General features: G+C 74.8%; 46 protein-coding genes. 33 read left to right on the forward strand and 13 right to left on the reverse strand.

Going from position 1 to position 50,061, the window contains the following annotated elements; genetic code table 11:
* Window positions 1-169: 169 nt before the first annotated feature.
* The 4 genes from ACFWDO_RS11425 to ACFWDO_RS11440 form a co-directional block, all read right to left on the reverse strand.
* Window positions 170-2,755 carry a PQQ-dependent sugar dehydrogenase gene (locus tag ACFWDO_RS11425; RefSeq protein ID WP_380323204.1) on the reverse strand — a complete coding sequence of 862 codons (2,586 nt, stop codon included), beginning with the start codon at window positions 2,753-2,755 and terminating at the stop codon, window positions 170-172.
* A gap of 361 nt (window positions 2,756-3,116) precedes the next feature.
* Entirely contained in the window at window positions 3,117-3,980 is an 864-nt protein-coding gene (locus ACFWDO_RS11430; RefSeq protein ID WP_380323201.1) for an ATP-binding cassette domain-containing protein, read from the reverse strand.
* Window positions 3,977-5,062, reverse strand: a complete 1,086-nt coding sequence (locus tag ACFWDO_RS11435; protein WP_380323198.1) for a putative F420-0 ABC transporter permease subunit — start codon at window positions 5,060-5,062, stop codon at window positions 3,977-3,979. Before ACFWDO_RS11435 ends, ACFWDO_RS11430 begins: the two co-directional genes overlap by 4 nt.
* Window positions 5,059-6,096: a putative F420-0 ABC transporter substrate-binding protein gene (locus ACFWDO_RS11440; protein WP_380323195.1), complete on the reverse strand. Its 1,038-nt coding sequence runs from the start codon at window positions 6,094-6,096 to the stop codon at window positions 5,059-5,061. Before ACFWDO_RS11440 ends, ACFWDO_RS11435 begins: the two co-directional genes overlap by 4 nt.
* Window positions 6,097-6,393: 297 nt before the next feature.
* On the opposite strand from ACFWDO_RS11440, the gene ACFWDO_RS11445 reads away from it, so the two are divergent.
* Window positions 6,394-6,933, forward strand: a complete 540-nt coding sequence (locus ACFWDO_RS11445) for a hypothetical protein (protein ID WP_380323192.1) — start codon at window positions 6,394-6,396, stop codon at window positions 6,931-6,933.
* Window positions 6,934-7,005: 72 nt separating this feature from the next.
* Window positions 7,006-8,658: a molybdopterin-dependent oxidoreductase gene (locus ACFWDO_RS11450; protein WP_380323189.1), complete on the forward strand. Its 1,653-nt coding sequence runs from the start codon at window positions 7,006-7,008 to the stop codon at window positions 8,656-8,658.
* Window positions 8,659-8,678: 20 nt separating this feature from the next.
* Here ACFWDO_RS11450 and ACFWDO_RS11455 read toward each other — a convergent pair whose 3' ends face one another.
* From ACFWDO_RS11455 to ACFWDO_RS11480, 6 genes are all read right to left on the reverse strand, one after another.
* On the reverse strand, window positions 8,679-9,374 hold the full coding sequence (locus ACFWDO_RS11455; protein WP_380323186.1) for a helix-turn-helix transcriptional regulator: 696 nt from the start codon (window positions 9,372-9,374) through the stop codon (window positions 8,679-8,681).
* Window positions 9,375-9,402: 28 nt separating this feature from the next.
* Entirely contained in the window at window positions 9,403-9,804 is a 402-nt protein-coding gene (locus ACFWDO_RS11460) for a hypothetical protein (protein WP_380323183.1), read from the reverse strand.
* 66 nt (window positions 9,805-9,870) lie between these two features.
* A complete protein-coding gene (locus tag ACFWDO_RS11465) occupies window positions 9,871-10,494 on the reverse strand; it encodes a YdcF family protein (protein ID WP_380323180.1) in 624 nt (207 codons plus the stop codon).
* A 63-nt stretch (window positions 10,495-10,557) separates the two neighbouring features.
* Window positions 10,558-11,958 (reverse strand): chromate efflux transporter, encoded by a 1,401-nt coding sequence (gene chrA, locus ACFWDO_RS11470; RefSeq protein ID WP_380323177.1) that lies wholly within the window; start codon window positions 11,956-11,958, stop codon window positions 10,558-10,560.
* A 21-nt stretch (window positions 11,959-11,979) separates the two neighbouring features.
* Window positions 11,980-12,411: a chromate resistance protein ChrB domain-containing protein gene (locus ACFWDO_RS11475; RefSeq protein ID WP_380323174.1), complete on the reverse strand. Its 432-nt coding sequence runs from the start codon at window positions 12,409-12,411 to the stop codon at window positions 11,980-11,982.
* A complete protein-coding gene (locus ACFWDO_RS11480; RefSeq protein WP_380323172.1) occupies window positions 12,408-12,899 on the reverse strand; it encodes a Chromate resistance protein ChrB in 492 nt (163 codons plus the stop codon). The genes ACFWDO_RS11475 and ACFWDO_RS11480 overlap by 4 nt, the downstream gene beginning before the upstream one ends.
* Window positions 12,900-13,229: 330 nt before the next feature.
* Between ACFWDO_RS11480 and ileS the strand changes: the two genes are divergently transcribed.
* A complete protein-coding gene (gene ileS / locus ACFWDO_RS11485; RefSeq protein WP_380323170.1) occupies window positions 13,230-16,565 on the forward strand; it encodes an isoleucine--tRNA ligase in 3,336 nt (1,111 codons plus the stop codon).
* A 16-nt stretch (window positions 16,566-16,581) separates the two neighbouring features.
* Here ileS and ACFWDO_RS11490 read toward each other — a convergent pair whose 3' ends face one another.
* Entirely contained in the window at window positions 16,582-17,280 is a 699-nt protein-coding gene (locus ACFWDO_RS11490) for an alpha/beta fold hydrolase (protein ID WP_380346947.1), read from the reverse strand.
* Between the two features lie 121 nt (window positions 17,281-17,401).
* On the opposite strand from ACFWDO_RS11490, the gene ACFWDO_RS11495 reads away from it, so the two are divergent.
* From ACFWDO_RS11495 to ACFWDO_RS11635, 29 genes are all read left to right on the forward strand, one after another.
* On the forward strand, window positions 17,402-17,881 hold the full coding sequence (locus ACFWDO_RS11495; RefSeq protein WP_380323381.1) for a nitroreductase/quinone reductase family protein: 480 nt from the start codon (window positions 17,402-17,404) through the stop codon (window positions 17,879-17,881).
* 53 nt (window positions 17,882-17,934) lie between these two features.
* Window positions 17,935-19,371, forward strand: coding sequence for a bifunctional folylpolyglutamate synthase/dihydrofolate synthase (locus tag ACFWDO_RS11500; protein WP_380323384.1), 1,437 nt, complete (start codon window positions 17,935-17,937; stop codon window positions 19,369-19,371).
* Between the two features lie 136 nt (window positions 19,372-19,507).
* Window positions 19,508-20,503, forward strand: coding sequence for a dihydroxyacetone kinase subunit DhaK (dhaK, locus tag ACFWDO_RS11505; protein WP_380323387.1), 996 nt, complete (start codon window positions 19,508-19,510; stop codon window positions 20,501-20,503).
* Window positions 20,504-20,544: 41 nt separating this feature from the next.
* Window positions 20,545-21,246, forward strand: a complete 702-nt coding sequence (gene dhaL, locus ACFWDO_RS11510) for a dihydroxyacetone kinase subunit DhaL (RefSeq protein ID WP_380323389.1) — start codon at window positions 20,545-20,547, stop codon at window positions 21,244-21,246.
* Window positions 21,243-21,941: a dihydroxyacetone kinase phosphoryl donor subunit DhaM gene (dhaM, locus tag ACFWDO_RS11515; protein ID WP_380323392.1), complete on the forward strand. Its 699-nt coding sequence runs from the start codon at window positions 21,243-21,245 to the stop codon at window positions 21,939-21,941. The genes dhaL and dhaM overlap by 4 nt, the downstream gene beginning before the upstream one ends.
* 57 nt (window positions 21,942-21,998) lie before the next feature.
* On the forward strand, window positions 21,999-22,613 hold the full coding sequence (locus tag ACFWDO_RS11520; protein WP_380323395.1) for a TetR/AcrR family transcriptional regulator: 615 nt from the start codon (window positions 21,999-22,001) through the stop codon (window positions 22,611-22,613).
* A gap of 101 nt (window positions 22,614-22,714) precedes the next feature.
* Window positions 22,715-24,418: an MDR family MFS transporter gene (locus tag ACFWDO_RS11525; protein WP_380323398.1), complete on the forward strand. Its 1,704-nt coding sequence runs from the start codon at window positions 22,715-22,717 to the stop codon at window positions 24,416-24,418.
* Window positions 24,415-24,861, forward strand: coding sequence for a DUF4233 domain-containing protein (locus ACFWDO_RS11530; protein WP_380323401.1), 447 nt, complete (start codon window positions 24,415-24,417; stop codon window positions 24,859-24,861). Before ACFWDO_RS11525 ends, ACFWDO_RS11530 begins: the two co-directional genes overlap by 4 nt.
* A 99-nt stretch (window positions 24,862-24,960) precedes the next feature.
* Window positions 24,961-25,428 carry a nucleoside-diphosphate kinase gene (gene ndk / locus ACFWDO_RS11535; RefSeq protein ID WP_380323404.1) on the forward strand — a complete coding sequence of 156 codons (468 nt, stop codon included), beginning with the start codon at window positions 24,961-24,963 and terminating at the stop codon, window positions 25,426-25,428.
* A 188-nt stretch (window positions 25,429-25,616) separates the two neighbouring features.
* Window positions 25,617-29,195, forward strand: a complete 3,579-nt coding sequence (gene smc, locus ACFWDO_RS11540; protein WP_380323407.1) for a chromosome segregation protein SMC — start codon at window positions 25,617-25,619, stop codon at window positions 29,193-29,195.
* A 4-nt stretch (window positions 29,196-29,199) separates the two neighbouring features.
* Window positions 29,200-29,526 (forward strand): hypothetical protein, encoded by a 327-nt coding sequence (locus ACFWDO_RS11545; protein ID WP_380323410.1) that lies wholly within the window; start codon window positions 29,200-29,202, stop codon window positions 29,524-29,526.
* A 41-nt stretch (window positions 29,527-29,567) separates the two neighbouring features.
* Complete coding sequence (gene ftsY, locus ACFWDO_RS11550; protein ID WP_380323413.1) at window positions 29,568-30,734, forward strand: signal recognition particle-docking protein FtsY; 1,167 nt, start codon at window positions 29,568-29,570, stop codon at window positions 30,732-30,734.
* Between the two features lie 157 nt (window positions 30,735-30,891).
* Window positions 30,892-32,181, forward strand: a complete 1,290-nt coding sequence (locus ACFWDO_RS11555; RefSeq protein ID WP_380323416.1) for an ammonium transporter — start codon at window positions 30,892-30,894, stop codon at window positions 32,179-32,181.
* Window positions 32,178-32,516, forward strand: a complete 339-nt coding sequence (locus tag ACFWDO_RS11560) for a P-II family nitrogen regulator (protein ID WP_380323419.1) — start codon at window positions 32,178-32,180, stop codon at window positions 32,514-32,516. The genes ACFWDO_RS11555 and ACFWDO_RS11560 overlap by 4 nt, the downstream gene beginning before the upstream one ends.
* Before the next feature lie 78 nt (window positions 32,517-32,594).
* Window positions 32,595-34,331 (forward strand): HD domain-containing protein, encoded by a 1,737-nt coding sequence (locus ACFWDO_RS11565; protein ID WP_380346949.1) that lies wholly within the window; start codon window positions 32,595-32,597, stop codon window positions 34,329-34,331.
* 58 nt (window positions 34,332-34,389) lie between these two features.
* Window positions 34,390-36,009, forward strand: coding sequence for a signal recognition particle protein (gene ffh / locus ACFWDO_RS11570; RefSeq protein ID WP_380326798.1), 1,620 nt, complete (start codon window positions 34,390-34,392; stop codon window positions 36,007-36,009).
* Between the two features lie 52 nt (window positions 36,010-36,061).
* A complete protein-coding gene (locus ACFWDO_RS11575; protein ID WP_380346951.1) occupies window positions 36,062-37,174 on the forward strand; it encodes an amidohydrolase family protein in 1,113 nt (370 codons plus the stop codon).
* Window positions 37,175-37,357: 183 nt separating this feature from the next.
* Window positions 37,358-37,780, forward strand: a complete 423-nt coding sequence (gene rpsP, locus ACFWDO_RS11580) for a 30S ribosomal protein S16 (RefSeq protein WP_380324070.1) — start codon at window positions 37,358-37,360, stop codon at window positions 37,778-37,780.
* A complete protein-coding gene (locus ACFWDO_RS11585) occupies window positions 37,780-38,019 on the forward strand; it encodes an RNA-binding protein (RefSeq protein WP_380324067.1) in 240 nt (79 codons plus the stop codon). The genes rpsP and ACFWDO_RS11585 overlap by 1 nt, the downstream gene beginning before the upstream one ends.
* Window positions 38,020-38,180: 161 nt before the next feature.
* Window positions 38,181-38,741 (forward strand): ribosome maturation factor RimM, encoded by a 561-nt coding sequence (gene rimM, locus ACFWDO_RS11590; RefSeq protein WP_380324064.1) that lies wholly within the window; start codon window positions 38,181-38,183, stop codon window positions 38,739-38,741.
* A gap of 1 nt (window position 38,742) precedes the next feature.
* Window positions 38,743-39,552, forward strand: a complete 810-nt coding sequence (gene trmD, locus ACFWDO_RS11595) for a tRNA (guanosine(37)-N1)-methyltransferase TrmD (protein ID WP_380324061.1) — start codon at window positions 38,743-38,745, stop codon at window positions 39,550-39,552.
* A gap of 163 nt (window positions 39,553-39,715) precedes the next feature.
* Window positions 39,716-40,075 (forward strand): 50S ribosomal protein L19, encoded by a 360-nt coding sequence (rplS, locus tag ACFWDO_RS11600; protein ID WP_380324059.1) that lies wholly within the window; start codon window positions 39,716-39,718, stop codon window positions 40,073-40,075.
* 178 nt (window positions 40,076-40,253) lie between these two features.
* Complete coding sequence (gene lepB / locus ACFWDO_RS11605) at window positions 40,254-41,087, forward strand: signal peptidase I (RefSeq protein ID WP_380324056.1); 834 nt, start codon at window positions 40,254-40,256, stop codon at window positions 41,085-41,087.
* Window positions 41,084-41,971 (forward strand): ribonuclease HII, encoded by an 888-nt coding sequence (locus ACFWDO_RS11610; RefSeq protein ID WP_380324053.1) that lies wholly within the window; start codon window positions 41,084-41,086, stop codon window positions 41,969-41,971. The genes lepB and ACFWDO_RS11610 overlap by 4 nt, the downstream gene beginning before the upstream one ends.
* Window positions 41,968-42,267: a DUF2469 domain-containing protein gene (locus ACFWDO_RS11615; RefSeq protein WP_380324050.1), complete on the forward strand. Its 300-nt coding sequence runs from the start codon at window positions 41,968-41,970 to the stop codon at window positions 42,265-42,267. The genes ACFWDO_RS11610 and ACFWDO_RS11615 overlap by 4 nt, the downstream gene beginning before the upstream one ends.
* A 177-nt stretch (window positions 42,268-42,444) precedes the next feature.
* Complete coding sequence (locus ACFWDO_RS11620) at window positions 42,445-42,804, forward strand: YraN family protein (RefSeq protein ID WP_380324047.1); 360 nt, start codon at window positions 42,445-42,447, stop codon at window positions 42,802-42,804.
* A complete protein-coding gene (locus tag ACFWDO_RS11625; RefSeq protein ID WP_380324044.1) occupies window positions 42,804-44,339 on the forward strand; it encodes a YifB family Mg chelatase-like AAA ATPase in 1,536 nt (511 codons plus the stop codon). Before ACFWDO_RS11620 ends, ACFWDO_RS11625 begins: the two co-directional genes overlap by 1 nt.
* Window positions 44,332-45,684, forward strand: coding sequence for a DNA-processing protein DprA (gene dprA / locus ACFWDO_RS11630; RefSeq protein WP_380324039.1), 1,353 nt, complete (start codon window positions 44,332-44,334; stop codon window positions 45,682-45,684). The genes ACFWDO_RS11625 and dprA overlap by 8 nt, the downstream gene beginning before the upstream one ends.
* Window positions 45,685-45,930: 246 nt before the next feature.
* The gene (locus ACFWDO_RS11635; protein WP_380324036.1) at window positions 45,931-46,878 is read left to right on the forward strand and encodes a tyrosine recombinase XerC; all 948 of its coding nucleotides are present in this window, start codon (window positions 45,931-45,933) and stop codon (window positions 46,876-46,878) included.
* A 37-nt stretch (window positions 46,879-46,915) separates the two neighbouring features.
* Here the strand turns inward: ACFWDO_RS11635 and ACFWDO_RS11640 are convergent, their stop codons facing one another.
* Together ACFWDO_RS11640 and ACFWDO_RS11645 are read right to left on the reverse strand one after the other, a co-directional pair.
* Window positions 46,916-47,491, reverse strand: a complete 576-nt coding sequence (locus ACFWDO_RS11640; RefSeq protein WP_380324033.1) for a dihydrofolate reductase family protein — start codon at window positions 47,489-47,491, stop codon at window positions 46,916-46,918.
* A 72-nt stretch (window positions 47,492-47,563) separates the two neighbouring features.
* Window positions 47,564-48,385, reverse strand: coding sequence for a murein hydrolase activator EnvC family protein (locus tag ACFWDO_RS11645; RefSeq protein WP_380324030.1), 822 nt, complete (start codon window positions 48,383-48,385; stop codon window positions 47,564-47,566).
* Window positions 48,386-49,099: 714 nt separating this feature from the next.
* Here ACFWDO_RS11645 and rpsB point away from each other — a divergent pair.
* Window positions 49,100-50,061 (forward strand): 30S ribosomal protein S2 (gene rpsB, locus ACFWDO_RS11650; RefSeq protein WP_380346954.1); only part of this gene is annotated, 962 nt, incomplete at its 3' end.

The raw sequence follows: 50,061 nt of genomic DNA on the forward strand, positions 1-50,061 counted from the left end.
GCGGCCGGGGGGGCCGGCGGCGGGCGTTTTATCGGGGGGGGGGGCGGCGGGGTGGTTTTGGGTGTTTTCCTTCGCTGGGGGGGGGGGGGCGGGGGGGGGGGCGGCCCCCCCCCCGCCGCGGTGGTACGGGCCGGTGCCGAGGGCCACGCCCACGGCACCGGCCCCGCCGTCACTTCGCGGTGCCGACTCCCGGGCCACGGAAGGTCAGCGTGTCGACGACGGCCCCCGTGTTCGTCGTCACGTAGAGCGTCCCGCTGCCCTTCGGCGCCGAGGCGAGCGGCACGACGATGTCCGTCAGCGTCCCCGTCGACGGCAGGGAGACCTTGGCGAACGACGGGCCCGTCGCGGAGCCCCAGCGGAGCCAGAGCTGGCCCTTGCCGGACGCGCGGACGACGACGTCGTCGATGCCGTCGAACGCGACCGGCCCCACCTCCAGGGAGCCCTTCTTGCCGAGGCTGACGGCCTTGCCGCCGTTCGCGGACGCGTCGTCCACGACCTCACCGCCGGTGACCGGGTGGAACTCGGCCTCCTGGACGAACGGGTTCAGCCGCACCGTGGCCTCGCCCGAGGCCGGGGGCTGCCCGTTGGCACCGCCGTCCGTGTAGGTCACGACGACCGCGCCGTAGAGGTTGGCTCCGGCGCCGTGCTCGGGCGAGTTCGCGTCGGTCTGCCACACGCCCTCGCAGCCCGTGCCCGAGAGCTCGGGGTGGGCGTGCTCGTCGTGCCCCAGGCCGTACGTCCACTTCACGCGGTCGCACACGGTCGCGTCGCCGTCCTCGGCGTCCTTCGTGGTGACCTTGAACGGGATGGCGTCGCCCCAGTTGAAGAACGCGCCGTTCGACGGGAACTCGACGGTGACCTCCGGGGCCTGGTTGCCGACCGAGATCACCTTCGAGGTCAGCGACCGCTTGCCGCTGGCGTCCGTGACGCGCAGGCGCGCCGTGTACTGGCCGAGCTCCGTGTAGGTGTACTTCGCCGTCACCCCGCTGAGGTCGAACGTGCCGTCGCCGTCGACGTCCCAGTCGTACGTGAGGGCGTCGCCGTCCGGGTCGGACGAGGCGCTCGCGTCGAACGTCACCTCCAGCGGGGCCGACGACGAGGAGTCGGGCGTCGTGGTGAACCGGGCCTGCGGCGCCTTGTTCCCGGCGGCGTAGTCGATCCGGTACAGCCCGGCGTCCGGGTTGGCGCGGAAGAATCCGTCGCCGTAGTCGAGCACGTACAGCGACCCGTCCGGCCCGAACTCCATGTCCATCGGGTTGTCGTTGATCGGCTGGCCGGCCGGCCCGATGATCGAGTTCGGCATGAAGTCCTCGATGTGCGTGACGCCGAGCGTCTCCGGGTCCACGGTGAACGCGGCCAGGTAGTCCTGGGAGAACTCGCCCATGAAGTGCTTGCCGTCCCAGTACTCGGGCAGCTTGCCGGGGGCGGTGCTGTCCGCGTCGTAGTGGTAGACCGGGCCGCCCATGGGCGCCTGACCGGAACCGCTGCCGAAGCTCACGAGCTCGTCCCACGGCTGGTCGCCGACGTTGTCGCCGTACCAGAGGGTCGCGGGCCGCGCCGGGGGCAGGTCGACCAGCCCGGTGTTCCAGCGGGAGTTGTTCTTCAGGTTCTCCGGGTCGAAGAACTCCCCGGGGGTGGCCGTGGCGAAGTCCCACTCGTTGTAGGCGAAGTTGTCGCCCGTCACGTAGGGCCAGCCGGAGTTGTGCGGGTCGTCGAGGGAGACGACGTTCCACTCCACGAGACCCATGGGCCCACGGTTGTTCGCCTCGGCGACGGCGCGCGAGGCGTCCGGGCCGTAGTCGCCCCACGAGAGCGTGTTCGACGCGGGGTCGACGTCGATGCGGAACGGGTTGCGCACGCCCATGACGAAGATCTCGGGGCGCGTCTTGTCGGTCCCGGGCGGGAACAGGTTGCCCTCGGGGATGGTGTACGAGCCGTCGGCCTCGACGTGGATGCGCAGGATCTTGCCGCGCAGGTCGTTGGTGTTCCCGGCGCCGCGACGCGAGTCGAAGCCCGGGTTCATTCCGGGGGCGTCGTTGTTCGGGGCGAAGCCGTTCGCGCCCGGAGTGCCCGCGGGCGTGTTGTCGCCCGTCGAGAGGTAGAGGTTGCCGTCGCCGTCGAAGTCGATGTCGGCGCCGACGTGGCAGCACTGCCCGCGCTGCGTGCCCACGTCGAGGATCTTCTGCTCGGTGGTGAGGTCGAGCTTGTCGCCCGTCCACTGGAACCGTGCCAGGCGGTTGACACCCTTCCACCGGTCCCAGTAGCTCTCGTCCTCGCCGGCGGGCAGCTTCTCCGGGGCGTTGCCCGTGGGGGTGTCCGACACGCCGTCGCCGTCCGCGTCCCGCGGGGCGTAGACGAGGTAGACCCAGCCGTTCGTCTCGAAGTCGGGGTCGATGGCGATGCCCTGGAGCCCGTCCTCCGAGTTGGCGTACACGTCGAGGGTGTTGATCACCTTCGTGACGCCGGTCGACGGGTCGGTGAGGCGGACGTCGCCGTTGCGGGCGGTGTGCAGCACCCGGCTGTCGGGGAGCACCGCCATGTCGATCGGCTCGCCGACGTCCTTGGTGAGCGTGATCTTCTCGTAGTTGGACCAGTCGAGCGCGGCGTCGCCGCCCGGCTCGGCCGCGTGGTCGACGCCGTCGTGCGCGACGGCGGGCGCCGTGGCGGCGCCGATGCCGGTGAGCGCCAGCAGGCCCGCGGTCAGCGCGGCGGTCGCGCGCCGGCTCGGGGCCCTGTTCGCGTGGATATGCTTCATCTGATGCCACTCCTGTGAGGTTCAGTCGCCTGCGAGAGGTCATCCGGACCGGGTCACCCCCGTCGCGCCAACGACGGATCAGGGTGGCCCGGTTCTGTGTCGTTCCTGGTCGGGGGCCTGTCCGGCGCCCTGGGTCTGCCCTCCTCGTCTCGTCGTCGAGCGGAGCCGCCGCACGTCGTCATGCGGGGGTGCGCGTCGCGTCGCGCCTGCTCGGCGCGGGCGACGGTGGAACCGTTGCGCAGGATGAGTCGTTGCCGACCACCTGGTCGTCATCCTACGAGACTTCCGTCGATAGTCAATCAAAAGTTGGGCGCTTGTCGACTGCGACGTGTCGCCGGTCGGCGTGAGGGGGTCGCGCCGCTCAGTCGCGGCGCGTGAACGTCAGCACGGGGCGGCCCGTGCGCGGGTGCGTGAGCACCTCGGTGCGCACCCCGTAGACGGGGTCGAGGACGTCGGGCACGAGGACGTCGCGCACGTCGCCGGCGGCGACCACGCGGCCGCCTGAGAGCAGGACCACGTGGTCGCAGTGCTGGGCGGCGAGCTGCAGGTCGTGCAGGGCGGCGAGCACGGTGACGCCGCGGTCGGCGAGGGCGCGCAGCACGCGCAGCGCGTCGAGCTGGGCCGCGATGTCGAGGTGGTTGGTGGGCTCGTCGAGCAGGATCAGCGCGGGCTCCTGCGCGAGCGCGCGGGCCATCTGCACCCGCTGGCGCTCGCCCCCGGACAGGGTCGTGACCTGGCGGTCCGCGAGCCCCGCGGCGCCGACCTCGTCGAGGGCGCGCAGGGCGGCGGCGCGGTCGGACGCGGAGTCGCCGGCCAGCAGGGAGCGGTGCGGGATGCGTCCGAGCAGGACGGCGTCGAGCACGGTCACGGGCAGGTCGGTGGAGGCCTCCTGCTCGACGAACGCGAGCGTGCGGGCACGGCGGCGCCGCGGCAGGGCGAGCAGGTCCGCCCCGGCGAACGTGACGCGGGGCGCGCCGACGGTGCCGTCGAGCCGTGCGTCCGACGGCGGCTGCACGCCCGCGACGACGCGCAGCAGCGTCGACTTGCCGGACCCGTTCGGACCGAGCAGGCCGCTCACCGCGCCCGGCGGCGCGGTGACGTCCACGCCGTCGAGGATCAGCCGCCCGCCCGTCGCCCACGAGACCCGGGAGGCATCGAGGCCCGCGGCAGGGGAGCCGGGCCCGGCGGCGCGGGCCGCCGCGGCGAGGTCGGCGCCGGCGCTCATGCGATCCTCCGCCCGCGCCACAGCAGCAGGGCGAACACCGGGGCGCCGATCGCGGCGGTGACGATGCCGACCGGCACCTCGCGCGGCGCGAAGACGGTGCGGGCCAGGGTGTCCGCCCAGACGAGGAACGACGCCCCGCACAGCGCGGACAGCGGCAGCAGCAGCCGGTGGCGCGCGCCCGTGAGGAGGCGCACGGCGTGCGGCAGGATGAGGCCGACGAAGCCGATCGACCCGGACTGCGAGACCAGAGCGCCCGTCAGCAGGGCGACGCCCACCAGCAGCAGCCAGCGCACCCGCGCCACCGGCACGCCGAGCGCGGCGGCGGCGGTGTCGCCGAAGGTGAACGCGTCGAGGACGGACCCCGTCGAGGCGAGCAGCGTGCCGAGCACCAGCACGGCCACGCCCGTGATCGCCACCGACGTCCACGTGGCCCCGGCCACCGAGCCCATCAGCCAGGACAGGATCTCGCGGTACGAGTCGCCGGTGGCCGACCAGAAGATGACGAAGCTCGTCGCGGCGGCGGCGAGCTGGCTCACCGCGAGCCCGGCCAGGACGGTGCGCGTCGGCGTGATCGTGCCGATCGCCCCGGCGAGCCCGAGGGCGGCGGCCAGCGCCGCGACCGCGCCGCCGAACGCCGCGACCGGAAGCAGCACGGTCAGCCCCGCCACGAGGACGAGGACCGCGCCGAGGGAGGCGCCGGACGACAGCCCCAGCAGGTACGGGTCGGCCAGCGGGTTGCGCGTGAGGGACTGCATGACGACGCCGCACACGGCGAGTCCGGAGCCCACGGCCGCCGCGGTGAGGACACGCGGCAGGCGCAGCTCCCAGACCATGCCGTCGGGCAGCGCGCCCAGCGGCTCCAGGCCGAGGGCGCCACCGAGGCCGAGGTGCGTGGCGATCGCGCGCCACACGTCCGCGACGGACAGGTCGGCCGGCCCGATCGTCACCGTCACGAGAACGGTCCCCACCAGCACGACGGCGGCCGCGGGCAGCCACCACACGGCGCCGCGGCGCGCGCCCGGGTGCCCGTTCTCGGGGGCCGGTGGCGCGGGGCGCGCGTCGGGCCGGGCCTGGACGGTCACAGGTCGAGGCCCGCCAGCTGGTCGGCGAGGTCCACGACGGCGTCCACGTTGCGCACCCCGGCCTCCGACTCCGGGAACGGCACCGTGAGGTAGCGGCCCTCGCGCACGGCCGTCAGCCGCGCCGTGGCGGGGTTGGACTCCAGCCGCTCGATCTTCTGCTCGGCGCTGTTCCAGGTCGCGTCGACGAGCACGATGACGTCCGGGTCGGCCTCGATGGCCTGCTCCCACGAGAACGACGTCCACGTGTCGTGCACGTCGCCCGCGACGTTCTCGAGGCCGACGGCGTCCATGATCATCTGCGGGGCTCCGATCCCGGCGCCGACGTAGGGGATGTCGTCGCCGGAGGAGTACCAGAGGGCGTCCAGGCCGCGGTCGTCGGGCGTCACGGACGCGAGGGTGTCCCGCTGGGCGGCGACGAGGTCGGCGGCGGCGTCCGGGACGTCGAAGATCTCGCCCACTTCGTCGATCTCCGCGAAGACGTCGTCGAACGTCAGCGGGTCGGGCATGGCCTCCGGGGACTTGCAGGCGGCGGGGGAGACGTAGGTCGCGACGCCCAGCTTCGCGAGGGTGTCGCGGTCGCCTGCGCCGTCGGCGGTGAGGTTGGACTCCCAGCCGGCGTACACGAGGTCGGGCTCCAGGCCGAGCACGGCCTCGGTGCCGGGCACCTGGTCGGACATCGGCGCAGCGACGGCGGGCGCGTCGGCGGCGGCGCCTGCGAGGGAGTCGGGCACCGGGCCGTCGAGGAACGCCGAACCGACGATGCGGTCGCCCAGGCCGAGCGCCAGCAGCATCTCGGTGGTGCTCGACTTGATCGTCACGACCCGCTGCGGCACGGCGTCGACGGTGGTCTGCGTGTCGCAGTTGTCGAGGGTGAGCGGGTAGGCGGTCCCCCCGGTGGACGCGCCGCTCGGGGCGGCCGAGGACGCGGCGTCGGCGGGATCCTGGGCGCAGCCCGCGAGGGCGACGAGGGACAGGGCGGTGAGCAGCACGGTGGGGACGACGGCGGGCACGGCGGGAAGGGGGCGGCGAGGCACGCGGGGGGCTCCAGGATCACGGGTCGGGGATGTCGTGGGGCGGTCAAGGTCCAGGACGGCGCGTCATCTCGCGCCGGTGGAACCGCGGCCCACGGCCCGGGTCGCGCCGACGGGCCAGAGTCGGGCCCGTGATCCGGCGTCGAGCCTAGTACGCCCGCGGCCGGTCGTGCTCTCGCCCACCGGACGTCGACGTAGTAGCCGATGTCGCATCTCGCGCCAGAAGCGACATCGGGGACTACGTCGACGTGCGGCCGGGGTCACGTCCGGCCTGCGTGCGGGGCGTTACGCTCCGGCGTCATGACCAGTCGCGTGCAGGACGCCATCTCGTGGCGGCGGCCGCGACGCCGGCGTCGCGGCGCACGGGAGAGCGCGGGCGCGGCGACAGGCCTCGTCCGCAGCGCCGTCGACCTCGCGCTGTCGATCGCGAACGGCTCCGCCCCGGCCGGCGAGGTCTCCGGGTTCGGGACGGACGAGCCGCGCGTGCCCCGCGACCCCGCGCAGCCTGTCGCAGAGCTCCCGTGCGTCGTCGTCGGCGGCACCGCGCCGTGGGCCGCCGCACCGGGGGAGGACCGACCGCGCCTGTGGGCGACGGCCCCGCGGTTCTGGGTCGAGCTGCCCGGGGCCGGCGGCGAGGTCGAGGTCGACCGCGCGACGCTCGCGCTGCGCTCGTTCGCCGTCGCGCCGGGGCAGGAGGGGCCCGTCACGCTCGACACCCGCTGCCAGGCGACCGTGGCGGGACCGGGGCTCGAGCTCGTGCTGGAGGGATCGTGGCTCGCCGTCGCGTGGCTCGGGCACCTCGCCCGCTGGCCGGACCCCGGCCCGCCGGCCGGACGGTGAAGTCCCGACGGTGAGTTCTGACGAACCTGCAATCTTTGCGCGGGCCCGGACGACGGGTGGGACGCTGAGGACATGAGCAGGACGTCGCGGCGGCAGCCCGCCGCCAGGCCCGCGGACCCCGGCGACCCGGCGGGCTGGGCGCTCGAGACCTGGGTCCCGCCCGAGCCGCGGCGGCGCGACGGGTGGTGGGCGGCGCTCGCGGGGGTGGTCGCGACGGCGGCCGGCCTGGCGGTGGCGGAGCTGGTCGCGGCGGTCGTCGACCCGTCGTCCAGCCCGGTCCTCGCCGTCGGCGGCGCGGTGGTCGACGGCGTGCCCGGCTGGCTCAAGGACCTCGCCGTCTCCTGGTTCGGCACCGCGGACAAAGCCGTGCTGCTCGCGACGATGGGCGTCGTGGCGCTCGCGGGCGCCGCGTTCGCCGGGTTCCTGCAGCGCCGGCGCCCGCCGTGGGGCGCCGTCCTGGTGGGCGCGGTGGGCGCGGCCGCCGCCGTCGTGGCCGCGGGCCGCCCGGGCGCGAGCGTCGTGTGGGCGCTGCCGAGCCTGGTCGGCGTCGTGGTGGCGGTCGTGGTGCTGAACGCGTTGCTCAGCCGCGTCGAGATCTGGTTCGCCGAGGACGAGCGGCCCGGCGCGGACTGGCGCGAGGCGATCGACCGGCGGCGGTTCCTGCAGTGGACCGGCGTGGCGGCCGCGGGGGCCGTCCTCGCGCTCGGGGCGTCGCGCGTCGTGTCCGCGGGGAGCCGCGTCGTGACGGCGGCGCGCGAGGCGGTCCGGCTGCCCCGCGCCGCGACGACCGCGCCTCCGCTCCCGGCCGGCGTGGACTTCGGCGGCCCCGGGGCCGTCCCGGGCCTGTCCCCGTACGTGACGCCGAACGCGGAGTTCTACCGGATCGACACCGCGCTGATCGTGCCGCAGGTGGACCCGGGGGACTGGTCCCTGACCGTGACGGGCCTGGTCGACGAGCCGTTCACGATCACCTGGGACGACCTGCTGGCCCTGCCGCTGGAGGAGCACGACGTCACGCTGACGTGCGTCTCCAACGAGGTGGGGGCCGGCCTCGTGGGGAACGCGCGCTGGCTCGGCTACCCGGTGCGCGAGCTGCTGGCGCGGGCGAAGCCGCAGGCGGGCGCGGACATGGTGCTCTCGCGCAGCACGGACGGCTTCACCGCCGGCACGCCGCTGGAGGTGCTGCAGGACGCCGGCCGGGCGAGCCTGCTCGCCGTCGGGATGAACGGCGAGCCCCTGCCGACCGAGCACGGCTTCCCCGCGCGGCTCGTGGTGCCCGGCCTGTACGGGTACGTGTCGGCCACCAAGTGGGTCACCGAGCTCAAGGTCACCACCTTCGCCGCCGACCAGGGCTACTGGACCCCGCGCGGCTGGTCCGCGCTGGGGCCGATCAAGCTGTCCTCGCGCATCGACGTCCCCCGACCGGGCGACGACCTGCCCGCCGGCGCGGTGACGGTCGCGGGGGTGGCGTGGGCGCAGCACACCGGCATCGCGCGCGTCGAGGTGCGGGTCGACGACGGCGCGTGGCAGGAGGCCGAGCTCGCGCCCGTCGTCGGCCCGGACACCTGGCGGCAGTGGCGCCTCGACTGGGCCGCGACGAAGGGCGACCACTCCGTGACGGTCCGCGCGACCGACGCCGACGGGAACGTGCAGGTCGAGGCGGAGGCGCCCCCCGCGCCCGACGGCGCGACGGGCTGGCAGACCATCCCGCTGACGATCACCTGACCCCGGGGTTCCCCGGAGGCTCAGGGGGTGAGCGCCGTGCGGTCCCAGCGGGCCAGGTCGGCGTCCACCTCGGCGCGGTGGAGGTCGCGGAACGTCTCTCCCGTGAGCTCGACGGACTCGATCCGGTCGTCGCGGAACCCGCGCACCCCGCCCCCCGGCCGTGCCCAGCCGACGAGGTACCAGCGGCCGTCGCCGTGCAGCAGCCGCAGGGGCTCCACCTCGCGGTCCTTGCCCCGGTACCGCAGGCGGAGCACCTGGCGACCCGCGACGGCGGCCGGCAGCCGGCCGAGCCGGCCGCGGTCCTCGGGCGCGCCCACGGCACCTTCTGCGCCCACCGTGTCGACGGGGACGATCCCGGCCGACACGGCCGCCCGCACGGGCTCGGGAGCCCCGGCCAGCACGCGGTCCCGCGCCCGGCGGGCCGCGCGGTCGAACGGTGAACCGGCGAGCAGCCCGAGCGCCACGGCGACGGCGAGCGCCTCGTCGGCGCGGAGGTGGAGCGGCGGCAGCGAGTAGTCCGCGAGGACGGAGTACCCGCCGGCACGTCCCTCGACCCCGTACACGGGCACGCCGGCGGCCCGCAGCGCGGCCAGGTCCCGCTCGATCGTCCGCGTCGAGACGCCCAGCTCCGCGGCCAGCCGCGCCGCCGTCACCGGCCGTGGCGCCCGCGCCCGCAGATGGTCGAGGACGGCGTGCAGCCGCTCGGTCCGTGTCACGGGTCCAGGCTGCCCGGGGCCGGTGACATCAGTCGGTCAGGTCGTGGTCAGCGGCGACGGGCCGCCGCGCGGTCACGGACCAGACCCGGCGCGCGCGCCCGTCGGCGGCGAGGTCCAGCAGGTCGATCCCGCCGACGTGCAGGCCGGCGGCGTCATCGTCGGCCGCCCACACGGCCGTGGCGTGCCCGGGACCCGACCGGGCGAGCACCGTGGCGTAGCAGAGCCCGCCCCGCCCGGCGCGGAAGGCGCCGACGAACGCCGCCAGGGCGTCGGGCCCGCGCCCGTCGTCGGCCGGTGCGAGAGCAGGGTCTCCGAAGCGGATCGTGAAGTCGTCGGTGGCGAGGGTCGGCGCGAGGCCGAGGTCGCCGTTCCAGAGGCGCGCCCAGCCGTCGAGCAGGTCGGTGACGGTCAGCGATGTCGTGGTGGTCATGACGCCACGGTCGCGGGGTACGGCGACAGCGGTGTGTCGGTGTTCCTCGGACCCGGGCGCCCGCCGTCACCGTCCTCGGCGGGTGGGCCGGGGGAGGTCGGCGCGCACTCCCCGGAGCGTCCACAGCCCGTAGGCGGCGAGCGCCGGCTTCAGCGCGAGCCACTCGCCCCAGCGGTGGTCGTCGGCGCGGGTCAGCCGACCGGCCAGGTCGGGCCGCTGCCGCCGCACGTAGACGCGCGCCTTGAGGGCGTGGGCGGGCTGGGACACGATCGTGATGCGGTCGGCGCCCTCGACCAGCGGGAGCACGCGGGCGACGTTCTCCCACGTCGTGCGGCTCTCCTCCTCGAGCACGAGGGGCCCGTCGTAGCCCAGGACGGCGACGGCGTGCGCGGCCAGCACGCTCGCCTCCGACCGGCCGCCGGTGGTGGCGCCGCCGCTGAGCACGAGGATCGACCGTGCGGCCGGGTCGATCGACCGGAGCCCGGCGCGGACCCGCCATCGGTTCACGGCGTTGGCCGCGGGGCCGGGGTTGCGGAAGCCCAGCACGACGACGGCCTGCGTCCCCTCGGACGGGCTCGCCTCGGCGACGAGCGCGCGCGACCAGCGCCGGTTGAGCCACTCGCCCGCCACGAGCGCGGCGACGCACGAGGCGACGGTCCCGGAGACGGCGAGGAACGGTCCGCGGCGCATGCAGGCGAGGCTATCCCGCGGCTCCCGCCCCCGGGACCAGGTCCGGGCCGCTGCACCAGGCGGTCAGAGCGGCGCGCCGAGCAGGGTCGCGACGAGGCCCAGGGCGGCGCAGACGCCGAGGGTGCGCAGCACGGACCAGCGTGCGACGAAGAGCAGGCCGGTCGCGGCGACGGCGATGGCGACGGCGACCGGTTGGACGGCGGTGAGGTCCGGGACCTCGAGGTGGAGCGGCCCGGCGGTCCAGGTGGTCGAGGTGGCGAAGAGGGTGTGGGTGGCGAAGTAGAGGGCGAGGTTGGCGATGACCCCGACCACGGCGGCGGTGATCGCGGCGAGGGCTGCGCCGAGGGCCTGGTTGCCGCGCAGCTTCTCGACGTAGGGCGCGCCGAGGAAGATGAACAGGAACGAGGGGACGAAGGTGACCCAGGTGGTCAGCAGGGCGCCGATCGTGGCGGCGACCCAGGGGTCGAGGTCGCCGGGGTTGCGGTAGGCGCCGAGGAAGGCGACGAACTGGACGACCATGATGAGGGGCCCCGGTGTGGTCTCGGCGAGGGCGAGGCCCTTGGTCATCTCGGTGGGGGTGACCCAGGCATAGGTCTCGACGGCGCGTTGGGCGACGTAGGCCAGGACGGCGTACGCGCCGCCGAAGGTGACCAGCGCGGTGCCGGAGAAGAACACGCCCTGCTGGGTCAGGCTGCTGCCCACGCCGGTGGCGAGGGCGACCACGACCACGGGGACGGACCAGGCGAGCAGCCCGACGACCAGCACGCGCAGTGCCCGCCGTCCCGAGGGTCGCTCGGCGTGCAGGGCGTCGTCGGGGATGAGCGGCGCGGGACCGTCGTCGGGGGTGGCGGGACGCCGCACCGTGATCAGGTCGGGTGCGTACCGGTGCACGAGCCAGCCCAGGATCCCTGCTCCGAGGATCACGAGCGGGAACGGCACCGCGAAGAGGGTCAGGGCGACGAACGCGGCGACGGCGAGCGCGATCAGTGCGGGGCTGGTCAGGGCCCGTCTCCCGACGCGGGTCACGGCCTGCACGACGATCGCGAGAACGGCGGGGGCCAGTCCGGCGAAGATGCCGGTCACGAGCGGGGTGTCGCCGAACGCGACGTAGATCGCGGACAGCGCGAGCAGGCACAGCATGCCGGGCAGGACGAAGAAGATCCCGGCGACGAAGCCGCCGCGCAGCCCGTTGAGGAGCCACCCGGTGTAGACGGCGAGCTGCTGGGCCTCGGGCCCGGGCAGGAGCATGCAGTAGTTCAGGGCGTGCAGGAAGCGGCCCTGGCCGATCCAGCGCTTGTCGTCGACGAGGGTGCGCTGCATGACGGCGATCTGCCCGGCCGGGCCACCGAACGTCTGCCAGGAGATCGCGAACCAGGTCCGCACCGCGGTACGGAACGGGACGAGATCGCGCTGCGCGGCGACCGACCCCGAGGGGTCGGGCCTGCCCGTGGGGTGCTCGTGCACGGCGATCCTCGGTGGTCGCGCTCAGGCCGGTTCGTGGCCGAGCAGGTAGGAGCGGCGGAAGTACTCGTACAGCGCGTCGAAGAGGGGTCCGGCGACGGCGAGGGTCGCCTCGTCGTCGCCGGTCATCGACAGCCCGCGCAGGATCGCGTCGAGGCCGGGCGCCTCGGGGGCGTCGAAGCGGTCGTCGTCGAGGTCGGCCTCGTGCACGATCTGCCCGATCCGTGCCAGGACCGGGTCGGTCAGCTCGTACCGCTCGAGGAAGGTCTCGAAGCTGCAGCGCGCCCCGTGATGCCCCAGCTCGACGCCGCGCATGTCGAACGCGGTGGCGTCGGCCGGGACGTCGGCGGCGTCGCTGACGAACACGAACTCGGCGTGCTCGTCGATGAAGCGTCGGATCAGCCACGCGCACGCCGCGCGGTCGATGTGCACCCCGGCGCGGGTCGCCCACCTCATCGCGTCCTCCCGGCAGGCGCGTCCTCGTGGCGGGCGACCAGGTTCTCCAGGTCGCGCAGCGCAGCACTGGCGGCGTCGCGCTCGGCCGCGGGGAAGAAGTCGCGGCGCGTCACCTGCCGGCTCGTGCGCCGTAGCCGGGCCAGGGTGCTGCGCTGCTCGCTCGGCGTCGACGCGAGGGCCGTGCGGGCGGACTCGGCGAGCGCCGTCCACTCGGTGGCGCGGTCCGCGGCCATCGCCGCGGCAAGGTCGCGCTCATGTGCGGCGGTCGACGGGCGGGCCAGCCACACGCTCGACGTGCCGCCGCGCTCCGCGACCTCCTCGGCCACCCACTCCAGCTGCTCCCGCGTGCGGGCGTCCGCGGGCAGCGCCACCAGGCCGTCGGAGACCTGGGCCACCCCCAGTCGCTTCAGCCTGCGCCACAGGGCCACCCGCGGCGCCGACGGCTCGCGGGGCAGCCGGTAGCTCAGCAGCACCCATTCCCCACCCACGGCAGGAATGTAACCGTGGTTACACGACCGCCACCACCCTGCGCCCGAACCGGCTTGCGCGCCTGGCTACCATGGACGCACAGGCGTCGACCCGGCCATCACCGGCGAGCCTCCGGAAGAACCGAGCGCACACGCACTCTCAGTAGAACCGGACGGGTAGGCCCGTGACAGCCGTGAACGAGCGGCGGGCGCCGGCACCAGCGGCGCCCGCAAGCGGGGTGGTACCGCGGTGTCCGCGCCTTCGGGCGGGGGCGTCGTCCTCGCACGGCAGCACCAGGTCGTCGACCAGGCGACCCGTACCACCGCCCGCCCGTTCCCAGGAGCCCACCCATGGCCTACCCGCAGCACCGCTCGTCCGAGAAGTCCGACCAGCCAGGCGCGGCGTTCGGCATCGCCGGCGTCCCCGCCTCCCCGGACCTGCCGGCGCTGGAGCGCGAGGTCCTCGACTTCTGGGCCGCCGACGACACGTTCCGCGCGTCCGTGGCGAAGAACCCGGCGGGGGAGAACGGCAGCAACGAGTTCGTCTTCTACGACGGTCCCCCGTTCGCCAACGGCCTGCCGCACTACGGCCACCTGCTCACCGGCTACGCGAAGGACGTCGTCCCGCGCTACCAGACCATGCGCGGCAAGCACGTGGAGCGCCGGTTCGGCTGGGACACGCACGGCCTGCCCGCCGAGCTCGAGGCGATGAGCCAGCTCGGCATCAAGACCAAGGACGAGATCCTCGAGCTGGGCATCGAGAAGTTCAACGCGGCCTGCCGCTCGTCGGTGCTGAAGTACACGACCGAGTGGCGCGACTACGTCACCCGCCAGGCGCGCTGGGTCGACTTCGACCACGACTACAAGACGCTCAACGTCACCTACATGGAGTCGGTGCTGTGGGGCTTCAAGAAGCTCTACGACGCCGGCCTCGTGTACGAGGACTTCCGCGTGCTGCCGTACTGCTGGAACGACCAGACGCCGCTCTCGAACCACGAGCTGCGCATGGACGACGACGTCTACCAGACGCGCCAGGACCCGGCCGTGACCGTCGGCTTCGACGTCGCGACCGTGCCCGCCGGCCAGGACGTCGTGCGCCCGGGCGACAAGCTCCTCATCTGGACGACGACGCCGTGGACGCTCCCGTCCAACCTGCTCGTCATGGTCGGCACCGAGATCGAGTACGTCGTCGTCGAGTCCTCGTTCACGGGGACCCCGCAGCGCTACGTCCTCGCCGAGGCGCGCGTGGACGCGTACGCCCGCGAGCTGACCGACGAGGGCGAGGACGCCCCGCGCGTCGTCGGGCGCCTCACCGGCCGCGAGCTGCTGCAGACCTCCTACGTGCCGCCGTTCTCCTACTACGAGGGGCGCGAGCGCGCGCACCGCGTGGTCGAGGCGGACTTCGTCACGACGACGGACGGCACCGGCCTGGTGCACAGCGCCGGCGCGTTCGGCGAGGACGACAAGGTCGTCTGCGACCGCGAGGGCGTCGCCTCCGTCATGCCCGTGCGGGCGGACGGCACGTTCACTCACCCGGTCGACGAGTACGCCGGGCTGCAGGTCTTCGACGCGAACCTGCCGATCATCGACCACCTCAAGGCGCGCACGCGCGGCGAGGCGGACGCCGGCTCGGTGACCGCCGGCACGGTGCTGCTGCGCCGCGAGTCGTACGCCCACTCCTACCCGCACTGCTGGCGCTGCCGGCAGCCGCTGATGTACATGGGCGTCTCCTCGTGGTTCGTCGAGGTGACGAAGTTCAAGGACCGCATGGTCGAGCTCAACCAGGAGATCTCCTGGACGCCGGAGCACATCAAGGACGGCCAGTTCGGCAAGTGGCTCGCGAACGCCCGCGACTGGTCGCTGAGCCGCAACCGGTTCTGGGGCTCCCCGGTGCCGGTGTGGAAGAGCGACGACCCGGCGCACCCGCGCATCGACGTGTACGGGTCGCTGGAGGAGATCGAGCGCGACTTCGGCCGCCTGCCGCTCGGCCCCGACGGCGAGCCGGACCTGCACCGCCCGTTCGTCGACGAGCTCACCCGCCCCAACCCCGACGACCCGACCGGGAAGTCCACGATGCGCCGCGTCGAGGACGTCATGGACGTGTGGATGGACTCCGGCTCCATGCCGTACGCCCAGGTGCACTACCCGTTCGAGAACGCGGACTGGTTCGAGCACCACTACCCGGGCGACTTCATCGTCGAGTACATCGGTCAGACCCGCGGCTGGTTCTACCTGCTGCACGTCCTCGCCACGGCGCTCTTCGACCGCCCCGCCTTCCGCACCGCCGTCTCCCACGGCATCGTGCTGGGCTCCGACGGCCGCAAGATGAGCAAGTCGCTGCGCAACTACCCGGACGTCTCCGAGGTGTTCGACCGCGACGGCTCCGACGCGATGCGCTGGTTCCTCATGGCCAGCCCGATCCTGCGCGGCGGCAACCTCGTCGTGACGGAGGAGGGCATCCGCGACTCCGTGCGCCAGGTGCTGCTGCCGCTGTGGAGCACCTACTACTTCTTCACCCTGTACGCGAACAGCGCGACCGGATCGGAGGGGGACGGTGCCGGCTACACGGCGAAGCCCGTGACGGCCGACCGCGTCGCGGGGCTGCCGGCCCTCGACCGGTACCTGCTGGCGCGCACGCACGACCTCGTCGCCATGGTCACGGCGCAGCTCGACGCCTACGACATCTCCGGGGCCTGCGAGTCGGTGCGCGAGCACCTCGACGTCCTCACCAACTGGTACGTGCGCACCCAGCGGGACCGGTTCTGGGCCGAGGACGCCGACGCGTTCGACACGCTGTACACCGCCCTCGAGACGCTGACCCGCGTCATGGCGCCGCTGGCGCCGCTGCTCACCGAGGAGGTCTGGCGCGGCCTCACCGGCGGTCGGTCCGTGCACCTCACGGACTGGCCCTCGGCCGACGGCGTCGTGGACGCAGCCCTCGTGCGCGATGACGAGCTCGTCGCCGCGATGGACGAGGTGCGTGCCGTGGTGTCCAGCGCCCTCGCGCTGCGCAAGGCGCACCAGCTGCGCGTGCGCCAGCCGCTGGCGCGCCTCACCGTCGCCGTGCCCGACCCGGCGGCGCTCGCCGACTACGCGGGGCTGCTGGCCACGGAGCTCAACGTCAAGGCGGTGGACCTCGTCGAGGCCGACGGCGCGGCGTCCGAGCGGTTCGGCATCACCGAGCGCCTCGCGGTCAACGCCCGCGCGGCGGGTCCGCGCCTGGGCCGCGGCGTCCAGGCCGTCATCAGGGCCGCGAAGTCCGGCGCGTGGCGGCGGGACGACGACGGCACCGTCGTCGTGACCACGGACGCGGGCGACGAGCCGCTGCTCGAGCCCGAGTACGAGCTGACGACGGTCGTGGCGGAGGGCGCCGGCGGCGAGGTCGCGGCGAGCGTGCTGCCCGGGGGCGGGTTCGTCGTCCTCGACCTTGCGCTCGACGACGCGCTGCGCGCCGAGGGCTACGCCCGCGACGTCATCCGCGACGTCCAGGACGCCCGCAAGGCCGCCGGCCTCGAGGTCGGCGACCGCATCGTGCTGGAGCTCGACGTCCCGGCCGAGCACGTCGCGGCCGTGGAGGCCCATCGGGACCTCATCGCCCGCGAGACGCTTGCCCTCGACCTCGCCGTGGCGGCAGGCGACGGCGAGCGCGCGGTGCGCGTGAGCAAGCAGGAGTCGCCGGCCGGCTGAGTGGCCCGCCCGGCCGTCAGGACCCTTCCTGCGCGAGGTCGAGGAACGCCTCGACCTCGCGCAGGAACGTCTCCGGGTGCCTCGGGTGCACCAGGTGGCCGCCGGGCAGGGTGACGAACCGCGCATCGGGCAGCAGGGCAGCCATCCGTGCCATCGCGTCCTGCGGCAGGTGGCTGTCGGGGCCGCCGCCGATCACCAGGGTCGGCGCGGTGACGGCGGCCAGGGCCGCCACCAGGCCGGGGGCGGGGGCGTTGAGCTCGGCCAGCACCGCCGGGCGGATCCTGCGCTCGTAGAACGACGCGTCGTCCGCGAACCGCTCCGGCACGGGCAGGCCGAGCGGCTCCGGGGGAGGGACCTCCTCCAGCACGAGCGCGGCGACGAGGCCGGGCCGCTCCTGCGCCACCAGCAGCCCGACCAGCCCGCCCAGCGAGTGCCCGATCAGCACCACCCGGTCCAGGGCGAGATCGTCGAGCAGCAGGAGCACGTCGTCGCGCAGCGCGGTCACGGAGCCGGCGCCGACGGCCGGGCTGCGGCCTGCGCCGCGCAGGTCGGGCACCACCACGGTGGCACGTTGCGCGAGCGCGGCGACGAACGGGTCCCACGTGCTGCCGTCGCCGCCCCCGCCGTGCAGCAGCACGAGCGGTGGGGCCGTCGACCCCGGTGGGCCCTGGACGGCGTGGTGGGCGAGGCGGACGGGAGCGTCGTCGGTGGCCATCGAGACGACCGTAGCCCTGGCCGACGACAGCCCCGGGCGACGACGCGGCGCGGCGGCAGGCCCGAGGGCTAGCCTGGGAGCCCCGGCGCGCCGGCGCCGGCACCCGCGAGGAGTCCCCGCCATGGACGCGACACCCGCCCCCGACGACCGCCCCCCGTTCGTGCCGCCGCGCTGGTTCGTGCGCTCGGCGTGGGCGTTCCAGCGCGGGGGCTACCGGCTCACCGGCGGGCGGTGGCCGCTGCGCCGGCCGACCCCCGGCGGCAAGTTCGGCATGCTGCGCCTGCGCGTCGTCGGGCGGCGCAGCGGTCAGGAGCGCGCCGTGATCCTCGGGTACGTGGAGGACGAGGGCCGGTACGTCACGCTCGCGATGAACGGCTGGGGCGACCCGCCGCCCGCATGGTGGCTGAACCTGCGCGCCCACCCTGACGCGGACGTGGACACGGTCGACGGCGCGCGGCCCGTCCGCGCCGCGGAGGCGCAGGGCCCGGAGCGCGACCGGCTGTGGGCCCTCGTCGGGCGCCACCAGGGGTGGGGCGACGTCGACCGGTTCGCCGCGCACCGCGCCGGCGAGACGCCGGTGGTGGTGCTCGCACCGCGCTGACGGGGCGGTCGTCGGCACCCGACGGTCGGGCGCGCAGCGCCTATCCTTCGGTGGTGACCCCCGACGCTGAGAACAAGCCCTCGACCGCCGACCGCAAGGCCAAGGCCGCCGAGCGTCAGGCCGCCCGTGCGGCGGCGGAGGACGCCGTGGCGCAGGAGTCGTTGCGCGAGGTCTACGCGGAGATCATGTCGCGAGCGCCGGAGCACGACATCGACCCGACGCTCGACCGCGTCCGGCGGGTGCTCGAGCTGCTCGGCGACCCGCAGCTCGCGTTCCGCTCGATCCACCTCACCGGCACCAACGGCAAGTCGTCGACGGCGCGCATGACGGAGCGGCTCGTGCGCGAGCACGGGCTGCGCACCGGCCTGTTCACGTCGCCCCACCTGACCAGCGTCACCGAGCGCATCCAGGTGGACGGCGAGCCGTTGAGCGCCGCCCGGTTCGTCGAGGTCTGGGAGGACGTCGCGCCCTACATCGGGGTCGTCGACCGCGAGTCGCAGGCCGAGGGCGGGCCCCGCCTGAGCTTCTTCGAGGTCCTCACGGTGATGGCGGTCGCGGCCTTCGCGGACGCCCCGGTGGACGTCGCGGTGATCGAGGTCGGCATGGGCGGGCGTTGGGACTCCACCAACGTCGTCGACGGCGAGGTCGCCGTGATCACGCCGGTCGGCATCGACCACGAGCGCTGGCTCGGCTCCACGCTCGCCGAGATCGCGACCGAGAAGTCCGGCATCGTCAAGGACGGCGCCACGGTGGTCAGCGCCGCGCAGGAGCCGGTCGTCGAGGACATCCTGCGCGAGCGTGCCGCCGCCGTCTCCGCCCACCTGCTGCGCGAGGACCTGGAGCTCGAGGTCGCCGGCCGCCGCGTCGCCGTCGGCGGGCAGCTCGTGGACCTGCGCACGCCCGCCGGGCTCTACACCGAGGTGCTGGTGCCGCTGCACGGCGAGCACCAGGCCCACAACGCGCTGCTCGCCCTGGCCGCCGTCGAGGCGTTCCTCGGCGGGCGCGCGCTCGACGGGGGCGTGGTGGAGACCGCGTTCGCCGACGTCGTCGTGCCCGGGCGCCTCGAGGTGGTGCGCTCCAGCCCGACCGTCCTGGTCGACGCGGCGCACAACCCGCACGGCGCGCAGGCGCTGGTCGACGCGCTGGACGAGGAGTTCGACCTGCCGCGGCTGGTCGGCGTCGTCGCCGTCATGGCGGACAAAGACGTGGAGGGCCTGCTCGCCACCCTCGAGCCCGCGATCACCGAGCTGGTGCTGACCCGCAACTCCTCTGACCGTTCCGCCGACCCCGAGGACCTGGCCGAGGTGGCGCGCGAGATCTTCGGCGAGGACCGGGTACGCACGGCCGCGCGGCTCGACGAGGCGCTGGCGGTCGCGGCGGACCTCGCCGAGAGCGGCGACCAGGTGGGCGTCGGCACCGGCCGCGGCGTGCTCGTCACGGGGTCGGTCATCACGGTCGCGGACGCGCGGATCCTGCTGGGACGCGGCTGACCGGGACGCCCCCGCGAGCGGGCACGATCACCCGAGCGGCGGCCGGCCAGGGTGCTGCGTGGCGTCGTCGCCGGGTGTTGGATGGGGGCACAGGCCGCCGACGGTGCGTGGCAGCCGTGAGCCGAGGAGGCAGGACATGAAGAAGTTGCTCGACGACCCCGCGGACGCGGTCACCGACTCGCTCGCGGGCTTCGCCCTCGCGCACGCCGACCTGGTCGACGTGCACACGGAGCCCGTCTACGTGTCGCGTGCGGGCGGTCCGGTGGCGGGCAAGGTGGGCCTGGTCAGCGGCGGCGGGTCGGGCCACGAGCCTCTGCACGCCGGGTTCGTGGGCGACGGGATGCTCGACGCGGCGGTCCCGGGCGCGGTGTTCACCTCGCCGACGCCGGACCAGATCGTCCCGGCGATCCTGGGCGCGGACTCCGGCGCCGGCGTCGTCGCCATCGTGAAGAACTACACGGGCGACGTGCTCAACTTCGAGACCGCGGTGGAGCTCGTCGAGGCCGAGGGCTCGCAGATCACGACGATCCTCGTGAACGACGACGTCGCGGTCGAGGACTCCCTGTACACCGCGGGCCGGCGCGGCGTGGCCGGCACCGTGTGCGTGGAGAAGATCGCCGGCGCGGCCGCCGCGCGCGGCGACGACCTCGGCGCGGTCACGGAGGTCGCGGGCCGTGTGGTCGCGAACGTGCGGAGCATGGGCGTGGCCCTGAGCGCCTGCACCGTGCCGCACGTCGGCAAGCCCTCCTTCGACCTGCCCGACGACGAGGTGGAGATCGGCATCGGCATCCACGGCGAGCCGGGCCGCCACCGCATCCCGTTCTCCGGCGCCACCGAGATCACGCGCAGCCTGCTGGACCCCGTCGCCGAGGACCTGCGGCTCGCGGCCGGCGACGACGTGCTGCTGTTCGTCAACGGGATGGGCGGCACGCCGCTGTCCGAGCTGTACGTCGTCTATGGTCGAGCGCGCGGGCTGCTCGAGGAGCGTGGTGTCACCGTCTCCCGGTCGCTCGTGGGCAACTACGTGACGTCCCTGGAGATGCAGGGCGCGTCCATCACGGTGCTGCGGCTGGACGAAGAGCTGCGGGAGCTGTGGGACGCGCCGGTGCGCACGGCGGCGTTGCACTGGTGACGGGCGCCGAGGGGCGCCCCGAGGCGAGGAGGCGTGCGGGCATGGGTCTCGACGTGGCTTGGGCGGAGCGTTGGGTGCGGCGCACCGCCGACGTCGTGGCGGCGGCGAAGGACGAGCTCACCGAGCTCGACCGGCAGATCGGGGACGGCGACCACGGGGAGAACCTGAACCGCGGGTTCCAGGCCGTGGTCGCCAAGCTCGACGAGCCGGGTGCCGCGGAGCGCGCGGAGGTCGGCGACGTGCTCATGCTCGTGGCCACCACGCTCATGTCGAAGGTCGGGGGAGCGTCCGGCCCGCTGTACGGCACGGCGTTCCTGCGCGCGGCGAAGCGCTCCGCACGGCCCAGCGTCGACGAGTCCGGCGTCGTCGTCCTGCTCGACGCCGCGCTCGAGGGCGTGACGTCGCGCGGCAAGGCCCAGGTGGGGGAGAAGACGATGGTCGACGCCCTCGCGCCCGCGGTCGAGGCGGCCACCGCCGCCGCGGACGCGGGGCAGGACCCGGTCGCGGTGCTGCGCGCCGCGGCGGACGCGGCCGACGCCGGAGCGGCCGCGACCGTCCCGCTCGTCGCCACCAAGGGGCGCGCGTCCTACCTCGGCGAGCGCAGCGCCGGGCACGAGGACCCGGGCGCCCGGTCGACGGCGCTGCTGCTGCGCGCCGCGCTCGACGCGGCGCTCGACGGTGCGGCCGACGGCGCCGCCGACGCCGCCGACGCCGCCGACGGCGCGGGCGGCGACCCGGCATGAGCGTCGGGCTGCTGCTCGTCTCCCACTCGGCCCGGCTGGCCGAGGGGGCGGCCGAGCTGGCCCGGGAGATGGCGCCGGACGTGGCCCTCGCCTGCGGGGCGGGGGACGGCGAGGGCGGCCTCGGCACGTCGCTGGAGGTCGTGCAGGAGGCTCTCGGGCGCGTGCTGCCCGGCGTGGACGGCGTCGTGGTGCTGGCCGACCTCGGCTCCGCCGTCCTGACCGTCGAGACCGCGCTGGAGCTCGACGACGACCTCGGCGGCCGGGTGCTCCTGGCCGACGCCCCGTTCGTCGAGGGCGCCGTGGCGGCGGCCGTCGCGGCGCAGCAGGGCGGCGACCTCGCCGCGGTGCTCGCGGCCGCGCGGTCCGCCGGGGCGCCCGCGCCGACGACGCCGGCGGTGTCGGCGGCGCCCGCCGAGCGTGCCGAGGAGGCGCCGGGGGACGTCGTCGCCGCGCGGGTGACGATCCGCAACCCGCTGGGCCTGCACGCGCGCCCGGCCGCGGTGGTGGCGCGCGCCGCGGCGGCGTTCGGCGGCCCGGTGACGCTCCAGGGCGTGGACGCGACGAGCGTGCTGCAGCTCATGGCGCTCGGGACGGCGGCGGGCACCGAGGTGGAGGTGGCGGCCCACGGTCCCGACGCCCGGGACGCGGTCGCGACCGTCGTCGGGCTGATCGAGGGCGGCTTCGGCGAGGTGTGAGCACGCTCACAGGAAATTGCACTTGGTGCAATATTGCAGCGGGTGCATGATTGTCCGGTGACTCCTCCGACCGCCGCCGGCGACCTCGGGCTGCGCGAGCGCAAGAAGCGCGCCCGCTCGGACGCGATCGTCGACGCCGCCCAGCGCCTCGTGCTCGAGCGCGGCCTGGACGCGGTGACGGTGGAGGAGATCGCCGAGGCCGCCCAGATCTCGCCCCGCACGTTCTTCAACTACTTCGAGTCGAAGGACGACGCGGTGCTCGGTCAGGGCGCGTTCGAGCTCAGCGCCGACGTCCGTGAGCCGTTCGCGGCCGGCGGCCCCAGCGGGCGGCTCGTCGCGGACCTCGAGGTGCTCGTGCGCGCGCTGCTCCACGCGTTCTCCGGGCACGGCCAGCACGCCGCGGAGCGGGTGCTGGAGATCCTCCAGCGCGAGCCCCGCCTGCTCAGCCGGCACTTCGCCTGGTTCGAGCGGCACAAGTCCCAGGTCGTCGCGCTGTTCGAGCGACGGCACGAGGCGGCCCCGCTCCCGGCCGACCCCGAGGTGTGCACGTTCGTCGTCTTCGGCGTCGCGCGCGCCGCGATGGACGAGTGGGACCGCACCGGCAGGAAGGGCGACGTGGGCGACCACGTGCCGCTCGTCATCGGCCAGCTCTCCGCGATCCTCACGGCGTGAGCGCCGGGCGCCCCGCGCCCGTCCTGCTCGCCCCGTCCCCGAACCACCCCCCAGCCCCCGTCACTACCCCGGCGCCCCGCGCCACCGATCCGAGGTGTCCCATGAGCCACGCTGCTCCCACCGCGCCGGACAAGCCGCTCGTCGTCCTGACGCAGCGCACCGTCTGGCTGATCTTCGGCGCCCTGATGGCGTCGATGTTCCTGTCCTCCCTCGACCAGACGATCGTCGGCACCGCGATGCCCACCATCGTCGGCGAGCTCAACGGCGTCGAGCACCAGGGGTGGGTCATCACGGCCTACATCCTGGCCGTCGCCATCGGCATGCCGCTGTACGGCAAGTTCGGTGACCTGTACGGGCGGCGCTGGCCGTTCCTCGTCGCGATCGGGCTGTTCACGCTCGCGTCCGCGGGCGCCGGGTTCGCGCAGAACATGCCGGAGCTCGTCGTCTGGCGCGCCGTGCAGGGCCTCGGCGGCGGCGGCCTGATGATCCTGTCGCAGTCGATCATCGCCGACATCGTGCCCGCCTCCGAGCGCGGCAAGTACATGGGCCCCCTCGGCGCCCTCTTCGGCATCTCCGCCGTCCTCGGCCCGCTCCTGGGCGGCTGGCTCACCGAGGGCCCGGGCTGGCGCTGGACCTTCTGGCTGAACATCCCGATCGGCATCATCGCGTTCGCGATCGCGTGGTTCTCGCTCAAGCTGCCCTCGCACCGCTCCTCGCGCCCGGTCGACTGGGCCGGCATCGTGACCATGGCCGTCGCCACCACCGGCATCGTGCTCGTCACCAGCTGGCGGTCGCTGTCGTCCAGCGGCTACGACTGGACGGACTGGCGCCTGTCGGGCCTGGTCGTCGTGACCCTGCTGGCGGTCGCCGCGTTCATCGTGGTGGAGACCCGCGTCGCGGAGCCGCTGATCCCGCTGCGCCTGTTCAAGAACCGCACGTTCACGATCACCACGCTCATCGGCCTGGTGCTCGGCATGGGCATGTTCTCGGCCATGGCGATGATCCCGACGTTCCTGCAGATGTCCACCGGCGCCGGCGTGACCGAGTCCGGCTGGCTGATGCTCCCGATGATGGCCGGCATGATGCTGACCTCGATCGTCTCGGGTATCGCCATCTCGAAGACCGGCCGCTACAAGATGTACCCGGTGGCCGGCCTGATCATCGTCGGCCTGGCGATGGTCTGGCTGACGCGCCTGTCGGGCGACATGTCGATGTGGACCTTCGGGGCCATGATCTTCGTGCTCGGCGCCGGCATGGGCCTCGTGATGCAGACGATCGTGCTGGCGGTGCAGAACGCCGTCGACCCGCGCGAGCTGGGCACGGCGACGAGCGCCAACAACTTCTTCCGCGAGATCGGCGCCGCGGTCGGCACGGCCCTGTTCACGACGATCTTCACCACGCGCCTGACGGACAACCTCAAGGACGTCTTCGCCGGGATGCCCGCCGGCGCGGGCGGCGCGGCGGAGGAGGGTCTCACCCCCGCCGTCGTGCAGGGGATGCCGGAGCCGTTCAAGTCCGGCGTCATCGACGCCTACGCGGACGCGCTGGCCCCGTCGTTCTGGTACCTGCTGCCGCTCATCCTGCTGGGCCTGGTCCTCGCGCTCTTCCTGCCGGTGATCAAGCTCTCCGACGTCGCCGGCATGGTGGCGCGCGGCGAGGCCGTCACCGACCCGGCGAAGGCCCTCGCGGCCGACGGCGCAGCCGGCGACGTGATCGTGGACGAGATCGGCGAGCGCACCGCGGACGTCACGTCCGACGACGACGGTCCCGGCACCCGCGAGCGCGCGGATATCGTGGGGTCGTGAGCAAGAAGGACGACCGCCCCCGCCCGGGGGACCGCATCAAGCCCCGCAAGCCCGCCAAGGTGCAGTTCACGTCGATGATGCTGCAGCTGGAGGCGTTCGTGGTGCTCTTCGCCGGCGTCGCCCTGTACGGGCTGCGCAACTCCGGCGGCTACGAGCTCGGCCCTCTGGTCATCGAGTCGCCCGTGGCCCTCTGGGCCGTGATCGGGGTGCTGTTCGTGGTGCTGCTGGTGATGTCCCGCATGGTGGGGACGCCGTTGGGGTACTACGCGGGGACGGTCGTGCAGGTGCCGGTGCTGGCGATGGGCCTGCTGCTGCCGATGATGTTCGTCGTCGGGGTGCTGTTCGTGGTCATGTGGGTGGTGGCCCTGCGCCTCGGCGGCCGCATCGACCGCGAGCGCGCCGCCTACGACGCGCAGCACCCGGAGACCGCGCCCAACCTCTGACCGAAGCCCCCTCGAGCACGGGATCTGTGTCGTCATTCACGTCATGGCGGTACGGATCCCGTGGTCGATGGGGGCGACGGCGCCGATAGGCTCTCCGTCATGACCGACGTCGCAGACACCACCCTGCCCGCCGAGCCGACCGCCCCCGCCATCGAGCGCACGCTGGTGCTCGTCAAGCCCGACGGCGTCCGCCGCGGCCTGTCCGGCGAGGTGCTGCGGCGCATCGAGGCGAAGGGCTACACGCTCGTCGCCGTCGAGCTGAAGCAGGCGACCACCGAGCTGCTCGCCGCGCACTACGCGGAGCACGAGGGCAAGCCGTTCTACCAGCCCCTGGTCGACTTCATGCTGTCGGGCCCGACGCTCGCCGTCGTCGCCGAGGGCCAGGGCGTCATCCCCGGCTTCCGCTCCCTCGCGGGTGCGACCAACCCGACGGAGGCGGCCCCCGGCACCATCCGCGGCGACCTCGGCCGCGACTGGGGCCTGAAGGTGCAGCAGAACCTGGTGCACGGCTCCGACTCGCCGGAGTCCGCGGCTCGCGAGATCGGACTCTGGTTCCCGCACCTCTGACATCCCGGTCCCGGGCGCCCTCGACCCCTGCCCGACGCACCGAGCGTGCTGACGTGTTCCCCGAACGACGGTCGTGGGGAGCAAGTCAGCACGCTCGATGCGTTCCCGGGCGGTGTCCGGGGCGGGCGGTCCGGGCGGGACCGGCGGAGTTCCGCGGATCAGCGACACCCTGCGGTTAGGCTCGCCGCGTGCACCTCAAGACGCTCACGCTCCGCGGCTTCAAGTCGTTCGCCTCGGCGACGACGCTGAGCCTCGAGCCGGGCATCACGTGCGTGGTCGGGCCGAACGGCTCGGGGAAGTCCAACGTGGTGGACGCCCTGTCGTGGGTGATGGGGGAGCAGGGCGCGAAGTCGCTGCGCGGCGGCAAGATGGAGGACGTCATCTTCGCCGGCACCTCCGGCCGCCCCCCGCTGGGCCGCGCCGAGGTGTCCCTCACGATCGACAACACCGACGGCGCCCTGCCGATCGACTACACCGAGGTCACGATCTCCCGGACGCTGTTCCGCAGCGGAGGGTCGGAGTACGCGATCAACGGCAGCTCGTGCCGGCTGCTCGACATCCAGGAGCTGCTGAGCGATTCCGGCATCGGCCGCGAGATGCACGTCGTGGTGGGGCAGGGGCAGCTCGACGCCGTCCTGCGCGCCACGCCCGACGACCGTCGCGGGTTCATCGAGGAGGCCGCGGGCGTCCTCAAGCACCGCAAGCGCAAGGAGAAGGCGCTGCGCAAGCTCGAGGCGATGCAGGGCAACCTCGCCCGCCTCACGGACCTCACCGCGGAACTGCGCCGCCAGCTCGGGCCGCTCGGCCGGCAGGCGGAGGCGGCGCGCAAGGCCCGCACGGTGCAGGCCGACCTGCGCGACGCGCGCTCGCGCCTCCTGGCCGACGACCTGGCCCAGCTCACCGCGCAGATGGCGCAGGAGCGGGCCGACGAGGCGGCGCTGAAGGAGCGGCAGCAGGCCACCGAGCAGGGGCTGGGGCAGGCCCGCGCGCACCTGGCGCGCCTCGAGGTCGCGGCGTCCGGCGCCGTCGCGGACGCGAGCCGCGCCGCCGACGCGTTCCACGCGCTGAGTGCACTGCGGGAGCGGCTGCGCGGCCTCGCGACGCTGGCCGACGAGCGGGTGCGGCTGCTCGGCGCCGTCGAGCCGGAGCAGCGCGGACAGGACCCGGCCGCCCTCGAGGCGCAGGCGGAGCGCGCCCGGGCGACGGAGGCGGAGCTGACCCGCGAGGTCGAGCTGGCGCGGGAGGCGGTGGAGCGGGTCGTCGCGGACCGCACGGACGCCGAGAAGGCCGCGGACGCGGCGGAGCGCGAGCTCGCGACGCTGCACCGCGGCGCCGCGGACCGGCGCGAGGGCCTGGCCCGGCTCTCGGGGCAGGTCGCGGCCCGGCGCAGCCGCGTGGAGGCAGGCGACGCGGAGCTGGACCGGGTGCGGGAGGTCGTGGCCGAGGCGGAGCGCCGGGCCGCGGAGGCGGCCCGCGAGTTCGGCGCGCTGGAGGTGCAGGTCGTGGGCGCCGAGGAGGGCGAGGAGGACCTCGACGCCCGGCACGAGGACGCGACGACGGCGCTCGCCGAGGCGCAGGCCGCGGTGCGTGACCTCGAGGCCCGCGCTGCGGAGGCGGAGCGCGACCGGGCCACCTGGAGCGCGCGGGTCGAGGCGCTCGAGCTGAGTCTCGATCGCAAGGACGGCGCGGGCGCGCTGCTCGCGGACGCCGCGCCGGGGGTCCTCGGCTCGGTGGCCGCGCTGCTCGGCGTCGAGCAGGGGTACGAGGACGCGGTGACGGCCGCGCTCGGCCCGGTCGCCGACGCGGTCGCCGTGCGCGACGTCGACGCGGCCGTCGACGCGCTGCGGCGCCTGCGGGACGACGACGCGGGTCGCGCCGGGCTGGTGGTCGGCGGCCCCGCGCCGGCGGACACCGCCGAGGCCGTCGCGGTGGACCTGCCCGACGGCGCGCGACGGGCGACCGACGTCGTCACCGTCGCCGGCCCGGCGGCGGCACCGCTGCGCACGCTGCTGCGCGACGTCGTCGTGGTGGACGACCTGGCGCAGGCCCGCGCGCTGGTGCAGCGGGCCCCCGAGGTGGTCGCCGTGACCCGGGCGGGCGATCTGCTCGGGGCGGCGCGCGCCTGGGGCGGCTCGGCGGCCGCGCCGAGCGTGCTGCACCTGACGTCCGCGCTCGACGAGGCGAAGGAGGGCCTGGACGACGCGGCGGCCCGCGGCGAGCGGTGCCGGTTCGAGCTCGTCGGCGCGCGCGAGCGGCTCGAGGCGGCGCAGGCGGCCCAGGACGAGACCCTCGCGCTGCTGCACGAGTCGGACGCGGCCCTCGCCGCCGTCGCCGAGCAGCTCGGCACGCTGGGCGCGGCGCACCGCTCCGCGCTGGCGGAGGCCGAGCGGCACCGCGCCACGCTCGCGCAGGCGCACGAGCGGCGCGCGGCCGACGAGGCGGAGCTGACGGACCTGGTGCGGCGGCTCGAGGTGGCCGAGGCCGAGCCCGCCCAGTCCCAGGAGCAGGTGGAGGCCGCGCAGGAGCAGCGGGACGCGGCCCAGGCGGCCGCCACCGCCGCGCGCGCCGCCGAGACCGAGGCGCGGCTGGAGCTGCGCACCAGCGAGGAGCGGGCGCGCGCGGTCGCGGGCCGTGCGCAGGGCCTCGCCCGGGCCGCCGCCCAGGAGCGCGCGGCGCGGGAGAAGGCGGAGCGCCGCGCGGTGCAGCGGGCGACGGAGGCCCGCACGGCCGCGTCGGTGCGCGACGACGCCGGCACGGCGCTCGGTGTCCTCGCGCGCTCGATCGAGCGGGCGCAGTCCGAGCGGGCCGCGGCCGACGAGGCGCGCGCGGCGCGCCAGCAGGAGCTCGACGCCGTGCGGGCCGACGCCGACCGGCTCGCGGGGGAGCTGCGCGACCTCACCGACGTGGCGCACCGCGACGAGGTCGCGCGGGCCCAGCAGGTGGCGCGGCTGGAACAGCTGCAGGCCCGCGCGGTCGACGAGCTGGGCAGCGACCCCGAGGTGCTCGTCGAGGAGTTCGGCCCGCACCGCGAGGTGCCCGTGGCGCGGCCCGCCGACGCGGCCGACGACGAGCCCGACCCGGACCCGGTGCCCTACGTGCGCGCCGAGCAGGAGAAGCGGCTGGCGACGGCGGAGCGGGCCCTCGCCCGGATCGGCGCCGTCAACCCGCTCGCGCTGGAGGAGTTCGCGGCGCTCGAGGAGCGCCACCAGTTCCTCACGGAGCAGCTCGCCGACCTCAAGAAGTCGCGTCAGGACCTGCTGCACATCGTCGAGGAGATCGACGAGCGCGTGCAGCAGGTGTTCGCCGAGGCGTTCCAGGACACCGCGGAGCAGTTCGTGCGGGTGTTCGGCCGCCTCTTCCCCGGGGGCGAGGGGCGGCTGGTGCTCACGGACCCGTCGGACCTGCTCACGACCGGCATCGAGGTCGAGGCGCGGCCAGCGGGCAAGAAGGTCAAGCGGCTGTCGCTGCTGTCCGGCGGGGAGCGGTCGCTGACGGCCGTGGCGTTCCTCGTGTCGATCTTCAAGGCCCGCCCCAGCCCCTTCTACGTGATGGACGAGGTCGAGGCCGCCCTGGACGACGTCAACCTGGGCCGGCTGCTCGAGATCTTCCGTGAGCTGCAGGAGGACTCGCAGCTCATCGTCATCACCCACCAGAAGCGCACGATGGAGGTCGCGGACGCGCTGTACGGCGTGACCATGCGCGGCGACGGTGTGACGACCGTCATCTCCCAGCGGATGCGCGAGACCGCCGACGCGCGAGGAGAATAGCGCCATGCTCACGTTCGTCTTCTGGGTCCTCGGGTCCCTCGTTCTCGCCGCGGTGGTGTTCCTCGTGGCCAACGTCATGGAGCGTCGTGAGGGGCAGGACGAGGAGGCCCCCGGCCTCCGTCGTTTCCTCCGCGACTTCCGGTCCGGGCTGCGGCGCAAACGCGTCGCGCCCCCCGCCCCGGTCGAGACCGGCATGGACGAGTTCTTCGCCGCGACGATCGAGGACGCCCCGGGGTACGTCGACCCGGAGGAGCTGACCGAGGCCCTGCACCGGGCCCGGCTGCAGGCGCGCAGCACCTGGCACGTGGGGACCGTCCGCAAGCCCGAGTGACCCCCGCCTGACACGGCGCGCGGTTCTGGGAGACTGTGCGCGTGACTGATCTGCTCTGGCTCTGGATCCTCCTCGGTGTCGTCGTCGTGGTCGGCGGCGGCGCCGCCCTGCTCGTCCCGCGGTCGCGCCGGCGTCGCCCGGACCACGACGCCGGGGGTTCGACGACGCTCGCGCCGCCCGCCGCACAGCCGCCGGTCGCGGAGCCGGGGGTCGGGGAGCCCGAGGCGCCCGCGGACGTCGCCCCGGAGGCCCCGGCGCTCGAGACGCCGGAGCCGGTCGCGGGCCGCCTGGTCCGCCTGCGCGACCGGCTCGCCCGGTCGGGCTCGCCCTTCGGCGCGCGCCTGCTGAGCGTGCTCTCGCGCGACCACCTCACGGAGGACGACTGGGACGAGCTCGAGGAGACGCTCCTGCTCGCCGACATCGGCGCGGGGCCGGCCGAGGAGCTGCTCGAGGCCCTGCGCACCCGGGTGCGCGTGCTCGGCGTCAAGGACCCGCAGTCGGTGCGCGACCTGCTGCGCGAGGAGCTGCTCAAGGTCGTCGACCCGTCCCTGGACCGCGAGGTCGCGACGACCGGCCCGGTCACCGAGGACGGCACGCGGCTGCCCGCGGTGGTGCTGGTCGTGGGCGTGAACGGCACGGGCAAGACGACGACGGTCGGCAAGCTCGCCCGCGTGCTCGTCGCCGAGGACCGCACGGTCGTCCTCGGCGCGGCGGACACGTTCCGCGCGGCGGCGGCCGACCAGCTGCAGACCTGGGGCTCGCGCGTGGGCGTGGAGACGGTGCGCGCGGACCGCGACGGCGCCGACCCGGCCGCCGTCGCGTTCGACGCGGTCAAGCAGGGCAAGGCCGACGGCACGGACGTCGTGCTGGTCGACACCGCGGGCCGCCTGCAGAACAAGGCCGGCCTGATGGACGAGCTCGGCAAGATCACCCGCGTCATCACGCGGGAGGCCCCGCTGGCCGAGGTGCTGCTGGTGCTCGACGCCACCACGGGCCAGAACGGGCTCAACCAGGCGCGCGTCTTCGGCGAGGTCGCGGGCGTCACGGGCATCGTGCTGACCAAGCTGGACGGCACCGCCCGCGGCGGCATCGTCGTCGCCGTGCAGCGCGAGCTCGGCGTGCCGGTCAAGCTCGTCGGTCTGGGGGAGGGCCCGGACGACCTGGCGCCGTTCGACCCCGAGCAGTTCGTCGACGGTCTCCTGGGCTGAGCTCCTGGGCCGAGGGCCGCGCGGCGCGCCGTGTAACAGAACGTTGACGTCCGAGGCCGCTTTGTCACGTGCCCGTCACACAACCTGAGCACGGGCGAAACGGCGCGCCGCGAGTGTTGTCCCCGACCAGCCGCCGGGCTGGCGAGGGGAGAACACCATGGAATGGGACACCGGGGCCGCTGCGTGGATGCTGACGTCGGCATCGCTCGTGCTCCTCATGACGCCCGCCCTGGCGCTGTTCTACGGCGGCATGGTGCGCGGCAAGTCGGTGCTGAACATGATGATGATGTCGTTCGGCGCGATCGGCGTCGTCGGCGTGATCTACGTGCTGTGGGGCTGGTCGATGTCCTACGGCTCGGACGTCGGCGGGATCGTCGGCAACCCGTTCGACCAGTTCGGGCTGAGCGGCACGCTCTTCGACGACGCGGGTGACGCGGTGGTGAGCCCGCTGGGCAACTACCCGCAGGTGATCGACGTGGCATTCCAGGTCACGTTCGCGATCATCACCGTCGCCCTGATCTCCGGCGCGATCGCCGACCGCGTGAAGTTCGGTACCTGGATGGTCTTCGCCGGCATCTGGGCCACCGTCGTCTACTTCCCGATGGCGCACATGGTCTGGGGCGGCGGGCTGCTGTCCGCCGACGGGCCGTTCGGCGGGATCGCCGCGCCGATCGACTTCGCGGGCGGCACCGTGGTGCACATCAACGCCGGCGCCGCGGCCCTCGTGCTGGCGCTGGTGGTCGGCAAGCGCAAGGGCTTCGGTACCGAGCCGATGCGCCCGCACAACCTCACGATGGTGATGCTGGGCGCCGCTCTGCTGTGGTTCGGCTGGTTCGGCTTCAACGCCGGCTCCGCGTTCGGCGCCAACGAGTCCGCGGGCCTCGCCTGGGTGAACACGACGTCGGCGACCGCGGCCGCGATGCTCGCGTGGCTCGTCACGGAGAAGCTGCGCGACGGCAGCGCCACCTCGCTCGGCGCGGCGTCCGGCGTCGTCGCGGGGCTCGTCGCGATCACCCCGGCCGCCGGGTCCGTGAGCCCGGTGGGCGCGCTGCTGCTCGGCGCCGTCGCGGGCGTCCTGTCCGCCCTCGCGGTGGGCCTGAAGTACAAGCTCGGCTTCGACGACTCGCTCGACGTCGTCGGCGTGCACCTGGTCGCCGGCCTGTGGGGCACCGTCTCCATCGGCTTCCTCGCCACCGAGACGGGCCTGTTCTACGGCGGCGGGGTCTCCCAGCTCGTCGTGCAGGTGATCATCGCCCTCATCGCGGTCGTCTTCTCCCTGGTGCTCACCACGGTCGTCGCCCTGGCCCTCAAGGCGGTCATGGGCTGGCGGGTGCCCGAGGAGGCCGAGGTCGGCGGCATCGACCTCGCGGTGCACAGCGAGACCGCGTACGAGACGATCCCGCAGGGGTCGGCCGGCGGCCAGATCAAGAAGGAGATCCGCGCATGAAGCTCGTCACGGGGGTCGTCCAGCCCCACCGCCTGGACGACGTGAAGTCCGCCCTCGAGGCCGCCGGCATCCGCGGCATGACGGTCAGCGAGGCCAGCGGCTACGGCCGCCAGAAGGGGCACACCGAGGTCTACCGCGGCGCCGAGTACACCGTGGACCTGGTGCCCAAGGTCCGCGTGGAGGTCCTGGTCGCGGACGAGGACGCGCCCACCGTCGTGGACGTCGTCGTCAAGGCCGCCCAGACCGGGCGCATCGGCGACGGCAAGGTGTGGACCACCTCGCTCGACGACGTGGTGCGCGTGCGCACCGGCGAGCACGGCGACGCGGCCCTGTAGGTGACGTCGCCCGAGGCGCTCGGGGACCCGACCGGGTCCCGCCCCCCGGCCACCGGGGGGCGGGGCCCGGTCGGCCCGTTGCGCGCCGACCTGCTCGCGCTGGCCGAGGGGCTGACCGGCCCCGGTCGCTCCGGGGTCGCGCGGCGCACCGCGCTGCAGCAGCTCGTCACCGACCGGCTCGCGCCCCTGTACGAGGCCGCCACGGCCGACGTCGACCCGGCGGGGATCGCGCTGGCCGCCGTCGGCAGCCTGGGGCGCGGCGAGCCGGGCCCGCTGTCCGACCTCGACCTCGTCCTCGTGCACGACGGGCGCACCCACAAGCCGGACGAGCTCGCCCGCGTGGCCGACGCCCTCTGGTACCCGCTGTGGGACTCCGGGGTCGACGTCGACCACGCCGTGCGCTCCCTGAGCCAGACCCGGCGGCTCGCCTCCACCGACCTCCCGGCGGCCGTCGGCTGGCTCGACGTACGGCCGCTCGCGGGCGACGCCGTGGTCGTGCACCGGGCGGCGTCCGCGATCCTCTCGGACTGGCGCTCCGCCTCCCGGCGCCGCCTGCCGGAGCTGCTGGCGAGCGCCCGGGAGCGCGCCGAACGGGCCGGCGAGCTCGCCTACCTCGTCGAGCCGGACCTCAAGGAGTCGCGCGGCGGCATCCGCGACGCGCTGCTGCTGTCGGCGCTCGCGGCCACCTGGCTCACCGACCGCCCGCACGGGCGGGTCGACCGGGCGTACGCGCACCTGCTGGACGTGCGCGACACGGTGCACGTCGTGACGCGGCGGCGCTCCACCCGGCTGCTGCTCGCCGACCTCGACGAGGTCGCCGCGCGCTGCGGCCACGACGACCCGGACGAGCTGCTGGCCGGCCTGGCCGAGGCGGGCCGCGAGATCTCGTACGCGCTGGACTCGACCGTGCGCCGGGCGCGCCAGGCGCTGCAGCGACCGCCGGTGCGGCGGCCGGTCATGGTGCGCGGGCGGCGGTCGGCCCCACGGCTGCGCTCGGCGGGGGACGGCCTCGTCGAGCACGACGGCGAGCTGGTGCTGGCCGCCGGCGCGCAGCCCGCCGACGACCCGCTGCTCCCGCTGCGCGCGGCGGCCACCGCGGCGCGCACGGGGCTGGTGCTCTCGCCCGTCACCGTGCAGTCCCTGGCCCAGAGCCCCCCGCCGCCGGTGCCGTGGCCGCCTGCCGCCCGCGCGGCCCTGCTCACGCTGCTCGGCGCGGGCCCCGCCCAGGTGCCCGTGTGGGAGGCCCTCGACCTCGCGGGCGTCGTCACGACCTGGATCCCCGAGTGGGCCGGCGTGCGCAACCGCCCGCAGCGTGCCGCGATCCACCGGCACACGGTGGACCGGCACCTCGTCGAGACGGTGGCCCGCGCCTCACGCGTGCGGCGCCAGGTCGCGGCGGACGCCGGCAGCGACCCGGCGCCGAGCGAGCTGCTGCTGCTGTCCGCGCTGCTGCACGACATCGGCAAGCGGCGCGGCGCGGTCAGCACCGACCACGCCGTCGAGGGCGCGGCGATCGCGCCGGCCGTCGTGCGGCGCACCGGGTTCGACGAGGGCCTGGCGCGCGACGTCGGCCTGGTCGTGCGCCACCACCTCACCCTCGCCCGGCTCGCGACCACCGCGGACCTGGCGGACCCGGACACCGTGACGGAGCTCCTGGACGCGCTCGAGCACCGCGCCGACCTGCTCGAGACCGTGCGGGCGCTGACGGAGGCGGACGCGTCGTCGCTGGGGCCCGCGGGGTGGACGGCGTGGCGCGCCGCCCTGGTGGACGACCTCACCGGGCGGGCCCGCCGGGCGCTCGCCGTCGACCGGTAGGGTAGGTAGCCGCATCCATCGCGACTTCCGTACCGAGAATCCCGTAAGGACCTGCCTGGTGTTCAACTCCCTGTCGGACCGGCTCACCGCGACGTTCAAGAACCTGCGCGGGCGGGGCCGGCTCTCCGAGGCGGACATCGACGCGACCGTGCGCGAGATCCGCCGGGCCCTGCTCGACGCCGACGTCGCCGTGCCCGTCGTGCGCGAGTTCACCGCCGCCGTGCGCGAGCGCGCGCTGTCCGCCGAGGTGTCGGGCGCGCTGAACCCGGCGCAGCAGGTCGTGAAGATCGTCAACGACGAGCTCGTGGCGATCCTCGGCGGCCAGACCCGGCCGCTGCAGCTCGCGAAGACGCCGCCCACGGTGATCATGCTCGCGGGCCTCCAGGGCGCCGGTAAGACGACCCTGGCCGGCAAGCTCGCGCTCGCCCTCAAGGGCCAGGGCCACACGCCGCTGCTCGTCGCCGCCGACCTGCAGCGGCCCAACGCCGTCACCCAGCTGTCCGTCGTGGCCGAGCGCGCGGGCGTGCCCGTCTTCGTGCCCCACCCGGGCAACCAGGGTGCGGAGACCGACGTCGTCATCGGCGACCCCGTGGGCGTGGCCCGCCAGGGTGTCGCGGAGGCGAAGGCCAAGCAGCACGACGTCGTCATCGTCGACACCGCCGGCCGCCTCGGCGTCGACCAGGTCCTCATGCGCCAGGCCGCGGACATCCGCGACGCGGTGCAGCCCGACGAGGTCCTGTTCGTCATCGACGCGATGATCGGCCAGGACGCCGTCGCGACCGCGAAGGCGTTCGAGGAGGGCGTGGACTTCACCGGCGTGGTGCTGTCGAAGCTCGACGGCGACGCCCGCGGTGGTGCCGCGCTGTCGGTGGCCACGATCACGGGCCGGCCGATCATGTTCGCCTCCACGGGCGAGAAGCTGACCGACTTCGAGGTCTTCCACCCCGACCGGATGGCCTCGCGCATCCTCGACATGGGTGACGTGCTCACCCTCATCGAGCAGGCCGAGAAGGCGTTCGACGCCGAGGAGGCCGCCAAGATGGCGGCCAAGGTCGAGAAGGGCGAGGACTTCACCCTCGCCGACTTCCTGGTGCAGATGCAGCAGATGAAGAAGCTCGGCTCGATGAAGAAGATGCTCGGGATGATGCCGGGCATGGGGCAGATGCGCGAGCAGCTCGAGAACTTCGACGAGCGCGAGGTCGACCGCGTCCAGGCCCTCATCCAGTCGATGACGCCGGCCGAGCGGGACAACCCCAAGATCATCAACGGCTCCCGCCGGGCCCGCATCGCGCGCGGCTCCGGGCAGACCACGACTGCCGTCAACCAGCTCCTCGAGCGGTTCGGCCAGGCGCAGAAGATGATGCGCCAGATGAGCAAGGGCGGCGGCATGCCGGGCATGCCCGGCGGGATGCCGGGGATGCCGGGGATGCCCGGCGGCGGCAAGAAGGCGCGCGGCAAGCAGGCGCCGCAGCGCAAGGTCAAGGGCAAGTCCGGCAACCCGGCGAAGCGGGCGCAGCAGGAGCGCGACGCCATGCAGCGCGCCCTCGGCGGCCCAGTGGAGAAGCCCGCGGCGCCCGGTTCCGCCTTCGGCGTGGGCGGGGGCGCGGAGCCGACCGAGCAGGACCTCTCCAAGCTCCAGCTCCCCGACGGCCTCGACAAGCTGCTCGGCGGCCGCTGAGCCTCCGGCCCGGCGCACCCGGACGACCCCCGCGACTCGGTAGCCTTCGACCATGCCCGCCCCGCACGTCCCGCTGCACGTCACCGGCCATGTCCTGCTCGGACAGGACCGCGACGTCGGTGAGATGTGGGTGCGTGACGGGCGCGTCAGCCTGACCCGCCCGTCGCCGCAGGGCAGCGCCACCCGCGACCTCGAGGGCTGGGTGCTGCCCGGGCTGGTCGACGTGCACTGCCACGTGGGTCTCGGGCCGGACGGCGCCGTCGACGCCGAGACGGCGGTCGCGCAGGCGCTCGCCGACCGCGACGCGGGCGTCCTGCTCGTGCGCGACGCCGGGTCTCCCGTGGACACCTCCTGGGTGCACGAGCGCCCGGACCTGCCTCGCGTCGTGCGCGCCGGCCGCCACCTCGCCCGGCCGAAGCGCTACCTGCGGAACTTCGGCCTCGAGCTCGACGACGTGGCGGACCTGCCGGACGCGGTGCGCGCCCAGGCGCGCGCCGCGGACGGCTGGGTCAAGCTCGTGGGGGACTGGATCGACCGCGACCTCGGCGCCGAGGGGGACCTGCGGCCGCTGTGGCCGCGCGACGTCCTCGTCGAGGCGGTCGCCGCCGCGCACGCCGAGGCGGCGCGGGTGACGGTGCACGCGTTCTCCGAGGAGGTCGTGGGCGACCTCCTCGCCGCCGGCGTGGACGGCATCGAGCACGGCACGGGCGTGGTCGGCGGATACGTGGACGAGGTCGCCGCCCGCGGCATCCCGGTGACGCCGACGCTCCTGCAGGTGGGGCGGTTCGCCGAGATCGCCGACCAGGCGCAGGAGAAGTACCCCGTGTACGCCGCGCGCATGCGGCACATGCACGCCCGCCGGTACGAGCACGTGCGGACCCTGCACGAGGCCGGCGTCCCGCTGCTGGTCGGCACGGACGCCGGCGGCACGCTGGGCCACGGGCGCGTCGTCGACGAGTGCGCCGAGCTGGTCGCGGCGGGGATCCCCGCTGCCGAGGTGGTCGCGATGGCGACCTGGCGGGCCCGCGAGGTGCTGGGCTTCGGCGCGCTCGTGGAGGGGTCCAGCGCGGACCTCGTCGTGTACCCCGCCGACCCGCGCGAGGACATCGAGGTGCTGCGGCATCCGACGGCCGTCGTGCTGCGCGGCCAGGTCGTGCACGGCTGACCCCCTTGGGGCGTCCATCACACGCGGTTGGAGCGGGCCCCCCGGGTCTGGCACAATGTCCGGGTACTCGGCGTGCCCAGGCCCCTCTCTCCTGCGCAGGTCGCGTCCTGACCTCATGCGCCGCCAGGACCCCACCCGGCGGAGCGCAAGGTCGCCCCACCAGAACCAGGAGACACCACCACAGTGGCCGTCAAGATTCGTCTGAAGCGCCTCGGCAAGATCCGGGCCCCGTACTACCGCGTCGTCGTGGCCGACTCGCGCGCCAAGCGCGACGGCCGCGTCATCGAGGAGATCGGGAAGTACCACCCGACCGAGGAGCCGTCGTTCATCGAGATCAAGTCCGAGCGCGCGCAGTACTGGCTCGGCGTCGGTGCGCAGCCGACCGAGCAGGTCGCCGCGCTCCTCAAGATCACCGGTGACTGGCAGAAGTTCAAGGGCCTGCCGGGCGCCGAGGGCACCCTGCGGACCAAGACCGCGAAGGCCGACAGCGCCGCCGCGATCGAGGCCGTCGCCGCCGAGGCCGAGAAGGCCAAGGCGAAGGCCGCCGAGAAGAAGACCGCGGAGCCGGCGGAGTCCGCCGAGGCCGAGGCCGAGGCCGAGGCCTGATGCTCGCCGAGGCCCTCGAGCACCTGGTGCGCGGCATCGTGGACCACCCGGACGACGTCCGGGTGGGTGCGCGGACGCAGCGCCGGGGCGACCTGCTCGAGGTGCGGGTGCACCCCGACGACCTCGGCCGAGTCATCGGCCGGGGCGGACGGACCGCGAAGGCTCTGCGCACCGTGGTCGGCGCGCTCGCGACGGACGGCCCCGTGCGGGTCGACGTCGTGGACGTCGACCGGCGCTGACCGCAGCACCCGCTGCCGCAGCTTCGACGAGGCCCGGACCCCACCGCACGACGGTGGGGCCGGGCCTCGTCGTCTGTCGGGGGTGGCCCCGGCCCGGGCGGGGCATGCTGGACCGCGGGGCCGTCGACGTCCCGCCGAACGAACACGAGACAGGAGTGGTCATGCAGCTGGTGGTGGCGCGCGTCGGGCGCGCGCACGGGCTCCGAGGCGAGGTCGGGCTCGACCTGCGCACCGACAACCCCGAGGACCGCCTGGCGGTCGGCCTCACCCTTCGCACCGACCCGGCCGAGGCCGGCCCGCTGACCGTGACGGGTGCTCGCGAGCACCAGGGGCGTTGGCTCGTGTCCTTCGCGGAGGTCGCGGACCGGACCGCTGCCGAGGCGCTGCGCGGCGTCGAGCTCGTCGTCGAGGCCGACGCCTCCGACGAGGAGGACGCCTGGTACCCGCACGAGCTGCAGGGCCTGCGTGCCGAGCTCGAGGACGGCACGGTCGTGGGCGAGGTCGTCGGGCTGGAGCACCTGCCCGCGCACGACGCCCTCGTGGTCCGCGAGCCGGGCGGCGAGCGCACGCTCGTCCCGTTCGTGCACGCCATCGTGCCGACGGTCGACGTGGCCGGCGGCCGGGTCGTGCTCACGCCCCCGGGCGGGCTGCTCGCCCGCGATGCCGAGGCGGTCGTCGTCGACCGTCCCGCGCAGGACGAGCCGGACCGGGACGAGGGCTGACGTGCGCGTCGACGTCGTCTCGATCTTCCCGGACTACCTGGCCGCCCTCGACCTGTCGCTCGTGGGCAAGGCGCGCAAGGCCGGCCTGCTGGACCTGCGCGTGCACGACCTGAGGGACTGGGCCACCGACCGGCACCGCACCGTGGACGACACCCCGTTCGGTGGGGGAGCGGGCATGGTCATGCGCCCGGACGTGTGGGGCCGCGCGCTCGACGACGTGCTGCCGGCGGGCGGCGGCGGGCACCTCGTGGTGCCGACGCCGTCGGGCGACGTGTTCACCCAGCGGCACGCCGAGGCGCTGGCGCTCGAGGAGCACGTGGTTATCGCGTGCGGGCGCTACGAGGGCATCGACGCCCGGGTCGCCGAGCGCGCCCGCGAAGCCGGGCACCGTGTGAGCGAGCTGTCCATCGGCGACTACGTGCTGAACGGGGGCGAGGTCGCCGCCCTCGTGATGATCGAGGCGTTCGGGCGGCTGCTGCCCGGCGTCGTGGGCAACCCGCACTCGCTGGTCGAGGAGTCGCACGGCGCCGCCGGGCTGCTCGAGTACCCCGTCTACACCAAGCCGCCCGCCTGGGAGGGGTTCGAGGTGCCGGAGGTGCTGCTGTCCGGGCACCACGCGCGGATCGAGCGCTGGCGGCGCGACCGGGCGCTGGAGCGCACGGCGGCGCGGCGCCCCGACATGGTGGCCGCGCTCGACCCGGCCGCGCTCGACAAGGCGGACCGGTCGCTGCTCGCGGACCTGGGCTGGGACGTGCGTGACGGACGCCTCCGGCCCCCCGCCGAGCCCGCGCCGGGACCTGTGGCAGAATAGGGCGCTGGTGTGCTCGCCGACCAGGCCTCTGCCACAGGGGAGGTCACGACGGCTGCTGGCCGTCCGGGTCGAGAAGCGACGCACCCACGACACGTCAGATTCCGCGCGCCCGTGGGCGCGCCACGATCTTGCTCCTGACCTGTGGCAGGGCGGGGAGAGAACCATGCACACGCTCGACTCCGTCGACGCAGCCTCGCTGCGCTCCGACGTCCCGGACTTCCGCGCCGGCGACACCGTCAAGGTCAACGTCAAGGTCGTCGAGGGCAACCGCTCGCGCGTCCAGGCGTTCCAGGGCATCGTCATCGCGCGCCAGGGCGGCGGCGTCCGCGAGACGTTCACCGTCCGCAAGATCAGCTTCGGTGTCGGCGTGGAGCGCACGTTCCCCCTGCACGCCCCGACCATCGACTCGATCGAGGTCGTGTCGCGCGGTGTCGTCCGCCGCGCCAAGCTGTACTACCTGCGCAACCTGCGCGGCAAGAAGGCGAAGATCCGCGAGAAGCGCGAGACGCCGACCGCGAAGTGAGCCACCGCGGCGTGACGCCCCGCGTCGCGCCGCACCGGTTCGCACCGACGGGCGGTCCTGCTTCGGCAGGGCCGCCCGTTCGTCGTTCTCGGAGGCCCGCCCGCCGGGGCTCGCCGCCCGGTACGCCACGGCTCGTGACGGTTTCGCCCTGGACGGTCGCGAGTGAAAGAGTGAGGGCGTGGCAGACTCCGATCCCGTGACCGACCGGCCCAGCGCGCACGAGCCCCGACCGACCGACCCCGCGGGCGCGGGTTCCGGCGACGGGTCCGGCGGCTTCGACGCCGTGGTCGGACCGGGCCGGCCCGCCCCGGCAGACGGCCCCGCGCCGAGCCGCGGCAGGAGCGGCGGCCTCGGCGTCCTGCGCGAGACGGCGATCATCGTGATCAGCGCGCTCGTCCTGTCGTGGCTCATCAAGACGTTCCTCGTGCAGGCGTTCTTCATCCCCAGCGGGTCCATGGAGGACACGCTCGAGATCGGCGACCGTGTGATGGTCTCCCGGATGGTCCCGGACGTCTTCGACGTGCACCGCGGCGACATCGTGGTGTTCAAGGACCCGGGGGGCTGGCTGCCCCCGTACGAGCCGCCGGAGCGCGGCCCGGTCGGCCAGGCCGTGACGAACGTCCTGACCTTCGTCGGGCTCATGCCGCAGGAGACCGGTGACCACCTGATCAAGCGCGTCATCGGCCTGCCCGGCGACCACGTGAAGTGCTGCGACGACCAGGGGCGCGTGACCGTCAACGGCGAGGCCATCGACGAGGAGTCGTACATCAAGCCCGGCTCGGTGCCGAGCGAGCTCGACTTCGACGTCACCGTGCCCGACGGGATGCTGTTCGTCATGGGCGACAACCGGCAGAACTCGGCGGACTCGCGCTACAACACCGGCAAGCCCGGCGGCGGTTTCGTGCCCATGGGCAACGTGGTCGGCTCGGCGTTCGCCACCGTGTGGCCGCTGGGCGACGCGACCCTGCTGCGCAACCCGGGCGACGTCTTCGCGAAGGTGCCGGAGCCGTGACCTCGCTCGTCGAGCAGCAGGACGGCGCACAGGCCGCCCGCGCGCTCTCCGGCCCCGAGTCGCTGCGTCGTCCGACGCCGCCGCGCCGGCGCACGGCGAACGCCGGCGCCAAGCAGCGCCGAAGCCCCACCCTGCGCCAGGAGCGGTCCCTGCTCACGGGCGGGGCGCGCCTCGTCGCGGGCATGGACGAGGTGGGCCGCGGCGCGCTCGCGGGCCCGGTGAGCGTGGGCGTGGTCGTGGTGGACGCCGCCACGCGGACCGCCCCGCAGGGGCTGACGGACTCCAAGCTCCTCACCCCGGCGGCGCGGGTCGCCATGGTGCCCCAGCTGCAGCGCTGGGGCGTGGCGTGGGCCGTCGGTCACGCCGGTCCCGCGGAGATCGACGCGCACGGCATCGTGGCCGCGCTGCGGCTCGCCGGCCGGCGCGCCCTGGCGCAGGTGCGGCGCACCTGCGGCGACGTGGACGTGGTGCTGCTCGACGGCTCGCACGACTGGCTGAGCCGCGGCGACGTCGACCTGTTCGAGGCGACCGACCTCGACCCGGCCCTGAGCCCCGACGTGCCCGAGCCAGCCGTGCGCACCCTCGTCAAGGCGGACCTGCAGTGCTCGTCGGTCGCGGCGGCGAGCGTGCTCGCCAAGGTGGAGCGCGACGGCCTGCTCGTGCGCCTCGCCCGTCAGTACCCGGCGTTCGCCTGGGACCAGAACAAGGGGTACTCCGCCCCCGCGCACCTCGAGGCGTTGCGCAGCCACGGGCCGACCCCGCAGCACCGGCGGTCGTGGAACCTGCGCGCGCTCGCGGACGACGGCGGGGCCGGGGCCACGGTTCCCGGCGCGCCCGCCGTCACGCTCGACGGGGAGCTGGCCGATGGGATGATGGCACCGTGAGCGCCGAAGACCTCGAGAACTACGAGACCGACATGGAGCTCGCGCTCTACCGCGAGTACCGCGACGTGGTGGGCCTGTTCTCGTACGTCGTGGAGACGGAGCGGCGGTTCTACCTCGCGAACCAGGTGGACCTGCAGGTGCGCTCCGCAGCCGGCGAGGTCTACTTCGAGCTCCGCCTGGCCGACGCCTGGGTGTGGGACGTGTACCGGTCCGCGCGGTTCGTGAAGTCCGTGCGCGTGGTGACGTTCAAGGACGTCAACGTCGAGGAGCTCGCGAAGGCGGAGCTCGCCCTCTGACCGCCCCGCGATGATCTCACCGCGGTCGTGCGGTGGTCGGCGGTGGTCCGCGGTGAGGACGCCGCGAAGCGGGCACAGGCTCCGACGCTGCCCCCAGGCTCGGCGCCGTCCACAGCCGCGCCCGGCCGGCTCCGGGCCGTCCGCCCCGCCGGGAGGCTGTCCCGCGGAGGTGGTTCGATGCGGGCGAAGGACGCCGTCGGGCAGTACGGGGAACGGGTGGCCGCGCGCCACGTCGAGGCGCAGGGCCTGCAGGTGCTGGAGCGCAACTGGCGCGGAGCGGGCGGAGAGCTCGACCTGGTCGCGCGCGACGGCGACGTGCTGGTCGCGATCGAGGTGAAGACGCGCCGGGGCACCGCGTTCGGGCACCCGGCCGAGGCGGTGACGCCGGAGAAGCTCGCGCGCGTGCGGCGGCTCACCGGGCAGTGGCTCGTCGAGCACCGCGACGTACGGTGCCGCGAGGTGCGGGTCGACGTCGTCGCCGTGGTGCTGCCACGGTCGGGCGCCGCCCAGGTCGAGCACCTGGTCGGGGTCCTCTGATGGGGCTCGGGACGACGGCGTCGGTGGCTCTGACAGGGCTGAGCGGGCACCTGGTGGAGGTGCAGGCGCAGCTCGCGGCGTCCGTGCCGGGGTTCACGCTGGTCGGGCTGCCCGACACCGCGCTGCACGAGTCCCGCGAGCGGGTGCGGGCTGCCGTGCTCTCCACGGGCATCAAGTGGCCGCACCGCAAGATCACGGTCAACCTCTCGCCCGCGTCGCTGCGCAAGTCGGGCTCGTCGTTCGACGTCGCGATCGCCGTCGCCGTGCTCGCGGGGGACGGGGCGATCCCCGCGGCCGGCCTGGACCGGGTGGTGCACCTGGCGGAGCTCGGGCTGGACGGGCGTCTGCAGCCGGTCCGGGGCGTGCTGCCGGCCGTCGCGGCCGCGGTCGAGGCAGGCTGCCCGGACGTCGTGGTGGCGGCGGGCGACGCGGACGAGGCACGCCTCGTGCCCGGCGCGCGCGTGCACGCGGCCGCGACCCTCGCCGAGGTGGTGCTGCTGCACGGCGGGGACCTCGCCGAGGTGCCGGTCCTCGACGCCGTGCGCCCGTCCCGGCAGCCGTCGGTGCGCCGGTCGTCGGGCGACCTGTCCGAGGTCGTCGGCCAGGCGCAGGCGCGCATGGCCCTCGAGATCTCCGCCGCCGGCGGGCACCACCTGCTGCTCGTGGGACCGCCGGGGGCGGGCAAGACGATGCTCGCGGCGCGGCTGCCCGGCATCCTCCCGGACCTCACGCCCGCGGAGGCGGTGGAGGTGACCTCGGTGCACTCGGTGGCGGGGACGTTCGACCCCGGGAACGGCCTGATGACCAGGCCCCCGTTCGAGGACCCTCACCACACGGCCACGCCGGCGGCGATCGTCGGGGGAGGGACCGGCCTGGCGCGTCCTGGCGCCGTGTCGCGGGCGCACCGGGGCGTGCTCCTGCTCGACGAGGCGCCCGAGTTCCCGTCCCGGGTGCTCGAGACGCTGCGCCAGCCGCTGGAACAGGGGGAGCTCGTGCTGCATCGCTCGGGAGGCGCCGCGCGCTATCCGGCCCGCTTCCAGCTCGTGCTGGCGGCGAACCCGTGCCCGTGCGGGATGGCGTCGGTCAACAAGGGGCTCGACTGCGCGTGCACGCCGACGGCGAAGCGCCGGTACTTCGGCCGGCTGTCGGGCCCGCTGCTCGACCGCGTGGACCTGCAGGTGGACGTGCAGCCCGTGACCCGGGCCGAGCGGACCGATCGTGCGTCGGGGGAGTCGTCGGCCCAGGTCGCGCACCGGGTCGCTGTGGCCCGCGAGAGGGCGCGCGAGCGGTTGGCCGACACGCCCTGGTCGACCAACGCCGAGGTCTCCGGGAAGTGGCTGCGGGACCGCTCGCGGGGGCCGGGAGTGCTCGCCCCGATCGAGCAGATGGTGGACCGGGGCGTGCTGAGCCTGCGCGGGGCGGACCGCGTGCTGCGGATCGCGTGGACGATCGCGGACCTGGCCGGCCGCGAGGGCCCGACCAGCGACGACGTGTCCACCGCCGTGACGATGCGCACGCGAGGGCACCATGGCTGAGCCCGTCGTCGACACGCCCCGGAACGGCGCGGCGCCCGCCCGTCCTGCGGGGACGGTGTCCGCACCTCGCGCGGCGGGACCGTCCACCGTGCCGTTCGACGTCGCCGATCCGCACCTCGCCCGGGCGGCGTGGAGCCGGCTCGCCGAGCCGGGAGACATGGTGGCCGGGGCCCTCGTGGCGCACCTCGGCGCGGGGGAGGCGCTCAGCTGGGTCGTCGACGCGGTCCGTGACCCCGCGCGCGCCCTGCGCGGCTCGGCGCTCGACCCGCTCGGCTCGGACGTCGCGGGGGACCGGCTCATGGAGGGCGTCGCGCGGTGGGCACCTCGCCTCGACCGTCTCGACCCCCGGCGCGAGCTGCGTGTCCTGGAGCGGCTCGGCGGCACGCTCCTGATCCCCCAGGACGCGCGCTGGCCCGGTCGGCTCGCCGACCTCGGGGCGGAGGAGCCGTTCGCCCTCTGGGTGCGGGGCGACCCGGATCTCGCGACCCTCGCCGAGCGTTCGGTCGCGGTGGTGGGGGCACGGGCCTCCAGCGCCTACGGCGACCAGGTGGCGTCGGGGATCGCGGCGGAGCTCGCCGACCGCGGGTTCACGGTGGTGTCGGGCGGCGCGTACGGCATCGACGCCGCGGCCCACCGCGGGGCGCTCGCCGGCGGAGCTGCGACCGTCGCGGCGCTCGCGGGCGGCGTCGACCGCTTCTACCCGCCGGGCAACGCCGACCTGCTGCGTCGGCTGGCCGACGGGGCCGGGGCCGTGATCAGCGAGGTGCCTCCCGGGTCGGCCCCCTTCCGGCAGCGGTTCCTGGCGCGCAACCGGATCATCGCCGCCGCGTCGTGCGCCACGGTGGTGGTCGAGGCTGCGTGGCGGTCGGGCGCGCTCAACACGGCCCGGCACGCGACCCGGCTGCTGCGCCCGCTCGGCGCGGTTCCCGGCCCGGTGACGTCCGGGACGTCGACCGGGTGCCACATGCTCCTGCGCGACGGAGCGGCGGTCTGCGTGACCGACGCCGCGGAGGTGGCCGAGCTCGCGGGTCCGTACGGCACGGGCGGCGCACCCGACGAGGCGGGTCGGCCCGACGGCGCGGCCGCTCCGGGGGGAGCCGGGGACGGAGCCGCGCCCCGGGGTGGCCGGCCCGAGGCGGTCGACGGGCTCGACGAGCGCGCGCGGCGGGTGTGGGACGCGCTGCCGGCACGGTCGTCCGCGGCGCTCGACTCCCTGACGCGGTCGGCGGGGCTGTCGGTCGCCGAGACGCTCGCCGGGCTCGGGACCCTCGAGCTGCACGGGCTCGCAGGGCAGGACGGCGGGCGCTGGAGCCGCGGGCCGCGGCGCCGCGGCCCGCGGCGGTGACCCGCGCCGCGGCGCGAGGGGCGTGCGGAGTGCTGCAGGCGGCGCGCGGAGGCGGTGAGGGGAGCTACGGGCAGCGCGCGGAGGTGGTGAGGGGCTACGGGCAGCGACTGGAGGAGGCGAGGGGAGGCGCGGGCAGGCTGCGCGCCGGGAGGAGGGCGCGGCCGGGCCGGACGGGCTGGCGTGCGGAACGAGACACGCGCGCCGCCCTCACCCGCCTCGCGGCCCCTCAGGGGCACACTGACCTGGGTGGACACCGATCCTGACCTGCCGCCGCTGCCGGCGCAGCTCGACGAGGCGCTGGCCCGCTTCGACGAGTTTCTCGAGGTCCAGCGAGGCCATTCGGCCCACACGCGCCGGGCCTATCGGGCGGACGTGGGTTCGCTGCTGCGGTACGCCGTGCGCCACGGGGTGACGGACCTTCCCGGCGTGGACGTGGCGATGCTGCGCGGCTGGCTCGCCACGCAGGCCGAGCGCGGGCTGGCGCGGGCCACGATCGCCCGGCGCGGCGCCGCGGCCCGCACGTTCCTGCGCTGGGCCTACCGAGTGGGCCTGGTGGCCGGCGACCCGACTGCTCGCCTCGCCAGTCCGAAGGTGCCCCGCACGCTGCCGACGGTGCTCAGCGCGGAGGCCGCGTCGGCGCTGCTCGACGCCGCACGCGAGACCGCGCACGCCGCGGAGCCCGACGACCGACCCGCGGCGCTGCGCGCCTGGGCGGCGGCGGAGCTGCTGTACGGGAGCGGGATCCGGGTCGGCGAGCTCGTCCAGGTGGACGTCCCGGCCGTCGACCTCACCGAGCGGCTCGTGCGGGTGCTGGGCAAGGGCGGCAAGGAACGGGTCGTGCCCTTCGGGGTGCCCGCGGCGCGCGCCGTGTCGGAGTGGCTCGCGTCCGGCCGGCCGGCGCTCGTTCGGCCGGGCTCCGGTGCCGCGCTCCTGCTCGGCGCGCGCGGCGGACGGTGGGGGCAGCGTCAGGTCCGCGACGCGGTGCACCTGCTGGCCGCGAAGGCCGGGGTCGAGGACGTCGCCCCGCACGCGCTGCGGCACTCGGCGGCCACCCACCTGCTGCAGGGCGGGTCCGACCTGCGGTCCGTGCAGGAGGTCTTGGGGCACTCGGACCTCGGCACCACCCAGCGGTACACCCACGTGGACGACGAACGTCTCCGCAAGGTGTTCGTGCAGGCCTTCCCCCGCGCCTGACCGGGCGCCCGAGCTCCCCCGCCGCCGCGCGCTCGTCCTACGCGCCGCGCCGGACCACCCGGTAGCGCAGCGACGTGCGGGCGCCGACGTCCTGGACGCTCACCTTCTCCAGAGTGGTGCCTGGCGGCACCGATCCCGGACCGTCGCCGAACAGGCGGACGCCCCCGCCGAACAGGACCGGCACGACGTCCACGGCCAGCTCGTCGACGAGCCCGCCGGCCATGAGCTGGCGGAACAGGTTCGCGCCGCCGATGAGGCTCACGTCGCGGTCGCCCGCCGCCTCGACCGCGCGCGAGACGGCCTCCTCGACCCCGCCCGTGACGAACGTGATCCAGAGCCGTTCGTTCCGCTTCGGCGCGACGGGCGGCGGCTCGTGCGTCACCACGAAGATCGGCACCTGGTACTCGTAGCCGTCCGCGTATCCGTCGGGGTCCTCGGCGAGGTCGTAGGTGCGGCGGCCCATGAGCACCGCGCCGGTCTCCTCCTGCAGCTGCTGCATGTACGCGGTGCTCTCGGGTGAGCCGAAGTCCGCGTACAGGGCTCCGAAGTTCCCGCCGGCGTCCTGCACGTACCCGTCCAGCGACACGGTCGCCCCCGCGATCACCTTGGCCATGACATCTCCCTCGTCGAGCGTGCGGTCGCGAGGAGAGACGGTCGCGCGGCGCCGTACTCATCTGTCCCGCCCTCACGGGCCGCCGGGGAGCAGGACGATCGGGGCGTCCTCGCCGACGAGCGCGAGCGGGTCCAGGTAGACCTCGCCGCGCAGCACGCCCCAGTGCAGGCACCCGGCAGGTGCGCAGTGCCCAGGGGTTCGGGCGAGCGAGCCGATCGTGTCGCCGCGGCTCACGGCGGTGCCGAGGTCGACCCCGGCTGTCACCGGCTCGAACGTCGACCGCAGGCCGCCGGCATGCGTGACCACGACGACCGGCTTGCCCGCGACCGAGCCGGCGAAGGACACGGTCCCGTCCGCCGGCGACCGCACGGGCTCGCCCACCGCCGCGGCGAGGTCGACGCCGCGGTGCCCGGCCTGCCATCGCTCGGCCGGCGGGTCGAACTCGTGCAGGACCGGACCCGGCACGGGGCGCGCCCAGCCGCCGCGCGGCGCCAGGTCGCCGGCCAGGTCGCCGGCCAGGTCGCCGGCCAGGTCGCCGGCCAGGTCGCCGGCCGCGTCGCCGGCCGCGTCGCCTGCGGGGTCGCCTGGGGGGTCGCCTGGGGCGCCTGGCCCCGCGCTCGCGGGGACGCCGGCGGGGCTGGTCGGCACAAGCGCGTGGCCCGCCGCTGCCGCCGGGACCATGGCCGTCGTCGTCGCGCCGACCGTGCCCGCCGCGTCGGTCACACGTGTCCACTCCGCCACGGAGCGCCCGGCGAGCTGCAGGCCGGTGCCGGTCGACCAGGTCGTGACGGGAGCACGGACGCCGCCCCGATTGCTGGCGCCCGCATCGAGGCCGCCCCCGACGACGACGGCCGCGGCGCCGAGCAGCAGCGCCAGCCCGGCGAGCAAGGCCACACGGGCGGCCCCGCGTGCTGCAGGCCAGCCCGGCACGGACGCGTCGGCCGGGGGCAGTGGCGTCGGCGACGAGGCGTGTGTCGGCGTGGAAGCGTGGGGTGGCGTGGAACCCGGAGCTCGTGGCGCGTTCGGGCGGGGGAACGGTGCGCCGGGGGCGGAAGTCATGCGGGCAGCCTGACCGGGCCCGGCCGGCGGTGGTGCGGCGGCGTTCGTCGCTGTGGACGAAGGTGTCCTGGGGGCAGGCTCCGATCCGGGCGATCGCTGGGGGACGGCGTCGGCGACGGGCAGCACCCGCGGGCGGCACCGGGTGTGACGAGGCCGGTCCGGGGAGCGCCGGATCGCCCCTTCCCGTCGGGTAGACTGGTGGGTGCGATCGGCTTGTGCCTCGCCCCCCGACCTCTCGGTGTTTCGTGTCCGTCCTCGACGGTCCCGGCCCGCCGACCGGGTGGTGCGGAACGAGCAGGTCGACATCGCGCGTCACGTACGCGCCCCGCGTCCCGGTCCGCCGGTCGCAGGGTGCGGCCGCGTCGGCAGCGGTCCGAGCCCGGTCTCCCGGGAGCGGTGCCGGCCCGGCGTGACGCCAGGGGTGGTGGGCCAGATGCCCGTCACCGACGAACCGAGTACCGCGACCGGACTCCTGCCGAGGGTGCAGGGCCGGTCGCCTGACGCGCGTGCCGCCCGGATGATCCGGCGCACGCGGCGAAAGGACGTGTCATGGCCGTCGTGACCATGCGCCAGCTCCTCGAGAGCGGTGTCCACTTCGGGCACCAGACCCGCCGTTGGAACCCGAAGATGAAGCGCTTCATCTTCACCGAGCGCAACGGCATCTACATCGTCGACCTCCAGCAGTCGCTGTCGTACATCGACCGCGCGTACGAGTTCGTCAAGGAGACCGTCGCCCACGGCGGCACCATCCTCTTCGTCGGCACCAAGAAGCAGGCGCAGGAGCCGGTGGCCGAGCAGGCCGCCCGCGTCGGCATGCCGTACGTGAACCACCGCTGGCTGGGCGGCATGCTCACCAACTTCACCACCGTGCACAAGCGCCTCCAGCGCCTCAAGGAGCTCGAGGAGATCGACTTCGACGACGTCGCCGGCTCCGCGCTGACGAAGAAGGAGCTCCTCGTCCTGCGCCGCGAGAAGGACAAGCTCGCGCGCACGCTGGGCGGCATCCGTGACATGGCCAAGACGCCGTCGGCGGTCTGGGTCGTGGACACTAACAAGGAGCACCTCGCCGTCAACGAGGCCCGCAAGCTGGGCATCCCCGTCGTCGCGATCCTCGACACCAACTGCGACCCCGACGTCGTCGACTACGCGATCCCGGGCAACGACGACGCGATCCGCTCCGTCACGCTGCTCACCCGCGTGATCGCGGACGCCGCGGCCGAGGGCCTCATGCAGCGCCACTCGGGCAAGAAGGGCGAGGCCGACCAGACCGCCGAGGCCGAGCCGCTGGCCGAGTGGGAGCGCGAGCTCCTGGCCGGTGCCGAGGCCGCGCAGGCCGAGGCCCCCGCCGCCGATGAGGCCGCGACCGAGGCGCCCGCCGCCGAGGAGACCGCCACCGAGGCGCCCGCCGCCGAGGAGACGCCGGCCGCCGAGGGCGAGCAGGCCACCGAGAAGTCCGAGTGTGTCTGCCGACCATGCGATGTGCCTCCTTCGGGCGCTGTGCGAGACAGCGG

It is taken from the genome of Isoptericola sp. NPDC060185, from assembly GCF_042728595.1.
GTDB lineage: Bacteria > Actinomycetota > Actinomycetes > Actinomycetales > Cellulomonadaceae > Isoptericola.

Bases quoted from the DNA above. Each gene is read 5' to 3' on its own strand.
- ACFWDO_RS11445 (WP_380323192.1), top strand. From the start codon at position 6,394: ATGACCAGTCGCGTGCAGGACGCCATCTCGTGGCGGCGGCCGCGACGC.
- ACFWDO_RS11620 (WP_380324047.1), top strand. From the start codon at position 42,445: ATGCGGGCGAAGGACGCCGTCGGGCAGTACGGGGAACGGGTGGCCGCG.
- ACFWDO_RS11545 (WP_380323410.1), top strand. From the start codon at position 29,200: ATGCTCACGTTCGTCTTCTGGGTCCTCGGGTCCCTCGTTCTCGCCGCG.
- ACFWDO_RS11430 (WP_380323201.1), bottom strand. From the start codon at position 3,980: ATGAGCGCCGGCGCCGACCTCGCCGCGGCGGCCCGCGCCGCCGGGCCC.
- ileS (WP_380323170.1), top strand. From the start codon at position 13,230: ATGGCCTACCCGCAGCACCGCTCGTCCGAGAAGTCCGACCAGCCAGGC.
- ACFWDO_RS11465 (WP_380323180.1), bottom strand. From the start codon at position 10,494: ATGCGCCGCGGACCGTTCCTCGCCGTCTCCGGGACCGTCGCCTCGTGC.
- rplS (WP_380324059.1), top strand. From the start codon at position 39,716: ATGCACACGCTCGACTCCGTCGACGCAGCCTCGCTGCGCTCCGACGTC.
- ACFWDO_RS11585 (WP_380324067.1), top strand. From the start codon at position 37,780: ATGCTCGCCGAGGCCCTCGAGCACCTGGTGCGCGGCATCGTGGACCAC.
- dhaK (WP_380323387.1), top strand. From the start codon at position 19,508: ATGAAGAAGTTGCTCGACGACCCCGCGGACGCGGTCACCGACTCGCTC.
- rimM (WP_380324064.1), top strand. From the start codon at position 38,181: ATGCAGCTGGTGGTGGCGCGCGTCGGGCGCGCGCACGGGCTCCGAGGC.
- ACFWDO_RS11525 (WP_380323398.1), top strand. From the start codon at position 22,715: ATGAGCCACGCTGCTCCCACCGCGCCGGACAAGCCGCTCGTCGTCCTG.
- ACFWDO_RS11425 (WP_380323204.1), bottom strand. From the start codon at position 2,755: ATGAAGCATATCCACGCGAACAGGGCCCCGAGCCGGCGCGCGACCGCC.
- dhaL (WP_380323389.1), top strand. From the start codon at position 20,545: ATGGGTCTCGACGTGGCTTGGGCGGAGCGTTGGGTGCGGCGCACCGCC.
- ACFWDO_RS11560 (WP_380323419.1), top strand. From the start codon at position 32,178: ATGAAGCTCGTCACGGGGGTCGTCCAGCCCCACCGCCTGGACGACGTG.
- ACFWDO_RS11475 (WP_380323174.1), bottom strand. From the start codon at position 12,411: ATGAGGTGGGCGACCCGCGCCGGGGTGCACATCGACCGCGCGGCGTGC.
- ACFWDO_RS11625 (WP_380324044.1), top strand. From the start codon at position 42,804: ATGGGGCTCGGGACGACGGCGTCGGTGGCTCTGACAGGGCTGAGCGGG.
- ndk (WP_380323404.1), top strand. From the start codon at position 24,961: ATGACCGACGTCGCAGACACCACCCTGCCCGCCGAGCCGACCGCCCCC.
- ACFWDO_RS11555 (WP_380323416.1), top strand. From the start codon at position 30,892: ATGGAATGGGACACCGGGGCCGCTGCGTGGATGCTGACGTCGGCATCG.
- dprA (WP_380324039.1), top strand. From the start codon at position 44,332: ATGGCTGAGCCCGTCGTCGACACGCCCCGGAACGGCGCGGCGCCCGCC.
- ACFWDO_RS11450 (WP_380323189.1), top strand. From the start codon at position 7,006: ATGAGCAGGACGTCGCGGCGGCAGCCCGCCGCCAGGCCCGCGGACCCC.
- ACFWDO_RS11575 (WP_380346951.1), top strand. From the start codon at position 36,062: ATGCCCGCCCCGCACGTCCCGCTGCACGTCACCGGCCATGTCCTGCTC.
- ACFWDO_RS11490 (WP_380346947.1), bottom strand. From the start codon at position 17,280: ATGGCCACCGACGACGCTCCCGTCCGCCTCGCCCACCACGCCGTCCAG.
- ACFWDO_RS11640 (WP_380324033.1), bottom strand. From the start codon at position 47,491: ATGGCCAAGGTGATCGCGGGGGCGACCGTGTCGCTGGACGGGTACGTG.
- ACFWDO_RS11495 (WP_380323381.1), top strand. From the start codon at position 17,402: ATGGACGCGACACCCGCCCCCGACGACCGCCCCCCGTTCGTGCCGCCG.
- ACFWDO_RS11460 (WP_380323183.1), bottom strand. From the start codon at position 9,804: ATGACCACCACGACATCGCTGACCGTCACCGACCTGCTCGACGGCTGG.
- dhaM (WP_380323392.1), top strand. From the start codon at position 21,243: ATGAGCGTCGGGCTGCTGCTCGTCTCCCACTCGGCCCGGCTGGCCGAG.